This is a genomic window from Actinomycetospora sp. 2LY8.5 (genome assembly GCF_057180585.1).
Genome location: NZ_JBXUHE010000003.1, coordinates 169604 through 224559, shown reverse-complemented (window position 1 = coordinate 224559; position 54956 = coordinate 169604). Strand labels below are relative to the sequence as shown.

Sequence of the window (54956 nt, the reverse complement as noted above, 5' to 3'; positions counted from 1 at the left end):
ACCCGGATCCCGCATGGGGCCCCGAGGCCCGTCGACGCATGCAGGCCGCCCGTGAGCGGCTGCTCGGCGAGCCCATCTCCCTGCCCGCGCACGACACCGCGCCCGCCGACCTGTCCCTACGCAACGAGATCATCACGTCGTGGCGGCGGTCCCAGCTCAGCGGCATCAACCCCGGCGACCGCCTGGCCGTCCCCCTCGACCCGGATCGACCGGCGACGCCGCGACTGTTGCGGGCCGCCACTCCGGTGCTGGAGAGGTTGAGTGCGCAGCTTGCCCACACCGCGATCACCTTGGCCGACAGCGGCTCGTGGCTGGTCTGGCGCGCCGCGGCCGACCGGCGACTGCTGTCCGGACTCGATCGGATCTCCGCGGCCCCCGGGGCGCTCATGGCGGAGGAGGTCGCTGGGACGAACGGGCTGGGCACGGTCATCGAGGTCCGGGCCCCGATCATCGTGGCCGGTCCCGAGCACTACCTCGAGGACATGCAGGACTTCACCTGTGTCGGCGTGCCGGTCAAGGATCCGCTGACACAGCGCCTCGAAGGCATCGTCGCGCTCACCTGTCACTACCGGGACACCAACGAGCACCTTCTCCCGCTGGTGGCCGAGGCCGCCCGCGAGATCGAGACCCGGCTGCAGGACGGGGCCTCCACGCGCGAGCGCGCGTTGTTCGACGCCTTCGTCCGGATGGCCCGCTCCCCGGCCCTGGCCGTGGCGTCGTTGAACGACCAGTTCCTGTTCACCAACGCCCAGGCCGCCGAGCTGTTCGACCCCTCTGACCATGCATTGCTGTGGAACTGGGCGAAAGACAGCATGCGGCACTCGCGCACCATCACCGGCCGATTGACCCTCAGCCGCGGCGTCCCCGTTGACGTCCGCTGCTCCACCGTCGACGACGGCGCCACTCCGGCCGGCGTCCTCATCACGATGCGGTCCGGACGCGAAACACGACGACCGATCCGCCCGTCGATCGATCCCGCCCATCCGAACATGCCGATCTGGCAGCGCCTGCTCGAACAGGGAACCCAGCTGCTGGCCGATCGGCGCCGGATCGCGGTGCTCGGAGAGCAGGGCGCCGGCAAGCTCACCTTCGCCCGTGCCGTCCACGGCCTGACCAACCCCGGCACCGAGACCCTGGAGCTCGATTTCGCCGTCGACGACGTCGAACAGTTCGCGGAGCGCGTCCACGCACCCGAACTGACGGCCGTCCTGCGCCACGTCGACTGCCTGGATCGTCGCCGGACCCTGGCGTTGTGTGCGCACCTCGAGCGCTCGGCGGGTCGGGTTCTGTTCACGGTCGACCCGTCCCAGATCGAGCCCGGCCTGCTCAGCCGGCTGATCGACCGTACCGACGGTGCCCTCACCGTCCCCGCGCTGCGCGACCGCCGCGACGACCTTCCCGCACTGATCGTCGCGCTCCTGGGCGGGCTGAGCCCGGGTACCGGTCCCGTGCGCTGCGCCTCGAAATGCGTGGACGCCCTGATGCATCACGACCTCCCGGGCAACGTCGCCGAGCTCCGCCGCGTGCTGTCCACAGCGCTGGCGACGGCACGCGGCCGCGATATCACCCTTGAAGACCTGCCCTCCACCCACCAGGCGGTCAGCCGAGACGGGCGCCGCCTGGTCGCGCTGGAGGAAGCCGAACGCGCTGCGGTGGTTCAGGCGCTCCAGCGCCGTTCGTGGAACGCGGAGGTGGCTGCCACGGATCTGGGCATCTCGCGCGCGACGATCTACCGGAAGATGAAGACGCTCAACATCAAGCGTCCCGCCCGGAGCTGACCGCCGCCCGGCTGCCCGGGGCCGCTGTCCGTCCTTGCCCGTACCGGCCCAGGCGGACGACCGAGTCTCACCGGTGAGATCGAGCCCTCCGAGAATGAGACCCTCCCGCCTCCGCTCCGAATGGTGATGTAGCACGACTGGCGGGCAGTGAGGCCGGCCACGTCGCATGGAGGACCGATGGTCTCGCAGCAGGTGAACGAAATCGCCTCGACCGCTTACGCCGGGTGGCTCCGTGCGGACGCCACCGTCGAGGAGATGCGCACGGGCTTCGACCGGATGTGCCCAGAACCCCCCGGCGAGGCGTCGATCACGCCCGCCCGGATGGGAGGCGTCGACGGCAGCTGGGTCCGCGGTCCGTGGTCCGGGGCGACGACGATCCTGCACTTCCACGCCGGCGGCTACCTCATCGGGTCGCCGACCAGTCACCGGGATCTGGCCGTGCGGATGGGCCGGGCCGCGGGCGCGCAGGTATTCCTCGCCGACTACCGCCTCGCCCCGGAGAATCCCTTCCCCGCAGCCTTCGACGACGGCGTCGCCGCGTACAAGGGCATGATCGCCGACGGCATCGATCCCTCCTCTCTGGTGGTCTCGGGGGACTCGGCCGGTGGAGGCCTCGCCCTCGCGGTGATGGCGGCCGCGCGCGACAGTGGCGACGCCTTGCCGGCGGTGGGGGTGCTGATGTCCCCCTGGGCGGACCTGACCCTGAGCGGAGACTCCATGTCGGCGCGCGAGCCGATGGACCCGCTCGTGAGCCGTGCCGTCCTCACCGAGATGGCCCAGGGCTACCTGCAGGGCGCCGACCCCACGGACCACCGGGCGTCACCGCTGCTGGGCAACCTCGCGGGTCTGCCGCCGCTGTTGGCCCAGGCCGGCAGCAGCGAGGTCCTCGAGGACGACGCGGTCCGCATCGTCGACGGAGTACTCCGGGCCGGCGGCGACGCCGTCCTGCAGATCGGCTACGAGATGGTCCACGTCTTCCAGATGTTCGCCGATCAGCTCCCTGACGCCGACCGCGCGATCGAGCAGATCGGCGCCTTCGTCCGCCCGCGCGTGGGGAGCACGGACTCCGCCCCCCTGGCCTCGGCGCGCTCCTGGCCCTGAGGCGGGACATACCCGGGCGCACGCGGAGGGACCTCGGGGTGCGGAGGGACCTCGGGGTACAGCGCACCGGGTTCGACACCAAGGCCGCGGTGCGGATTCGAGCGGACGCCTTCGCCGCGCTCGACGATCGGACGGATCCGGCGGGCGTTCGAGCTCGAGCCGTTGTTCGTGGAGAGGCTCCACGATGTCGGCATCGTGACCACGAACCGCGGCGGACTCAGGCGCGGCGTTCGGCGGCCAGGAGCCCGGCGAGGCCGAGGAACGCGACGCCACTGATCTGGTCGAGCCGGCGCCGGACTCGGCGTGTGAGACCGATGCTGTGCAGCCGTCCACCCAACACCGTGTAGACGACGGCCGAGACCGCCTCCACCGCGATGTAGGCGAGCCCGAGCACGGCGAGGGCCTGCGGGGTGGCGCCTGTCGGCGGCGCGAACTGCGGGATGAACGAGGCGAACAACAGCAGCGCCTTCGGATTCGTGATCGCGACGGTGAACTCCTGCCGAACCAGCGCCCACCGCCCGCGGACCGGCTCCGTCGGAGTGACGGAGTCCGACGATCGCGAGCGCCAGGACTTCCACAGCAGCGACAGACCGAGCCAGCCGAGGTAGGCCACGCCGGCCCACTTGAGCACCGTGAACGCGGTCGCTGACGTGACGAGCACGGCTCCCAGACCGCCGGCTGCCAACGCGACGAGGATGACGAACGCAGAGAACCGACCGGCCAGCGCGATCGTGGCATCCGCCGTGCCCTGCCGTACCGCGTTGCGGAGACTCAGCAACTGGTTGGCGCCCGGCACCGCCGAGACGAGAAGCGCGGCCAACAGGAAGCCCAACCAGTCGATCATCTCCACGCCGACCCTCCCGTCGATGAGCTCCGTCGCCCGCCTCCGACCTCGGGAGCTCTTATGCCGACACCGTGCCGGAGTACCTCGGGCTCCGCGCGGTGGGTGTCTCCCCAGGCGACCCCGCGCTGTCCCGCACCACCGAGACCACGGCTTCCTGACGCCCGGTCCCGGCCCCACGCCCCGCGAATCGGAGACCTCATGGGTGTCCGGTCGGGCACGCCACTCACGACCCCGTGCCCGGTGTGGACGACGGCGTGCCGATCAAGGTTGTGGCGGACGTCGATGCCGAGCGGGGACGGGTGGCCATCGACCTGCGGGACAACCCCGACTGCGTACCCGCGGGGCTCAACCAGAGCGAGGCGACCGCGGTCAACAACGTCGTCACGGGCTTGTTCGACGTCCTCGACAGCGACATCCCGCACAACGCGGGCAGCTTCCGGTGCGTGGAGGTGTTCCTCCGGGAGAACTGCGTGGTGGGCATCCCGCTGCACCCGACCAGCTGCTCGATGGCGACACGAACATCGCCGACCGTCTCGTCAACGCCACCCAGTCCGCGTTCGCCGAGGTCGACGAGGTCGGCCTCGCGCACGGGGGCGCCGCCATGGGCGCCGACTTCGCGGTCATCTCGGGCACCGACCGCCGACGGAACGGTGCGCCCTACGTCAACCAGATCATCCTCGGCAACAACGGCGGCGGAGCGGCCGCCGACACCGACGGGTGGCTGACCCTCGCACTGCCGGTGACCGGCGGCCTCCTGCACCGCGACTCCGTGGAGACCACGGAGGAGAAGTACCCGGTGCTCGTCGACTCGCTGCGGCTCGTCGCCGACGGGGGCGGCGCCGGGCGGAGGCGCGACGCGCCGCCCGCCGAGCTCGTCTACGGGCCACGCGAAACGCCGTTGTTCGCCGCCTACGCCGGTGACGGCAGCCTGAACGCCGCGCGCGGGGTACGGGGCGGTCACGACGGAGCCCGCGCCCGTGCCCAGATCCTCGGCCGGGCCGACGACGCTCTCGACGTGCCGACCATCGGCGCCGAGCAACTCGTCCCCGGGGAGCGGATCCGCGCTCACGCCGCCGGCGGCGGCGGGTACGGCGATCCCCTCGAGCGTGAGCCCGAGCTGGTCCTCGGCGACGTGCTCGAAGGGTGGGTGACCCGAGCCGCGGCGCGCGAGGTCTACGGGGTCGTCCTCACCGGTGAGGTCGACGACGAGAGCCTGGCGGTCGACGCCGCAGCCACACAGTCAGCGCGCAGCTCGCTGCACAGCCGCGAGTGAGGACCCGCACTCGGGCCGGTCGGAGGCGTCGTCACCCCCCGAGCCACCTCGATCGTCTCGGGCGGGGCAGCGAGCTCATGGTGTCTCCTCCGGAGATGTGCGCGTCAGGCCCCCGAGCACCGTGTCGGCGTAGGCGGCGCCGATGTCGGCGGCGGGGACGGTCGAGGTCTCCGGGTTGAACCACCGGTTGGACCACGCGACCATGCCGAGGATCCCGTAGGCGATCACCCACGGCTTCGTCGTCGCGTGGAAGCTACCGTCGGCCAGCCCGTCCTCCACGATGGCGACGAGGACGTTCTCGTACCGCTTGTTGTAGCGGGCCATGGTGCGGCCCCACTGCGACCGGGGCGCCAGCACGCCGAGGTCCTCCTGGATGTACAGGTACAGGTAGGGGTAGTTCTCGGCGTAGGACACCATCAGCTCGGTGATCAGCGTCCGCAGCTTCTCCGGCGGCGTGCCCGGAGCCGCGAGGATCTCCTCCGCGCGCAGGCAGTTGCGCTCCACCGCGTCGCCGACGGCGGTGTGGAAGAGCTCTTCCTTGCTGCCGGCGTAATAGTAGATCGTCGCGCGGTCCATCCCGACGGCCTCGGCGATGTCACCGATCTTGGTGCCTCGGAACCCGTGCCGCTTGAACACGTCGCCGGCCGCCCGGACGATCGCTGCGCGCCGCTCCTGGTACGCCGCGCCGCCCTCGTCGAGCGCCGCGGCCCGGCGTCGTGCGATCGCGCTCTTCCCGGCCTCGGTCATCCGCCGCCCTCCTGCCGATCCCGGCGTCGTGCCGCACTGCGCTGGACGCACACGCGATCGTATCGAGCACTCAGGGCCAGAACGGTGCACGGAGCTCGCGCTTGAGCACCTTCCCCGCGGCGTTGCGGGGCAAGGCCTCCACCACGTCGATCGATGTCGGGCACTTGTAGCGGGCGAGCCGGGTGCGCACGTCGGCGAGCACCTCGTCGGGGTCGAGCGTCACTCCCGGCGCCGGCACGACGATCGCCTTGACCGTCTCTCCCCACCGCGGCGAGGGCACCCCGATGACGGCGACGTCGGCGACGGCCGGGTTCGCGGCCAGCGCGTTCTCGACCTCCGCGGGGTAGACGTTCTCACCGCCGGAGATGATGAGGTCCTTGATGCGGTCGTGCAGGTAGACGTAGCCCTCGGCGTCGCGGTAGGCGGCGTCACCGGTGCGCAGCCACCCGCCCTCGAGCAGCGTCGCCGCCGACTCCTCGGGCCGGTGCCAGTAGCCCGGGGTGTTCTGCCCGGACCGCACGCGGATCTCACCGACCTCGCCGACCGCGACCTCCTCCCCGGTGACCGGATCGACCAGCGTGATCTCCAGCCAGGGCAGCGGGAGCCCGACCGAGCGCAGCAGGTGCGGCCGGTCGTGGTCGGCCGGCGCGAGGCTGACGACGGTGCCTGCGGTCTCGGTCATCCCGTACACCGCCATGAAGCCGCAGCCCAGGCCGTCGATGGCGCGGCGCAGCAGCGCCTCGGTCATCGGCGCCCCGCCGTACGCGATTCGCTGCAGCGACGACAGGTCGGCCTGCCCGACGGCGGGTGAGGCGAGGATGGCGGCCACGATCGCCGGCACGGCGAAGGCGTGAGTGACCCGGTGGCGCTCCATGACCGCGACGAGGTGGTCGGGCGCCAGGTCGCAGAGCAGGACGGTGTGCCCGCCCTGGCCGAGCGCGGTGAGGCCGTAACCGATCCCGCCGATGTGGAACAGCGGTGAGGGCACCATGTTCACCGAGTCCGGCCCCATGCCGTAGAACTCGCGGCCCATCCGCGGGGTGAACGCGAGGTTGGCGTGGGTGAGCCGGGCGCCCTTGGGCAGGCCCGTGGTGCCGGAGCTGTACAGCTGCAGGACGACGTCGTCGGGCTCCGGGGCGTGCGTCACCGGCTGCTCCGACGCGGCGGCCAGCCAGCCCTCGTAGGAGTCCTCGAGCACCAACGGCCGCCGGTCCTCGGGCACGAGGACCAGCTGGTCACGGCCGCACACGAGCAGGGCGGGGTCGGCGTCCTCCAGGATCGCGAGGATCTCCGGGGCCGCCAGCCGCCAGTTGAGGGCGACGAGCACGACACCCGCCCGTGCCGCCCCGAACAGGAGCTCGAAGTACTCGGGACAGTTGCGCAGCAGGACCGCCGCACGGTCACCCGGGCGCAGACCTTGCCCGACGAGCGCCTGCGCGACGCGATGGGCGCGCCGGTCGAACTCCCCGAAGGTGACCGTGCGGTCGGGCTCCTCCCCCGCTGCTCCGCGGGCCCCGACGATCGTGATCGCCGGCCGCTGCGCTCCCAGAGCGGCCACCCGGGCCAGGGTGTCGCCGAGCGTGGCGTCCATGACCGGCGTCGGTTCGGTGGTGGTCATCAGTAGCTCTTCGGCAGGCCGAGGTTGTGCTGGGCGACGTGGTTGAGCACCATCTCGCGGCTCACCGGGGCGGTGCGGAACATCCGCGCGGCGAACCACAGGTCGGACAACCCGTACTCGTTGGACAGGCCGTTGCCGCCGTGGGTCTGGATCGCCTGGTCCACCGCGGCGGCCGCGGCCTCGCCGGCGGCGTACTTGGCGACGGTGGAGGCGCTGCCGGTGGCGGCCGCGTCGGCGCCCTCGTCGGTCAGCTTCGCGGCGTGCATGGTCATCAGGCGCGCGAGCTGGACCTCGACGAAGCACGTGGCCAGCGGGTGGGACACGCCCTGGTGGGCGCCGATCGGCGTCGACCACACGGTGCGGTCGGTGGCGTAGCGGGCCGCCCGGGCGAGCGCGAACCGGGCGATGCCGTTGGCCTGTGCGGCGGCGGTGACGCGCTCCGGGTTCAGCCCGGCGAAGACCTGGCGCAGGCCCGCGCCCTCCTCGCCGATCAGGTCGTCGCGTGTCACCCGCACGTCGTCGAAGAACGTCGTGAACTGGTTCTCGGGGATCTGCAGCGCCGAGTCGATCGGCTGGTACGACAGGCCCGGCGCGTCGGTCGGCACCAGGAACATCGAGATCGGGTGGCGGCCCCGCTCGTCCGGGTCGGTGCCGCGGGCCACGACGATGACGGCGTCGGCGTCGTCGAGGCCCGAGGTCCAGTACTTCTGGCCACGGATGCGCCAGGCGCCGTCGCCGTCGGCGTGGGCCGTCGTCGTGATGTTGTGGGTGTTGGTGCCGGCGTCGGGCTCGGTGATGGCGAAGGCGATGCGCTTCGTGCCGTCGGCGACGCCCGCGAGCCACTGCTGCTTCTGCGCCTCGGACGCGTGCGCGGTGAGCAACGACCCGGCGATGGCCGGCGAGATCACCAGCATGAACAGCGGGCAGCCCGCGGCCGAGGTCTCCTCGATGACGATCGCCAGGTCGGTCAGCCCTCCCCCGCCGCCGCCGTACTCCTCGGGCAGGTGCACGCCGAGGTAGCCGGCGCGGCCCAGGTCCGCCCAGAGCTCGTCCGGGCGCGCTCCACGTCGCGTCACGTCTTGGAAGTAGCTCCGGCCGTAGCTGCCCACCAGCTTGGCCACGCTCTCGCGCAGCGCCCGGCGTTCCTCGGTGTCGAGGAGAAGGTCGTCCTTCACGAGTCCGTCGGCCACGTCGCCTCCACGCTCTCAACAGCAGTGTTGACGGTAGACCGGCCTGTTCGGCGTCGTCAACGCCAGGCGTAGAACCCCTGTCCGGTCTTGCGGCCGAGGTGGCCCTGCGCGACGAGGCGCCGGAGGATCCCGGGCGCGGCGTAGCGCTCGCCGTAGACGCTCGACAGGTGCCGTGCGATGTCGAGGCGGACGTCGAGCCCGACGACGTCGGAGAGCCGCAGCGGACCGATCGGGTGCCCGTAGGCGAGCACGGCGGCCTTGTCGATGTCCTCGGCGGTCGCCACCTCCTCCTCGAGGATCCGCATGGCCTCGAAGGCCGCGATGTTGTCGAGCCGGCTGGTGGCGAACCCGGGCACGTCGCGGACGACGATCGACTCCTTGCCGATCGTCGTGGCGTAGTCCTGCGCCGCGGCGACGGCGACCTCGTCGCTCGACCGGCCGCGCACGACCTCCACCAGTGGCAGCGACCACACCGGGTTGAAGAAGTGCATGCCGAGGAAGGCGGCCGGCCGGGCCAGGTCCTCGGCCAGGGCGTCGATCGAGATCGAGCTGGTGTTGGAGGCCAGCAGCCGGGGCTCGCGCGCCTCGGCCGCCCTCAGGACCTCGACCTTGAGCTCGGGGATCTCCGGCACGGACTCGACGACGAGGTCGAGGCCGGTGGCGAGACCGGCGACGTCCTCGACGACGTCGAGCAGCGCGGGCAGGCGCTCGGCGACGGCCGGATCGAGCTTGCCCTTCTCGGCGCCCGTGCGGGCCCGCTGCGCGAGCTCGCCGACCAGGGCCACCGCGCGGATGGCGTCGGGCTCCACCACCGTCGTCGGCAGGCCCGCGGCGGCGAACACGTAGGCGATGCCGCGGCCCATGGTGCCGCCCCCGACCACCCCGACCCTCCCCGTCGCTGCGCTCGCCCCGGCGACACTCATGCCGCCCTCCTGCGTTGCTCCGCGATCCAGGTGACGAGGGTGGCCGTCTGCGGCAGCTCCCCGGCCATGCCGAGGAAGCCGTGGATCATGTCCGGCCAGTCCCGCAGCGCCACGTCGACGCCGGCCGCGCGCAGCCTGGCCGCGTAGGCCACGCCCTCGTCGTGCAGAGGGTCGAAGCCCGCGACGGCGATCGACGCGGGTGGCAGTCCGGGGAGCTCGTCGTCGTCCGCGAGCAGTGGGGCGGCGTCCGGCGTCGCGGGCCGGCCGCCGAGGTAGTGCTCCCAGAACCACGCCATGTCGGCGTGGGTGAGCAGGTGGCCGTCGTTGTTCGCCGGGTAGCCGTCCGGTCCGGGCGGCGCGAGGGGCGGGTAGACGAGGACCTGGCGGGCGATGCGGCCGCGCAGCCTGCGCGCGACGGCGGCGGCGAGGGTGCCGCCCGCGCTGTCGCCGGCCAGGACGAGCCCGGCCGGGTCCGCGCCGAGGTCGGCCGCGTGCTCGGCGAGCCAGGCCGTCGCGGCCTCGGCGTCGTCCACCGCGCCGGGGAACGGCGTCTCGGGCGCGCGGCGGTACTCGACGGAGACGACGACCGACCGCGCCGCCCTGGCGATGGCCCGGCAGGGACGGTCCGCGTTCACGACGCTGCCGGTCACCCAGCCGCCGCCGTGGAACCAGACGGTCAGCGGGAGCGTCTGCCCGAGAGCGGGGTGGTAGACGCGCGCCGGGACAGGGCCGTCCCCACCGGCGACGAGCACGTCGCGGGTGTCGACCTTCTCCGGCTCGCCCTGCATCCACCGCGCGGCCTCGACGGCGTGCCGCGCGCGCAGCACGCCGATCTCGGCGTAGGGCCGCAGCCCCAGCTCGGTGAGCCGGCGCAGCAGGTCGGCGGCCTCGGGGGCGAGGCCCGCGTCGGACCCGGTCATCGGGTCAGGGCTCGGTGGACGCCGAGCCGGTCGCGGACGACGTGGCCGGACAGGGCGCCGTCGGGGGCGACGTCGAGCAGCGCGGCGAGCCCCTGGGTGACCTCGGCGCCGGGGGCGGCGTCGACGCCGGGCAGACCCCCGGCGTAGCGGCCACGGGCCAGGCCGTGGACCGCGACCCGTCGTCCGGCGGTGACGAGGACGTCGACCGTGATCGTGGAGTCCTCGAGCAGGTCGGCGGTCGTGGACCCGTCGTCGAACGTGATGCCGGGCCGGGCGGGAGCCCCGTCGTCGAGCCACGCCCGCACGGACCGCTCCGCCTCCGCATCGGGGTCGGCCGGGAGCTCGGTCCAGGGGGCGACCATGGGCGGGTCGACCGGGTCGGGGCAACCGGTGATCAGTTGGCGGCGCCGACCGAGGTAGTCCTCCTCGGTCGCGTTGTGCACGAGGACCCCGTTCTCGGCCCGGAACAGCCCGATCCCCCGCCACGCCGCGGAGCCGCCGCGCTCGGAGGCGCCGTGCTCGGTGAAGCGCAGCGCAGCGTGACCGTCCGGGGTGTACACCGCGTCGTGGACGGTGACGGTGAGACCGGGGAAGCGGGCCAGCTGGGCGCTCGTGGCCTCGAGGTAGGCCCCGCGGCCGGGCATCTGCACCCCCGCGATGTCGATGGCGTAGTGCGGCGCGAGGATCTCCGGCACGACCGCGGCGTCCGCCCGGTCGAGCCAGTCCACGACGAAGCGCCGCATCAGCGCGCCCATCGGGTGGATGTCCACATCGACCTCCTAGTGTCAACCCTAGTGTTGACGAGCGCGGCCGTGGTGTCCAGGCTGGCGCGATGGAGAGCAGCGGGGTACGCACCGAGCGCCCGGCCGAGAGGATCCTGCTGATCACCCTGGACCGTCCCGAGAAGCGCAACGCGATCGACGGCGCCACCAGCCGGGCGATCGCCACGACGCTCGACGCGTTCGACGCCGACCCGGAGCTGTCGGTCGGCGTGCTCACCGGCGCGGGCGGCACGTTCTGTGCCGGGATGGACCTGCGCGCTTTCCTCGACGGTGACGCCCCGGAGGTCCCCGGCCGCGGCTTCGGCGGCCTCACCCAGGCGCCGCCCGCGAAACCGCTGATCGCCGCGGTCGAGGGTTACGCGCTCGCCGGCGGCTGCGAGCTGGTGCTGGCGTGCGACCTGGTGGTCGCCGCCTCCGACGCCGTGTTCGGACTGCCGGAGGTCGGCCTCGGGCTGATCGCCGGCTCGGGTGGGCTGCTCCGCCTACCGCAGCGGGTCCCGCGGACCGTGGCCACCGAACTGGCGTTGACCGGCGACCGTTTCGGCGCGGTCGACGCCCACCGCTGGGGCCTGGTGAACCGGCTCGTGGAGCCCGACCGGGCCGCTGCGGGCGCGGTCGAGCTGGCCGCACGGATCGCCCGCAACGCCCCGCTGGCCCTCGCCGCGACCAAGCGCCTGCTCGCCGCGAGCGACCTGCCGGTCGAGGAGACGTGGGCCCGTCAGGAGAGCGAGCTCGTCGCCATCAAGGCCACCGCCGACGCGCGGGAGGGCGCGCGGGCGTTCTCCGAGAAGCGCGCCCCCCGGTGGTCGGGCCGATGACCCCTCACGCTGGTCAACACATATGTTGACGCCGGTCCGATCGTCGCCCTACCCTCGTCCCATGCGCGAGGTCGACATGCTCGTGGTCGGTGCCGGCTTCGCCGGGCTCCGCAGCCTGCACACGTTCCGCGAGCGCGGGCTGGAGGTCGCCGTCGTCGAGGCCAACGACGGGCTCGGCGGCGTCTGGTACGTCAACCGCTACCCGGGGGCGCGCTGCGACGTCGAGAGCCACGACTACTCGCTGTCGTTCTCCCCGGAGCTCGAGCAGGAGTGGCGCTGGAGCGAGCGCTACGCGACCCAGCCGGAGATCCTGCGCTACGTCGAGCACGTCGCCGACCGCTTCGACCTGCGCCGCGACGTGCACCTGTCCACGCGCATGACCCGCGCCGTCTACGACGAGGACGCGCACCGCTGGACGGTGACCACCGACGGCGCCTGCGCCGGCACCTGGAGCGCCCGGTACCTCGTGATGGCGACCGGGCAGCTGTCGGTGACCAAGAAGCCGCAGCTCGAGGGCCAGGACGACTTCCGCGGTCGGATCCTGCACACCGGCGCGTGGCCGCACGAGCACGTCGACGTCGCGGGTCGGCGGGTCGGCGTCATCGGCACCGGCTCGTCGGGCACCCAGCTCGTCCCAGTGCTCGCCCGCGAGGCCGGGCACCTCACGGTGTTCCAGCGCACCCCGAACTTCTCGATCCCGGCCAACAACGCCCCGCTGTCCGACGAGCGCGACGCCGAGGTCAAGGCCACCTACCGCGAGCGGCGCGAGCGGGCGCAGCAGTCCCCGAGCGGGCTGGGGTTCACACCCAACAAGCAGTCCGCGGTGGAGGTCTCGCCGGACGACCGGCAGGCGCTCTACGAGGAGCAGTGGAAGACCGCGGGGTTCGGCTTCCTGCTCGCCTACCACGACCTCATGCTCGACGAGCGCGCCAACGACACCGCCGCCGACTTCATCCGGGAGAAGATCGCCGAGAAGGTCGACGACCCGGCGACGGCGGAGCGCCTGATGCCCCGCGGCTACCCCTTCGGCGCCAAGCGGCCCCCGGTCGACTCGGGCTACTTCGAGACGTTCAACCGCGAGAACGTCGACCTGGTCGACATGCGCGAAACCCCGCTCGAGCGGATCACCGAGAACGGCATCCGCACGACCGCCGGCGAGATCGAGCTCGACGTGATCGTGTGGGCCACCGGGTTCGACGCCATGACCGGCGCCCTGCTCAAGCCCGAGATCGTCGGGCGGGACGGGCGGACGCTGCGCGAGCACTGGGACGCCGGCCCACGGACCTACCTCGGCATCGGCGCCACCGGCTTCCCGAACCTCTTCGTCATCGCCGGCCCCGGGAGCCCCTCCCTGCTGTCGAACGTGCTGCTCTCGATCGAGGCCCACGTCGACTGGATCGCGGGCCTGCTCGACCGCGCCGCGTCCACGGGCGCCGACGAGGTCGAGGTCTCCGCCCGGGCGGAGGCCGACTGGGTCGCGCACGTCAACGAGCGGGCCGCGGCGACGCTGTACCCGCGGGCGGCCTCCTACTACATGGGCGCCGAGGTGCCCGGCAAGCCGCAGGTGTTCATGCCCTATGTCGGCGGTGTGCGCGGCTACCGCCGTGTCCTCGAGAAGGTCGTCGCCGACGACTACGAGGGCTTCGTCTTCACCGCGGCCGGATCCGACCTGGTCCGCGCCGGCTGACCCACACTCCCGACGGACGAAGGAGTTCGGCTGTGTCCCGTATGCGTTTCGGCATCTTCCTGCCGCCCCACCACGTGCCGGTCGGCCAGAACCCGACCTGGTCCCTGCAGCGCGACGTGGAGCTCGTCCAGCGTCTCGACGCGATGGGCTTCGACGAGGCCTGGTTCGGCGAGCACCACTCGTGCGGCGTCGAGCTGATCGGCGACCCGCTGCTGTTCATCGCGCACGTCGCCCAGGTCACCAGGCACATGAAGCTCGGCACCGGCGTGCTGTCGCTGCCGTACCACAACCCGTTCCTCGTGGCCGACCGCCTGATGATGCTCGACCACCTCACCCGCGGGCGCGTGATCCTCGGCGTCGGCCCCGGCGCGCTGGCCACCGACGCCGAGATGCTCGGGATCGACCCCGCCGACGCCCGCGCCGCGCTCGAGACCGACGTCGACGTGCTCATGCACCTGCTGAACAACGACGAGCCGATCTCCGTCGACACCGGTCGCTACAAGCTGGTCGACGCCCGCCTGCAGCTCGACGCCTACTCCGACCCGCACCCCGAGATCGCCACCGCGGCGATCGTCTCGCCGTCCGGTCCGCGCCTGGTCGGCAAGCACGGGCTCGGGATGATCTCCATCGGCGCGACGATGAGCGCCGCCGGCTTCGACGCGCTGGGCCACCACTGGGACGTCGTCGAGGAGAAGGCCGCCGAGCACGGCACGTCGCCGAACCGCGAGAGCTGGCGCCTGGTCGGTCCGATGCACCTGGCCGACACGAAGGACCAGGCGATCAAGGACGTCGAGTACGGCATCAACGAGTGGTTCGACTACCTCCAGCACACCGCGTCCGCGCCGCAGCTCGGCGTCGAGGGCAAGAACACCAAGGAGCGCATCGAGTTCGTCATCGAGAGCGGGATGGGCGTGATCGGCACCGTCGACGACGCGATCTCGCAGATCGAACGGCTCGAGGAGCAGTCCAAGGGCGGCTTCGGCTGCTATCTCATGTTCGCCCACAACTGGGCGCCGTGGGAGGCGACGCTGCACCACTACCACCTGTTCGCCAACCACGTGATCCCGAAGTTCAAGCGCACCGACCGCCGGCTGCTCGCCAACGAGGCCTGGACCCGCAGCGTGCGCGAGCCCCTGGCCGCCAAGCAGTGGGACGCCATCAACGCCTGGTCGGCCAAGCACCAGGCCGAGCGCGAGGCGAAGCAGGCCGCCTCGGCCCGGGCGTGACCGCGTCTTCAGGCAGAAGCTCGACGGCGACGAAGATCGGGGACCGGCCGGGGTCGGTGAAGGCGGTCACCAGGAGGTCGCGTCAGCGACCGATATCCGTCGAACGCCTGCCGTTCGCGGACGCGTCGATCGTCGACCCGCCCGCGGCACGTCGACGCCGGCGATCCGCGACAGCTCACCCAGGTTCGCCGCCTTGCCGCCGACCTCCGACGCGCGACCCCGATCGATCTCGTCGAAGGTCAGGACGAAGCGACGAGGGAGCGTTGCCGAGGCACTCTTGATGTCCGTCACCGGCGATCGTGTCCTCCAGAACCGAACGGCGACCGCCGCCGTCACGGTGAGCCCATCCCTGCCCCGCCCTCGAGGAGGGCCAGGAGCTGGCTCCGGTGACCGGGCAGCTCCCCGTCCGCAAGACCGTCCAGGAGATCGCGAAGGCGCAGGGGCTGGTCGACCAGGACGGCGCCGTGGGACAGGAGCAGCGTCGGGACCGTGGTCTCCAGCTCAGGCTCACCCATCGATCCGCCGAGCGCGCAGAGCACGTCGCCCTGGACCCGCAGGCGCTCCCGGAGGCCACGGCTCCCTCCGGCGCGTGCGACGAGGCGGTCGATGGTCCAGGTGTCGGACGCCGCGCGGTTGTCGTAGGTGGTGTTGGTGCCGGCCGCGATGCAGGAGGTGGCCGCGATGGTGGCAGCGGTGACGAGGCAGACGTGCGCGAGGACCTGGTCGGCGTCCCACTCGCCGACCGGCGGTGGGCAGGGCGCGCCGGCGTCGGCGACGGTCGCCGCGGCGTCGATCAGCTCGCGGTAGGCGTCCCGGAGCGGGGTGGTGTCCATCTATCGCCCCTGAGCGCGGTCGACCTGGGCCAGCCCGACCGCCGACGGTCCGGTGTCGGTATAGGCGTCGTGCCAGTTCCACCACGCGTAGGCGGGGGTCTGGGGGTAGCCCGCGGGCGAGTCCTCCCAGTCCTCCTGCCGCCCGAGGGCGGTGATGTCGAGGTAGCTCCAGACGCTGCCCAGGGCCTCGTCCCCGCGGCCGGTGACGAGGTAGGTCCGGTACACGCTCGCGCCGACGCGGATGAAGGCGTTCGTGCCGTGCCACTGGTCGACGCCGAAGGCGGTGTCGAAGGCGGTGCCGAAATCGTCGAGCATCGTGTACCAGGGCATCGTCCAGCCCATGCGGGCCTTCACGCGCTCGATGTCTGCCTGCGGCGCCCGCGAGACGTAGGCGAGAGTGGTGTCCCGGGCGTTGAGGTGGGCGACGTCGGCGACCTGGTCGGCCATCATCGAGCAGCCGACGCAGGCGTGGTCGGGCCAGCCGAGCACGCCGGGCTCGAAGAAGGCGCGGTAGACGACCAGCTGGCGTCGTCCCGCGAACAGGTCGACGAGCCCGACCCGGCCCTCGGGTCCGTGGAAGGCGTAGGCCTCCTCCACCGGGAGCCACGGCATCCGCCGCCGCCGCGCGGCGAGCGCGTCGCGGGCGCGGGTCAGCTCCTTCTCCGCGACCAGCAGTTCTTGGTGCGCGGCCTCCCACTCAGGGCGGGAGACGACGTCCGGTGTGTTCATGGTGTCCTCTCGGTGTGCGGGACGGGTGACCCGCGGCGGCCGCGGAGCACGCGGGCGACGCCGAGCACGGCGGCGGCGCCGGGCAGGAGCAGGAGGACCAGCAGGAGCGTGGGCTCCCACGGCCAGCGTGGCCCCTCGAGGGCGAGCCCGTCGGTGGGCAGCTCGAGGACGACGGCGGTCCACCGGGCGGTGGCGGTGTCGGTGTGCCGGGCGAGGTCGGTGACGACGGCGTCGTAGGCGAACCCGGACCCGACGTGGACGTACTCCGGTGCCGGGGCGGCGACGGGCGCGGCCACGGGCCGGGCGGTGGCGCCCGGGACGACGAGCCGGTCGATGCGCGCGGCCGCCGCCGCGAGGGTGTCGCGGGGCAGGAACGTCAACCCGTGCCGCGAGCGCACCGGGCTGCCGTCGGGGCTCAGCGCGAGGGTGCGCGTGGCCAGGGACTGCCCCCCGTAGGGGTCGAACACCGACGCGAGCTCGATCTCGCCGACACCGTCGTCCAGGTTCACGCCGACCGTGGCGGGATCCCAGCGGTAGCTCGCGTTGACGATCGCGACGGGGTCGGGGAACCCGTTGCGGTCCTGCGCGGAGGGGTTGCGGCGGAAGTGCGCCCAGCCCACCGCGGCCGCGGCACGGTCGGCGACCGCGGGGCCGGCGAGGCGGTCGACGACGTGCAGGGTGCCGTCGAGGTTCGACAGCACGCCGCCGGTCGTGACGACGTCGCCGTCGTCGAGGACGCGCCGTCCCCGCACCCAGTCGACTCCCGGGAAGCGCGCCGCGTACCGGCCGACGGAGGTCCAGTGGCTGGTCGCCGGGCGGCCGTCGAGGAGCCCGGCCCCCGCCACCACGGCGGCACCCCGGCACACCCCCAGCACCAGAGCGCCCCGGTCGGCCTGCGTCCGGAGCCAGCCGACCACCGGCGCCGTGCTGGGCTCGCCCTCGTCGGGCAGGGCGGGGACCACGACCAGGTCGGGACGTCCCGTGCGCGTAGCGAGCTCGTCGAACGTGAGGTCGGGGACGAGGTCGAGGCCGCCGGTCAACGGCACCGGGACCCGCCGAGGCGCGACGGTGTAGACGTTGAACCGCTGCGTCTCGGCGAGGACCTCGTACGGGGCGAGGACGTCGGACACCTCGGCGCCCCGGTCCCCGACCACCACGACCGCGGTCGGCCGGCCCGGGTCGTGGCGCGCCGGGGAGGGCGGCGGCACGACCCGCGCCGGGCCCGGTGTGTACGGGGCGGTGAACGCCCGCGGGGCGGACACCGCGGCGCCCACGGCGGGCAGCACGAGGACGGCGGCGAGCGCGGCGAGCACCAGGGCGGTGCGGCGCAGGACGGCGCGCCCGTGCCGCCTCACAGCCCGTCCTCGCGTCGGCGCCACGGCAGGGCGGCCGGCGTCAGCGGGAACATCAGCGGGAACATCAGCGGGAACACCGCCGCCACGCCCACGATCAAGGCGACGACCGTCTCCAGGTCGTGCCCGGTGAATCCGGCGAGACGGCGCCCGCGTGGCCGGACGGTCGGGGACGGCTCAGCGGCGACCGCCGCGTCGCCCGTGCTCGGGTCGACGGCCATGAGAGGTCCTCCTGTTCGTGGTGCTGACGACACCGAGAAGGTTCGGCTTCCGCGCGGCACCGGTCATAGGTCGGAGGTCACGGATGCGGGTCACGCCCGGCCGTGACCCGGACAGGAGCGTTCAGAGCAGGTCGAGCTCGCGTGCGCGCAGCGCGGCCTGTGTGCGGTCCCGGACGCCGAGCTCGGCCAGGACGTTGGTGACGTGGTCGACGCCCGAGCTCGCGGCCGACAGCGTTGCCCGGGCCTCCCGCGGCTGCGCGCTCCCGCAGGCCCAGCACGCCCCAGGACGGCGAGCGCCCGGTTCACGTCGTCATCGTCGAGCGCGGCCCAGGAGCCTCACCATCCCTCGACCCCGCCGACGAGCTCAGTGCCGGCCGGTCACTCGATATCGGGCGCATCCGAAGACGCCGTTGTGGGCGAGCTCGGTCAGGCTCAGGTCGTGGCGGCGAGGGAACAGGGGGCGACCAGCGCCGAGCGTGACCGGGGCGATGGCGACGACGATCTCGTCGAGCAGCCCGGCGTCGGCGAACTGGGCCGCGAGGTCGCCCCCACCCACGATCCAGAGGTCCCGCCCGCCGGCGGCCCGGACCATCGCGTCGTGCACCGGGCGGACGTCTCCGTGCACGAGCCGCACGTCGGCGTCCGGCATCACCTCGGGCCGGCCGTGGGTGAACACGAAGGCCGGCATCGTGTACGGCCAGGGCTCCCCGAGCGCTGCCTGGTGCTCGACGATCCACCGGTAGGTCGTGGCGCCCATGCACAACGCACCGATTCCGGCGACGAAGTCGGCGTAACCCATCGCTCCGCCGACCATCGGACCGTCGTCGTCGGGAAGCTCGAGCAGCCAGTCCAAGGAGTCCTGCTCGTCGGCGAGAAACCCGTCGAGCGAGGTGGACGTGTAGAAGGTCGTCAGCGTCACGGGGTGCCCTTCGTGCGGTTCTCAAGCCAGTTCAGAGGGTCGGCGTCGTCGGCCTCCGGGCCGGTGGGCAGCGCCAGCGCGCCGACCTCGCGGAGCCAGCGGCGCACCAGCAGGCGCCGGCCCGCCGAGAAGGTCAGGACGTGGGCGAGGACCCCGCCGAGCACGAAGCTCTGGGGCGGATCGCACACGGCGTCGACGAGCCGGTCCGCCCAGCCGCCCCGGTGTTCGGTCTCCTCGACCGTCGCCAACCACCGCGGGGCCACGGCCTCGTGCCGCTCGGTCAGACCCCGGAGATCGTCCTCGGGCCGTGGGTCGGGGGCGTCCTCACCGCGGATCGCCGCCAGCCACTCCTCCTTCGCGGCGACGAGCCCCCCGAGGACGTCGAGGATCGTGCCGTCGCGCCGGCCCCAGGACAGGGGGGTCTCGCCGGAGCACCGTTCGCGCTCCAGCTCAGGCAGGTCCGACCGCCGTGCGGCGTCGAGGAGCAACCGGACGTCGTCGACGTCGTGGCGGACCATGAGCATCGCGACCTCGCTCATCGTCTGCTCGCGACGGGCCGCGTGCCAGCCGTCGATCCACAACGAGGTGGGCGGGTGGAAGTGGATCCCGTTCGGGGTGGGCAGCCAACGGTCGGCCGTCTCCGACGTGCTCGGTGGGCACCCGTAGGCCCGGGAGAACGCTCGGCTGAACCCGTCGACCGAGTCGTACCCGGCCTCGACGGCGGCGTCGGTCACCGACGAGCCGGATCGCAACCGCCACGCCGCTCGTTCGAGCATGACGCGACGGCGCATCGCCGCAGGCGCCTCCCCGGACAGGCGCGACACCTCTCGGCTGAAGTGGAACGGGGACGAGTACGCGCCCTGCGCCATGTCGACGAGACGATCGTGGTCCTCGTCGAGGACCGAGTCCAGGAGTGCCCTGAGCCGGTCCCGTCCCGCTGGTCGTTCCGCCACGCGTGCAGTGTCGCGGAGGCCGCCCGCACGGCGCCCGACCGATCTTGCTGTCCAGAGCCGACCGGGGTGCGGCGCTCCGAGCCCTCCCGACGCCCTTCTTCGGGATCGGTCGGGGTCGCGTCGCGGCGAGGGCACCCGGGGCGCGCTCGCACACCGACCACCAGGCCTGACCGCCCTCGCCACCAGCCCCACCCGAAACCCCGGCGGGTCATGCGCGGAGGGGTAGCCACGTCGTCCTCTCCTCGTTCGCGAGCGCCGATCAGTCAGCCGGCCGGCTCGCTGTTCCGTCGTCGAAGATCGCGAAGACCTTGGTGGAGTTGACGACGTCGGTCTCCACCATCTCCGACCGAGGAGTGCCTCGTAGAGCTCACGGTCCGACGCCGTGTCGGGCCGCAGGTGCCGGCCCTTGTCGTTGAGGAAGGCGTGCGACCAACTCGAGGAAGCGATGAAGGCCACCCGCTTGCCCCAGCTGCGCATCGCCCGCGCGAGCGCGGCCCCGAGTTCCGTGCAGCGCGCCGGCGTGGGGCCCCTCGCGGAGCTGCTCGTCCCGGGCCGGCCTCCACGGCGAGCGACGGCGGGGTGGGCGCAGCGGACCGTGTCGGCTTGCGGGGCGACGTGCGGGGAGGCGGGCCGGGCGACGGTGGACGCGCCCGGCGTCGTCGTGTGGCGCCGGGTGCGGGCGGAGTCCCGCTGACCAGGTGCGCCGCCCGGTGCGGCGGGTCATGATGCGGGCCGGAGGTGGCCGTGACCGGATGGACCGTGCGAGCGTTCGCGCCGTCGGACCGCGACGGCCTCGAGGGGTTGTTCCACCGGGCGGGCGCCGGCTCGCCGACGGGTGACCTGTGGGGGCACCCCGCCTCCGAGCGCGCGATGTACCTCGACCCGTACGTGACCGGTGAGCCCGCGTCGCTGTTCGTCGCCGAGCTCGACGGCGAACTCGTCGGCTACCTCACCGGGTGCCTCGACAGCACCCGGCTACCCGGCGAGGACGCGAGGTTCGCCCGCGCCGTCGCCGAGCACCGCCTGATGCTGCGCCCGCGCGCCGTCCGCTTCTTCGCACGGTCGCTCGTCGACATCCTCGCGGCCACGCTACGAGGCGAGCAGACCGCCTCGGGCGGGCTCGCGGATCCACGGTGGCCGGCGCACCTGCACATCAACGTGGCGCCCCGGGCCCGAGGGACCGGGGTCGCCGACGCGTTGATGCACCGATGGTTCGAGCGCCTGGCCGGGGCCGATTCCCCGGGCTGCCACCTGCAGACCCTGGTCGAGAACACCCGCGCGGTGCGGTTCTTCGCCCGGATGGGGTTCCACGCCCACGGCGCCACACCGGTGGTCCCCGGAGTCCACTATCGGCGTCACCGGGTGCACCAGCTCACCATGGTGCGACCGGCAGCCTGACCGCCCGTGGACCCCCGGGACCTCAGCCTCGACGTCCGGGGATCAGGTCAGCGGCAGCGCGGGGGCCACGCGGGCCGGGCCGATCCCCCGGTCGGCCTTACCGAGGCGGAACCGGACCTTGTTCTTGAGCACGGTGCCGGACTCGGCCTGGCCCCCGACGAGGTCCTCGCCGGGGAACAGCGTGAAGGTCCAGAACGGGTTCAGATCCGAGTCGGGGACGACACCGGCTCCGGCCTGCAGCAACCGCGCGGCCCACAGCTGACGGGTCATGAAGGTCCGGGTGTCGCGCCCGGCGACGGTGAACCGTGCGGCATCCGCCGAGGTCACGTCCCGGTAGCTGCCCGCGGAGACGCCGTAGCGTCCGGCGACGCCGACCCAGATGCGCCACTCCGTCTCCGCGGCGTCGTCCCGTCCGACCGGGAGACCCTCGGCGACGACGTCGCCGGTCAGCGACGGGTGCTGCGCCGACCGGACCCCGACCGGCACGGGTGCCCGCACGTCGAGCGACCTCGACGGCGGGAGAAGCAGCAGGCCGTAGTCCACCTGGTGAGCGAAGCGGAACCCGGCGAAGACCGTGCGGAGTCCGCGCACCAGCGTCTCGGCGGCATGCCACCGGTCGGTGGTCATGAGGCGGTCGACCGTCACGTCGGGCGGCTCGGCGCCCGACCGGTCCAGTACCCGACGCAGTGCCGGGTTGGTCACCCAGCCCGACGCCCGGATCCGGGACAGCTCGGTCTCGCGCAGAGATCGCGTCGGCCGACCTCGCTGTCCGGTCATGGGCGGGGTGCGGGCGGGGCCGTTCGGGGGTGGCGTCGATGGAGGTCGGGGTGCGGGACCTCGCGGTAGGCGACCAGCGATGTGGCGAGCAGCCACGCGAACCCGACGACGACCGCGGTCCAGAGCGAGACGACACCGACCGGCGAGGTGGACAAGGTCGCTCCGCCGACGAATCCGAGGAGGACCACGATTCCGGTCACGAGCGAGTATCGTGCCATCGACCGCTTGCCGTGCCGGGCGAAGCGCCGGCCGGCGATCACCGAGGTCGCGGCGAGCGAGGGGAAGAGGAGCGCTCCGAAGGCGAGATGGTTGATCCCGCTCGTCGTCATCGTGGTCGTCGAGCCGGGCGGGAACCCCATCGCGGGGTCGGGCGGGAAGACGGCGCTGCCGATCAGGCCGGCTCCGGCCAGGGCGAGCATCGTGGCGGTCCACCGTGCGACCTGGCCGTCCGCGCGCCAGGCGCGGGCCAGCCCGAGGGCGGCCGCGCCGACCATGCATCCGCTCAGGGCGAGGTTCGTGGTCTGGATCCAGCCGAGGTCGCCGAGCATGAGCAGGCTGAGCTGGTGGCGCCGGAAGTCGAACCCGTCGGTGATCGCACCGAGCACGATCCCGACCACGAAGTAGAACGGTCCGACCACGACGCCCCAGCCGAGCAGGGAACGCGTCACCGCCGCAGCGCGATCGAAGCCGGTCTCGGGCGGCTGGGTCATCCTTGCTGCTCCCATCGGGCCGGGGCGGAACCATCGACGGCACCGCGCTCGGGTCCGTCGAGGAAGCAGAGTGGGAGACGGCTGCGGGCAGGTCGTCCCCCCGTGGTCGGTGAGCCGGGTACATCCCGTGGGGTACGACCGCCGCGCGAGGTCTCGCCGCACCGGGCGCGCCCGAAGTCGGTGAGCAGGCGCGCGAGGCGAGCCGGCTGGTCGAGGGGGACGAGGGTCCTGCTGTCGGCGACCCAGGCGAGCTCGACGTCGGGCAGCAGCGCCGCGAGCCGGTCGGCGTGCTCGGGCGGCATCACCCGGTCCTCGCTCGCCCACACGATCAGGGCGGGGCGGTCGAACCGGCCGAGGTCGCCGGAGGCGTCGAGCAGCTCGTCGCGGTCGAGGTCACGCAGGAACCGTCGCAGGTCGTGGCGCGCCGCCGGCTCGGCGAGGTACGCGCGGATCCAGCGGTCGATGATCGGGTCGCTGCCGCGATCGCGGGTCATGTGCCCGAACGTGACGGGCAGCCCTCGAAGCGGCCGCCAGCGCAGCGAGGCCACCGCGAGGGTCAGCATGCCCGGCAGCCGGGCCGCGAGGGCGATGGTCCTTCCCGGCAGCCCCGGTGGGAAGTTCTCGAAGGCGTCGCACGACACGAGGGCGACCGCGCCGACCCGCTGCGGACGGGTGGTGATCAGCGCCTGGGCGATCGCGCCGCCGGTGTCGTTGCCGACCACGATCACCTCGTGCAGGTCCAGGGCGGCGAGGAACCGCGCCACCAGACCGGCGAGCCCTCGCACGCCGGGCTCGTGCACCGCGGCGCGACGGCGATGAGCACCCAGCGGGAGCACCGGGACCAGGCACCGCCACGTCGAGGGCATCGCCTGCACCGTCGACGCCCACAAGGACTCGTCCATCAGCACGCCGTGCAGGAAGACCGCGACCGGCCCGTCGCCACCGGTGTCGACGTACTCGAGTGCGTCGTCGGGACCGTGACCCAGCTCGACGAGGGTGCGCTCCATGGTCCCCTCCGAAGTAATCGTTCGATTATTGCTTGCCGACTATAATCACTGGATTACGCTTGTCCAGAGGGGACGGTGGAGGTCGTGGCGACGAGCTCGGACCCGGCGGAGACGGGGCGCGGAACCCGGCAACGCCTGCTCGACGAGGGGCTACGGCTGTTCGCCGAGCGCGGGTTCGACGCCGTGAGCGTCGGCGAGATCGAGCGGGCCGTCGGTCTGGTGCCCCGACGCGGCGCGCTCTACCGGCACTTCGCGAGCAAGGACGAGCTGCTCGCAGCCGCCGCAGACGATCACCTGCGTGCGATCACCGACGCCCGCGCTCGCTTCAGCGCCCCGATCGCCACCGGAGGCGACGACGCCGGGATCGGGCCGCGCGCCGCCGAGCTGGCACGCTGGATCCTCGCCGAGCTGGACCGCCAACAGGCGATCACGCGGGTCCTCGAACGCGAGGGCGACCGACTTCCGGGCCTGCGGGAGTCGTTCCGCCGGGAGGTCTCCGACCCCTCCTACCGCGGAATGGCCACGATCCTGCGGAGCTGGCTGCGCATCGACGACGACGGTGGGTCCCGGACGCTGGAGGACGGGCTGGCCGTGCATCTGCTCGGCGCCCTGGTCAACGCTCGTCGCTCGCGATGGACGTTCGGCGTGGCGCCCGGTGCCCACGACGACGACGCTCTGGTGCGCTCCTGGTCCGAGCTGTGCCGCCGGGTGGTGTCGTGCGCCTGAGCCCGCGGCGCTCCCGGCGCCAGCGCACGTCGACCTCGCCCGACCTCGTCCGACGTCGGTCCGAGGGCGCAGGTGAACATCCGCCTCGTGGAGGACGACTCGCCGCGCCGGAACCCGGATCGTCAGGTCTCCGACCCTCCGCGGAAGGCAGCGCATGACGAGCCCGACACCCGACGCCACGGCTGCCTCGACGGCTGCCTCGACGGCCGCCTCGACGGCCGCCTCGACGGCCGCCTCGGCCCCCGCCTCCTCCGCCGCCTCCTCGATGCTCCCCGCGCGACCTGCCGCGGCCCGCTGGCCGGTGCCGCGCGCGCTTCGCCGCAGCGTGCTCGTGGCGCACGTCCTGGGGGCCGGAGCCCTGGATCGGACTCGACGTGATGCTGGCGGTGCTGGTGCTCACCGCGCTCGGGGCCGGCGACCCGGATCTGGTGGCCTCCAGCTACCAGGTGCTGGGCCTTCTCAGCGGCCCGCTGATCGCCAGCGCGCTGCTCAGCCTCGTCAGCGGTGTGCTGCTCGGCCTGATCACCCACTGGGGGCTGCTGCGCTACTGGTGGGTGGCGATCAAGCTCGGTATCACCGTTGTGCTCGCCGTCCTCGTCGTGGTCCTGTTGCGGCCCGGTCTGGCCGCGGCCGCGGAGCACGGCCGCCGCCTGCTGGTCGAGCCGGCCGCGGCCGCGGACACCTCGTCGCTGCTGTACCCGCCGGTCGTCTCGGGGACCATGCTGGTCGTGGCGGTGGCCCTGAGCGTGGTCAAGCCCCGGGCACGGGTGGGTGGGAGACGATGAGCGCCACGACACGACCGCACCCACGACCGCACCCACGACCGCACCCACGGCCCACCCGACCGGTCGACGCGCTGATCGCCTCCCTGGCCGACGGGGCCCGGCACCGATGGTGGGAGGGGGCGGCACGCACCCTCGGGATGCCGGGAGTGGTCGCCGTCGCGACCGTGGTCGGGTCGATCAACGCCGGTCGCGGCGAGCCCGCGGCGCGGCCGATCGACGCGCTCGCCGTGGCGCTGCTCCTGGCCGGTCCCCTCGCCCTGGTCGGCCGCGCCCTGTGGCCCCCGGGTGTCATCCCGGTCGCCGCCGCGGCCGCGGGGACCTACCTCGCGCTGGGATACAGCTTCGGCCCCGTCTTCCTGCCGACCCTCGCCGCGGTGTGCAGCGCGGTCCTGCGCGGACACCGCACCAGCGCCACCGCGATGACCATCGTGGCGTTCCTCGGGTTGCTGACACTGCACCTGATCCGGACCCGGTTCGGGCTCGACGCCGTGGCCTGGGCCGTCGCCGCGGCGTGGTTGCCGTCACTGGCGGCGGTGATCGCGGGCTGCGCCTGGTGGCGAGCTCGCCGCGAGCGGGCGGCGCAGGTCCGCGCGGCGCAGCGGGAGACCGCCCGCCGCCAGGTCAGCGAGGAACGGCTGCGTATCGCCCGGGACCTGCACGACTCGCTGGGCCACCACCTCTCGATGATCAACGTGCAGGCCGGTGTCGCGCACACCCTCTTCGATCAGGAGCCCGAACAGGCCCGGGAAGCCCTCGCGGCGATCAAGTCGTCGAGCCGCGAGCTGCTCGCCGAGATGCGAACCACCCTCGGTGTGCTGCGAGGGATCGACGAAGCCCCGGCCCGCCAGCCCAACCCCGGCCTTGCCCGCCTGCCCGCACTCATCGCCGATCACCGCAGCGCCGGGCTCGAGGTCGACCTCGACCTGGCCGACGGACTACGCCCCGGCCCGAGCGTCGACCAAGCGATCTACCGGATCGTCCAGGAGGCCCTGACCAACATCCGCCGCCACGCCGCGCCCTGCCGGGCCACCGTCCGCGTGCGCGCCGTCGGCCCCCGCCTCGAGATCGGGATCCGGGACGACGGGAACCGGACCGGGCCGAGCGCAAGGTTCGACCAGGACACGGGCAACGGCATCCCCGGCATGCGTGAACGGGCCGCAGCACTCGGCGGCACCTTCGCCGCCGGCCCGGGCCCCGAGCGAGGATTCCAGGTGCACGTGTCCCTGCCCTACCAGCCCACCGCACCACCGGCGCCGATCGACGTCGCCACCGCCGACGGGCCCTCGCGATGATCCGGATCGTCCTGGCCGACGACCAGTCGCTCGTCCGCGCCGGATTCCGGGCCCTCCTCGACGCCGCGCCCGACATCACCGTGGTCGCCGAAGCCGACGACGGCGCCACCGCCGTCCAACGCGTGCGACACCACGTTCCCGACCTCGTGCTCATGGACATCCGCATGCCCGCAGCGGACGGCCTCGAGGCCACCCGCGCCATCGTCGGTGACCCGTCCCTCGGCAAGACGAAGGTCGCCATCCTGACCACCTTCGCCGAGGACGACTACATCTTCGAAGCCCTGCGCGTCGGCGCGAGCGGATTCCTGGTCAAGGACACCGAGCCCGCCGACCTCGTCACCGCGGTGCGCACCGTGCACGCCGGCGACGCGCTGCTCTCGCCGACGGTCACCCGACGCCTCATCGAGGAGTTCGCCCAGCGCGCCGCCGCCCCGCAGCTCAGCCGCGACATGCGCCGACGCCTGGCCGAACTCACCGACCGCGAGCGCGAAGTCGTGGCTCTCGCCGCCCGTGGCCTGTCCAACCACGAGATCGCCCGTGACCTCGTGGTCAGCCCCGCCACCGTCAAGACCCACATCAGCCGCTCCATGACCAAGCTCGACGCCCACGACCGCGCTCAGCTCGTGGTCCTCGGCTACGAGACCGGCCTCGTGCGACCGGGCTGGTCGACGTGATCGCGCACCTCGTGAGCTCACGGGAGCGACGGCGGCGCGGTCGCTCTTCCTCCCTGTGGGCAGCCCCGGCGTCACGGCGGAGCGGAATCGTCACGCGGTCGCGCGGAACCGACGCAACCGCAGGCTGTTGACCACGACGAAGACCGACGAGAACGCCATGGCCGCTCCGGCGAGCATCGGGTTGAGCAGGCCGGCGGCGGCCAAGGGCAACGCCGCGGTGTTGTAGGCGAACGCCCAGAACAGGTTGCCCTTGATGGTCGACAGCGTGCGGCGGGAGAGCCGGATGGCGTCCACCGCGGCCCGGAGGTCGCCGCGCACCAGCGTGAGATCGCCGGCCTCGATCGCGACGTCGGTACCGGTGCCCATGGCCAGGCCCAGGTCGGCCCGGGCGAGCGCCGCGGCGTCGTTGACGCCGTCACCGATCATGGCGACGACCTTGCCCTCCGCCTGGAGGCGCCCGATCACGTCGTCCTTGTCGGCGGGCAGCACCTCGGCGATGACCAGGTCGCGGTCGATCCCGACCTCCTCGGCGACGGCACGAGCGGCGGGCTCGGCGTCGCCGGTGAGCAGCACCGGAGTGAGCCCCAGGTCCCGCAGGCCGCGGACGGCTTCTGCGCTGGTGTCCTTGATGGTGTCCGCGACGGACAGCAGACCGCGCGCCTCGCCGTCCCACGCCACCGCGACCACGGTGTGCCCGCGCGCCTCGGCGGCGGACTTCGCCGTCATCAGCTCGACCGGGATCGTCACGGCCCGGTCCTCGAGCAGGCGCGGCCGTCCCACGACCACGGCATGGCCCTCGACCGTGCCGTGCACGCCCAGGCCCTCGTCGTTGGTGAAGTCCTCGACGTCCGGCGACCGTCCCGTCGACCGGTCCCGGGCCGCGGCGGCGATCGCGCGCGCGATGGGGTGCTCGGAGCCGTCCTCGAGGGCACCGGCGAGGCGGACGACCTCGTCGGCGTCCTCGCCGGTCGCCGGGAGCACGTCGACCACGGACATGCGGCCCTCGGTGATCGTGCCGGTCTTGTCGAGGACGACGGTGTCGACTCGACGGGTCGACTCCAGGACCTCGGGGCCCTTGATGAGGATGCCCATCGCGGCGCCGCGCCCCGTCCCGACCATCAAGGCCATCGGGGTGGCCAGCCCCAGCGCGCACGGGCACGCGATGATCAGGACGGCGACCGCTGCGGTGAAGGCGCCGGCGGCTCCGACGCCGGCGGCGAGCCAGAAGCCGAGCGTGCCCACCGCGAGCAGGATGACGATCGGGACGAAGACACCCGAGACCCGGTCGGCGAGGCGTTGCACCGCGGCCTTGCCGGTCTGGGCGTCCTCGACGAGGCGCGCCATCTGCGCGAGCTGGGTGTCCGCACCGACCCGCGTCGCGCGGACGACGAGGCGACCGCCGGCGTTGACGGTCGCGCCGACGACGGCGTCGCCCGCTGTGACCTCCACCGGGACCGATTCGCCGGTGACCATGGAGGCGTCGACAGCGGAGGTCCCGTCCTCGACCTCGCCGTCGGTGGCGATCTTCTCCCCCGGGCGCACGACGAACCGGTCGCCGACGGCGAGCTGGTCGACCGGGATGCGGACCTCGACGCCGTCGCGCAGGACGGCGACGTCCTTCGCGCCGAGCTCGAGCAGCGCGCGCAGCGCGGCCCCGGCGCGGCGCTTGGCCCGGGCCTCGAACCAGCGGCCGGCCAGGATGAACGTCGTGACCCCGGCCGCGACCTCGAGGTAGATGTTGCCGGCACCGTCGGTCGGCTCGATGGACAGCTCGAAGGGGTGTGTCATCCCCGGCACCCCGGCGGTGCCCAGGAAGAGGGCGTAGAGCGACCAGCCGAGAGCGGCCAGGGTGCCCAGCGAGACGAGGGTGTCCATGGTCGCGGTGCCGTGCCGCAGGTTGGCCCACGCGGCCCGGTGGAACGGCTGGGCGCCCCACACGACCACCGGCGCGGCGAGCGCGAGGGACGCCCACTGCCAGTAGGTGAACTGCAGAGCCGACACCATGGCGAGCACGACCACGGGGACCGACAGGACGACGGAGACCAGGAGCCGCGTGCGCAGGCTGTCGACCTCGTCCTCGCCCTCGCCGAAGCGCTCGGTATCGGCTTCCGCCTCGCTGCGCGGGGGCCCGGGGACGGACGCCGTGTAGCCGGCGGCCTCCACGGCACCGATCAGGTCGCTGACGGCCACCTCCGGGGTGACGGCGACGCGCGCCTTCTCCGTCGCGAAGTTGACCGTCGCCTCGACGCCGTCGAGCTTGTTGAGCGTGCGTTCGATGCGGTTCGCGCACGAAGCGCACGTCATGCCGCCGAGGACGAGCTCCACGTCGTGGGTGTTCGCGACGTCGTTCGCGGTCGCGTCGGTGTTCTCGGTGACGGTGCTCATCCCGAGTGTCCTTCCTCGGCGACCTCGTGGAGGCCACCGACGACTGCTGTCGATGAGTGGTCAGTGGCCATGGGGAGCACCCGACTCGCCGTGGCCGCTCGAGGGCGCGGGTGCGCCGACCGCCGGGGTGGCCGGGCCGGTCGTGGCCACGACCGTGAACTCCGCCGTGCGCACGACGCCCGCATGGGCGAAGTCCAGGTAGAGCCGGTACGGGCCGGCGGAGGGCACCTCGGCGAGGAACTCGACGGCCGGTCCCGCCGGGGTGCGCCCGTCGCCGGGCGAGCCGGTGGGGTGGACGTGGAGGTAGGCGAGGTCACCGGTGCGGAGGGCGACGAGGTGGCCGTACGCGGCGAGGTAGGGCTGCAGATCGGTGACCGGTGCTCCATCGCGCGAGACGGACAGGGTCAGCGGGCTCGCGGTCCCGGGCACCAGCGTTCCGGTCAGTGTCACCGCGTAGCCGTCCGCCGTGGTGGCCGTCGTCGAGGGCGGCGGCAACGGTGCGGGAGTATAGAGGCCGGCCACCGCGATGTCGCGGCCGAGGGTCATCGCCTCGGTGCGGCCCTCGGGCGCGAAGTCGGCGAAGATCCTGTGATCCCCGGGCGCCAGGCTGGTGGTGGTTCGCCACGTCCCGTCCGGGTCCATCACCGGGTGGAGATGCTGGAAGCCGGACTGGTCCCGCCGCACCACGATCAGGTGCAGCGGCTTGTCGTGGGTGGGGGTGAAGGCCGTGACCGGGGCGCCGTCGGGTCCGACGATCCGGAACGCCAGCTCGCCGACGGTGTCGGGCTGTGCGGGTGTGGCCCGGACGTCGAGCGTGTAGCCGTCCTCGGACACCGCGAGGCCGCTGACGTCGGCGTCTCCGTTCGGGGTGCTGGTCGCGGCCGGCACCGCTGCGGTCGACGCGGGTGGCTGGGCCGGGGTGATCGGGCTCGGTCCGGTCAGGAGGCCGAGCCCACCGCCGACGACGAGGGCCAGAACCAGGGCGAGGGCGAACCCGCCGAGCCGGACGACGGGCCGGTCGAACCGTGAGCGCACCGAGGAACGCTGCTCGGCGTGCGTCCGGCCGTCGGTGCCGCCGTCGGTGTCGCCGTCGGGGGTTGCCGCCGTCGGGGCCGTCGTCGCGGTTCTCGTGGTGCTCACGAGGTGCTCCCGGCGTCCTCGAGCCGGTAGCCGGCCTCCGCCACGGCGGCCTCCACCGCGCCGTCGTCGATCGGCCCTGTCGAGGTGACGACGACCCGGCCACTGGCGAGGTCCACGTCGACATCGCTCACCCCCGCCACCTCGCCGACCTCCCCGCGCACCGACGTCGCGCAATGGCTGCAGGTCATGCCGGTGACGGTGTAGGTGCTGGTCCGGCTCATGGCGGATGTCTCCGTTCGCGTCGGGCGGTCGTGGGTGTTCGGTGGGTGCGGTCCTGACCGGTCCGCCGCTGGGGCCGGCGGGAGCGCGGTCGTGCGTGAGATCAGGACTTCACGAGGCGTGCGATGGCGGCGCTGGCCTCGGCGATCTTCTGCTCGGCCACGTCTCCGCCTTCGGCGGCCGCCTCGGCCACGCAGTGCGTCAGGTGGTCGTCGAGCAGCCCCAGTGCGACCCCCTCCAGGGCGCGCGTCGCCGCGGAGACCTGGGTCAGGATGTCGATGCAGTACTTGTCGTCCTCGATCATCGTGGCGATCCCGCGGACCTGGCCCTCGATACGACGCATCCGTCGCAGGTAGGCGTCCTGGTCGCCGCTGTAGCCGCTCATCGCTGCCTCCCTCGTCGCTCCGCCTCAACCTATACCCCCTGGGGGTATGGGTATCAACCCCGATCGTTCCGAGCCGTCGGAATCGCGCCCCCACCCGCACGGACGGCGGAGCGACCCCGATCACTGCCGACACTGCCGACACTGCCGACACTGCCGACACCGCCGACCTCGTACGTCGGCGACCAGGCCCGTTGACACATATACCCCCTGGGGGTATTGAATCGAGACGTCCACGCCAGGCGCCGAAGGGAGTCACGACCGATGGGCACACAGCGAGCCTCGAGCGACGCTCGGGGACGACGGACGCACAGCCCCGACGGCGACGGCGCGCACACCAGTCACGCCGGGCACGGCGACCACGTCGCCCGGTTCCGGCAGCTGTTCTGGATCATGCTCGTGCTCGCTGTGCCGACCGTGGGGCTCAGCCCGATGTTCGCCATGATCATCGACTACGACGTGCCCGTGGTCCCCGGCATCGCCTGGGTGTCGCCCGTCCTGGGCACGATCATGTTCTTCTGGGGCGGGCGACCGTTCCTCACGGGCGCGGTCTCGGAGATCCGGGCCCGCCGGCCCGGAATGATGCTGCTGGTCGCGCTGGCGATCACGGTCGCGTTCGTCGCGTCCTGGGGTGCAGTGCTCGGGCTGCTCCACCACCAGCTCGACTTCTGGTGGGAGCTCGCGCTCCTCATCGTGATCATGTTGCTCGGGCACTGGGTGGAGATGCGCTCGCTGGCGCTGACCACCTCCGCGCTCGACTCCCTCGCCGCGCTGCTGCCCGACCGCGCCGAGCGCGTCGACGGCACGGGGACCGACGAGGAGATCACCGAGGTCGACCCGGCCGAGCTCGTCGTCGGCGACGTCGTCGTGGTCCGGCCCGGCGGCCGCGTACCCGCGGACGGCACGATCGTCGCCGGGACTGCGGCCCTCGACGAGTCCATGATCACCGGCGAGTCCCGTCCGATGACCAGGTCCGAGGGCGACCCCGTCGTCGCCGGGACCGTGGCCACCGACTCCGGCCTGCGCGTCCGCATCACCGCCATCGGCGACGACACCACCCTCGCCGGCATCGGCCGACTGGTGAGCGAGGCCCAGAACTCCAGCTCCCGGGCCCAGCGCCTGGCCGACACCGCGGCCGGCTGGCTGTTCTGGTTCGCCCTGGGCACGGCCGTGCTGACGGCCCTGGTCTGGTCGCTGATCGGACTGCCCGACGACGCGATCGTCCGCACGATCACCGTCCTCGTCATCGCCTGCCCCCACGCCCTGGGGCTGGCGATCCCGCTGGTCGTCGCCATCGCCACCGAGCGCGCCGCCCGCGCCGGGATCCTCGTGACCGACCGGCTCGCCCTCGAGGGCATGCGCACCGTCGACACGGTGGTCTTCGACAAGACCGGCACGCTGACCCGCGGCGAGCCCGCCGTCACCGACCTCCGCGCCGTCGACGGCCGGGCCGACGACCTCCTTGCCCTCGCCGCGGCCGCCGAGGCCGACAGCGAGCACCCGCTGGCGCGCGCCATCGTCGCCGCCGCCGCCGACCGCGGACTCACCCCACCCGCAGCCGCCGACTTCAGCTCCACGCCGGCGCTCGGGGTCTCCGCAGTCGTCGAGGGTCGGCGGGTGCGGGTCGGCGGTCCGCGCCTGCTCGACCAGGCCGGCCTCGACGAGCTCGACGTCGCGCACGCCTGGGGCGAGGACGGCGCCACCGTTCTCCACGTCGTCGTCGACGGAGGGGTCGCGGGCGCGCTCGCCCTCGCCGACGCCGTGCGCCCCGAGTCCCGCGCCGCGGTCGCCGACCTGCACCACCGCGGGCTCCAGGTGGTCATGGCCACCGGCGACTCCCCCGCCGTCGCGCACGCCGTGGCCCGCGAACTGGACATCGACCGGGTGTTCGCGGGCGTCCGCCCCGAGCACAAGGCCACCACCGTGGCCGCCCTCCAGGACGAGGGGCACCGCGTCGCCATGGTCGGCGACGGCGTCAACGACGCCCCGGCACTCGCCCACGCCGACGTCGGGCTCGCCATCGGCGCCGGCACCGACGTCGCCATCGGCTCGGCCGGCGTCGTGCTCGCCGGCGACGACCCGCGCACCGTCATCTCGGTCATCGACCTCTCCCGCGCCACCTACCGCAAGATGACCCAGAACCTGTGGTGGGCGGCCGGCTACAACCTGATCTCCGTGCCGCTGGCCGCCGGCGTCCTCGCCCCCCTCGGGTTCGTCATGCCCATGTCGGTCGGCGCGATCCTCATGTCCGCCTCGACCGTGGTCGTCGCCCTCAACGCCCAGCTCCTGCGCAGACTCGACCTCCGGCCGAGCTCTGCGGGTCGTCGCCGGAGCACCAACCGGACCGTCCCGCCGGCCACCGACTCGCGCGACTCAGAACTCTCCGGGCACGGGTCCCCCTGAGCACGCTTCGCGGACGAGCCGCCCGGTCAGTCCTCACGGGGGTCCCGCAGCAGGCGGGTCCCGTCCCGCGAGGGCGAGCTCAACGAGGTCGGACCGGCCGTCGCACTGCTGGACGCCGACGCCGCCGACGAAGACCGTCCGGTCCCGTCCGGTGGACAGACAGCGTATGAGTTGTACCGTGATCACAAGGCCTCAACCAGCTGGCCCTTGACCGGCCCGCGCCTCGGCGTTGTCCCGCCCGGCGCAGGCACACCCCCGCGCGAGGGGCCCGCAGCCATGGGCACACCGGATACCGATCTCGTCCACACCATGCGCGACGCGGCGCAGAATCTGATCGACATGCGCAGCATCCGTGATCGGGACACGCTGCTCAGCCAGCTCATCGTGTCCGCGGTCGCCCTGGTCCCGGCGGCTGCCGGTGGAGGGCTGTCGCGCACCCACGACCGCGACGTCCGCACCAGCCACGCGACCACGGACGCGGTCTACGAGCTCGACCAGCTGCAGAGTCGGCTCGGCGAAGGTCCGTGCATCAGTGCCGCCGACGACCCGCCCGCGGATGGATGCCTGTTGGCTCACGACCTTGATGGCCGAGACGCCGAGCGCTGGCCCCGCTTCGCGCCCCACGCCGTGGAAGCAGGAACCTTGTCGATGCTGTCCACGTCGGTCGTCAGCGAGCGCGGCGGCGCCCGGGCCGCGCTCAACCTGTACTCCGGTCGGCGCCACGCCTTCGACGTGACGGCAGTCGTGACCGCCGGGCTGTTCGCGGCCCAGGCCGGTGCGTTGATCTACGGTGCCGACCACGCCGCTCATCTCGGTGCCGCCGTCGACTCTCGCGACGTCATCGGGCAGGCCAAGGGCATTCTGATGGAACGCTTCGGTCTGAACAGTGACGAGGCGTTCGAGATGCTGGTCAAGTCCTCACAGGACACCAACATGAAACTCAACGCCGTCGCCGGGTGGCTGGTCGGGGACGCCAACCAGCCACGCAAGAGCCCGTCTTCCTGACCGTCGTCGAGGCGTCCCTGATGATCGCCGACCGTCTCGGCGGCGACGTCGTCCTGGCCTCGCCGGTGACCTGGTCGCCGATCCGCGCGCCCGCGTCGATCACGTGAGGGTCGGCGCCGAGCCCGAACGTGTCGACTGCGCGATCCGCACTGTTCGCCTCCTCGGGAAGCGGCAACCAGGTGATGTGGCTCGCGAAACCCTCGGCATCGACCGACTCCCCGCGCAGGTAGGCCTGCAGCGCGGTGAGCTGCCGCTCGAACGTACCGGCCGACGGCGGCGTGACGCCGATCAGCTCCAGTGCCGTGTCACCGCGCCCGACACCCAGCTGCGACATGTCGACCTCCGGCTCGTTCCCGACCGCAACGGCGTGCAGCATGATGGCTGGGCGCAGCGATCCGCCGCCAGACGCGAACCGCCCCGGCGTCGCCACCGAACCGGGTGCGGGGAGCTACGCCGACGACGACGCTGCGCGTCGTCGTCACGAGTGCCGATGGATCCAGCAGGTGAGAGAGGCGGTCGGTCCGTGTCCACGATGTCCGAGCGATCCGGGTTGAAGGTCGACGAGCACCTGCGAGCGTTCGTCGAGGACGAGCTGCTCGCGGAGGTCGAGCTCACCGGCGAGGAGTTCTGGTCGATCCTGGCCCGTCTGCAGGAGCGGTTCGCGCCGCGGATCGCGACGGCGCTGGTCGAGCGCGACCGGCTCCAGGGGCGGATCGACGCCTGGCACGCCGAGCACGGCGCGGGCTCCCGTGACGACTACGAGAAGCTGCTCACCGATCTCGGCTACCTCGGGACGGAGCCGGCGAGCGTCCCCACCATCGACGTGGCCCGGGTCGACCCGGAGATCGCCGAGGTCCCCGGCCCGCAGCTGGTGGTGCCGGCGACCAACGCGCGGTTCGCACTCAACGCCGCGAACGCCCGCTGGGGCTCGCTGTTCGACGCGTTCTACGGCACCGACGCGCTCCCCCAGGACCACGAGCTCGCCCCGGGTTACGACGAGCGGCGCGGCGCCCAGGTCATCGAGGCCGCCGACGAGCTGCTCGACGAGCTGTTCCCGCTCGAGCGCGGGAGCCACGCCGACGTCACCGCCTACCGCCCGTCGACCGACGGGCTGACCGCCGACACGGCGGACGGGACGGTCGGCCTCGCCGACCCGTCGGCGTTCGCCGGGTTCACCGCGCCCGACGCCGACGGCCGGGGGAACGTGCTGCTCGTCCGGAACGGCCTGCACCTCGACCTGGTCCTCGACCCGTCCACGCAGGTGGGCCGGCAGCACCACGCGGACGTGAGCGACGTCGTGCTCGAGTCGGCCGTGACCACGATCGTCGACCTCGAGGACTCGGTCGCGACGGTCGACGGCGAGGACAAGGCGCTCGCCTACCGCACGTGGCTCGGGCTGATGACCGGCGACCTCGTCGCGGAGTTCACGAAAGGCGGGAAGACCGTCACCCGGCGGGTCCATCCGGACCGGGAGTACACCGCGGCGGGGAACTCGGCCGGCTCGACCCTGACGCTGCCGGGTCGCTCGCTGATGCTGGTCCGTACCTGCGGCCACCACATGACCACGAACGCCGTGCTCACCGCCGACGGTGAGGAGACCGCCGAGGGCGTGCTCGACGCGCTCGTGTGCGCCGTCGCCGCCCTCTACGACCTGCGCGGGCTCGGACCGCACACCAACTCGCGCGCCGGGAGCGTCTACGTCGTCAAGCCCAAGCAGCACGGGCCGGACGAGGTCGCGCTGACCGTCGAGCTGTTCGCGGCGGTCGAGGAGGCCCTCGGCCTCGGGACGAACACGCTGAAGATCGGCATCATGGACGAGGAGAAACGGACCACGGCCAACCTGTCGGCCTGTCTCGGCCAGGCCGCGCACCGCGTGATCTTCGTGAACACCGGGTTCCTCGACCGGACCGGCGACGAGATCCACACCTGCTTCGCCGCCGGGCCGGTGCTGCGCAAGGGCGACATGAAGTCGACGGTCTGGCTGCAGACCTACGAGGACCGCAACGTCGACGTCGCCCTGGCGGCCGGCTTCTCCCACCGCGCGCAGGTCGGCAAGGGCATGTGGGCCAAGCCCGCCGCGATGGCCGAGATGCTCGAGCAGAAGATCGGGCACCCGAAGGCGGGCGCGAACACCGCGTGGGTGCCTTCGCCGACCGCCGCGACGCTGCACGCACTGCACTACCTGCGCGTCGACGTGCACGCCGTCCAGGAGGAGATCGCGCACCGGGAGACGGCCGACCGCCGCCACCTGCTGGAGCTCCCGCTCATCGACCCGAGCACCTTGTCCGACGACGACGTGCGCCGGGAGCTGGAGACGAACGCCCAGTCGATCCTCGGCTACGTCGTGCGCTGGGTGGGGATGGGCATCGGCTGCTCGACCGTGCCCGACCTCGACGGGGTCGGGCTCATGGAGGACCGCGCGACGCTACGGATCTCCAGCCAGCTCATCGCGAACTGGCTCGAGCACGGCGTCGTCGACGCCGACACCGTGCGCGAGACCTTCGCCCGCATGGCCGCGCTGGTCGACGAGCAGAACGAGGGCCAGGACGGCTACCCGCCCATGACGCCGGACCTGGAGAACAGCGAGTCGTTCCAGGCCGCCCTCGAGCTGGTCTTCACCGGCGGGACCGAGCCCAACGGCTACACCGAGCGCGCGCTCACCCAGTGGCGGCGCAAGGCCAAGACCCATGCCTGACGGTAACTCGACGTCCCGGCCACGGTGATCACGCCCTGGCCGCCCAGCGCCGGCGCGCTCGGGCGGCTCGAGTCAGGTACGGCACGCCGGACGTCCCCCGTCGCCGCCCTGGGTCACGCTCACGACCCGTCGGCCGCATGCGGCGGGACCACCAGGACGGGTCGGTGGCTGCGCGCGATCAGTCCGTGCGACACCGAAGGCCTCGTGCCGAGCAGGCGGCTGATGACGCTCCCGGCGCTCTCCCCGCGGCTGCCGACGACGAACATCAGGGCGTCGTGGCTGTCGGCGACCTGGCGCAGCAGGGCGACCGGGTCCCCGTGGGCGGCGTGGTAGGTCCACGAGCCCGGCAAGTCGGCCAGCGTGTTCTCCACGTCGTGTTGTTCGGCGGCGAGGGTCTGCTGTGCCTGCTCTTCCCAGTCCGGGGAGTCGGGGTCGATCGGGTAGTCGGACAGGTCCACCACGTGCACCACGTGCAGGGCGGCCCCGAGTCGCATGGCGAGGTCCGCTCCGTGACGCAGCACGACCTCGCCGTACGGGCTGGCGCGGTAACCGAGCACCACGTGAGTAGTCGGCTCCGCGCTCGCGCGAGGGCCGTCGGTGCGCAGCTCGGGGCCGGTCACCTCGGCGCCGTGCTCCCCCTCGGGAGGCTCCGCACGAGTCATGGGTCGCTCCTTCCGACGAACGTCGACGACCACGGGCCCGGCCGTGGACCGGGAGTGCCGCGGGGTCGGTCGCTGAACCGTGTGCGCGAGCGAGCTCGCGTGCGGTGGAGCTCGGCGGCTGCAGCGGCCCCGTCGGTCGGCGGGCCGGCCACGGGTCCCCGACCGCGAGCTGCTCGCCGATCTCGTGGTGCGCCCGAGACGGCGCGGGAAGGGAGCTGGGTGCATGCGGCCTCCTGCCCGGTCGGAACCGAAACAGGGACCGTCAGCAGGAGGACCTGCGGTTGGAGGCGAGCCCCATCGCCTGCGTGGGATGGTAGCTCCGGCCGGGCGTCGGGCACCAGCTCCCGTCGAGCCGCGGAACGACGAACCTTGCGCCGGTCACCGTGGCCGGAGCAGGAGCCAGGGCGACGAGCGCACCCGCGTGGGTCCGCGCGCCTGCCAGACTGCCCCCGATGCTGTCCCTGCGAGCCCTCCAGGAGCGTGACGTCGCCATCCTGGACGCTGTCGCTCGGGGTGACCCGGCCGGGACAGCGCGCCTGGGCATGCCCGCCGACACGTGGTGGCGCCTCGTGCGCGACGACCCGCGCCGACACGGCTGGATGCTCCTCGACGACGGCGTCGAGATCGGATACCTCGACGCCGAGGAACACCAGGGCGCCGTCTGGGTCGCGGTACTGCTGTTCCCCGACTGGCGTGGCATCGGTCGGCTCGGTGAGGTCATGCGCCAGGCCCTGGCCGAACCGGTCTTCCGCTCGGGCCTACCGGTCCTTGCCGGTGTGGAGGCCGACAACGTCGCGGCCCGACGAGCCGTCGAGAAGCTGGGCTTCGCCGCAGTCGGTCTCGACGCCGATGGGTGCGTGACCTACCGATACGAGCCCCTCGCGAGGTGAGACCCGAGGCACTCGGGGCCGCAGAGCCAGGTCGAGGGCGAGGGCGAGCACGATGCCGGACCCTGCTCGTGGCAGTCGGAGCGTCATCCTCACGTCGCGGCACCGACATGGACGGAGCAGGATGCGGCACCATGACGGTGGCACTGGTGCACGGCAACCCGGAGAGCGCGGCGGTGTGGGACCCCCTCGTCGCCGAGCTGGCCCGCGCAGGCGTCGACGATGTCGTCCGGCTGTCCCCACCCGGCTTCGGCGTGCCGCTGCCGGCCGGTTTCCCGGCCACCGTGACGGCGTATCGCGACTGGCTGATCGGCGAGCTCGAGCGCTTCGACCGGCCCGTCGACCTCCTGGGCCACGACTGGGGCGGCGGCCACCTCGGCACCGCGCTCATGGCGCGCCCGGAGCTGGTCCGCAGCTGGGCCACCGACGCGCTGGGCCTCTTCGAGCCGGACTACGTGTGGCACGCCCTCGCGCAGACGTGGCAGACGCCCGGGGACGGCGAGGCCCACCTCGAGGAGATGCTCGGAGGCACCCCCGTCCAGCGGGCCGAACAGATGGAGCAGCTCGGCGTGAGCCACGCCGAAGCGCTGCAGATCGCGGGCGTCCAGGGCGAGGAGATGAAGCAGGCGATCCTCGCGCTCTACCGCTCCGCCGCCCAACCGGTCATGGCCGAGCTGGGCACGGGACTGGCGACCCTCGCCGCTCGCCCCGGCCTGGCGCTCCTCGCCACCGCGGACCCGTTCGGCGGCACCGAGGAGCTCCGTCGGCGCGCCGCGGAGCGCGCGGGCGCCGAGATCGCGGTGCTCGACGGGCTGGGCCACTGGTGGATGACCGAGGACCCGGCCCGGGCCGCACGCGTGCTCACCGCCTTCTGGCGCGCTCGGGCATGGAGCGCTACGGCGTGATCACCCGTCCGTTCCGTACTTGAAGGAGATCGCGAGCTTCGTGCGGAAGGTCTTGATCTGGCCGTCCTCGATGACCACGTCCTGCTCCAGCACCTCCGCCACGCGCAGGTCGCGCACCGATGCGGCGGCCGTGCTCACCGCGTTCCGCGCAGCGGCCTCCCACCCCTGGTCGCTGGTACCGATCACCTCGGTCACCCGGTAGACGCTGTCGGCCATGTGACTCCTCCTCCGCTCGGGCCCCGCCGGGGGCTCCACCCGGGACCACGGGAACGATGTGCTCTCCGTCACATCGGTACCCGCACGGTCGGCGACGCGAACCTCCGCCGGCCGAGGCGCATCCGGGAATCCTTCTCCGGTGCCGTCGCGGTCAGCGCGTCCCGGTGGCCGAGATGGGCGAATCGAGGACGCGGTGGACGGCGCGGACCGACTCGTCGTCGTCGCCCCGACGGCGACGAACGGGCATAATGAGCCTACATTTGGTGCTGCCCCTCTCCGGAGGCGAGGACAGCAGGGATGGAGGCGCGCGTGACCTCGACGGAGTCGGTGCGGACGCGAGCGCTTCCGCCCTCCGAGGCCGAGCCCCTCCGGTGGACGAGTCGCTGGGAGACGTCCCTCGCGCCGGTCGACCACGAGGCGGTCGCCGCGCTGCTGGCACGCACCTACCCGTCGTCGGCCGGCCGGTTCTCGCCCGACCGCAGCTGGGCCGGGGCGCGGCCCGAGCTCCGCCTCCTGGGTCGTCGCGATGACGAGATCATCGCCCACGCGGCGGTGGTCCGGCGCTTCCTGCGCACCGTCGACGGCTCGGTCCTCGTCGGCGACGTCGGGCTGGTCGCGGTCCACCCCGATCAGCAGGGCACGGGTCTCGGCGCCGCGCTCATGCGCAGGGTCGCCACCACCCTCACCGAGCTCGCCCTCCCCTACGGGTTCCTCACCTGCGACGCGCACGTCCGGCCCTTCTACCGACGGTGCGGCTGGGCGCCCCTGGACGCACGGGTCCGCTCGATCCGCGTCGACGACGCCGTCGAGGAGCGCCGGCACGGGATGGTGCTGCCCGTGCGGCGTCCGTTCGCCGACTGGCCTCCCGGATCGATCACCCGCGACGGCCAGGAGATCTGACATCCGCGCCCGGCCGTGACCCGCTCGTCGAAACAGGGGCCCACCGCCGCCACCGCCGCGGCCGCCAGACCGAGCACGCCGAGCGTGCCGCGCTCGGCCACCGAACGGCCGTTGTCCCAGAAGCGCATGACGCGTACAACAGACGCATCAGGGCCGCGGTCGGCCACGGCGGGACCGGTGGAGAAGGTCACGTCCCCCGGCGGGCCCTGTGCTCGGACCACGGGAACCCACGCGACACCGCCGCTCGATGCGGAGGCAGCCGGGGGTCTGCGTCGGCCGTTGATCCGCGGCGACCGACGCCGAGACCGCGACCACGGCCCCAGGTGCACGCCTGGTACCCCGCGCTCCGAGTGCCCGGGCGCCCGTGCCCGCCTTGCTCCGCGGGACGGGCGTCCGGGCCCCTCACGTGTCGGACACGTCCGGCGACGTGGCCTCCTGGGGGTCCGTGTCGGCGTCGTCCGCGGTCTCACCCGAGGTGGACGCGTCGCGTGGCAGGTCCTGCTCCGGCGCCTCGGTGGGGTCCTTGTCCTCCGGCGGGGTGCCGCCGAACGTCAACATCGAGTTCTCGGCCGTCGGCGCCGAGCCGTCGAGCGCTGCGACGGACCCATCGGTCGCTGGCCGATCGCTCGCTGGCGCGGCCTCGGTGACCGGCTGGACGGGACTCGCACGGTCCGCCTCGAGCGCCGCCGGCGCGGGCGGGTCCGGGGCGGGCGGGTCCGGCGCGGGCGCGTCGGGTTCCGCCTCCGGGGTCGATCGGAGCGAACGGCCCGCATCCGGGCCCTCGGCACCCCCCGACGGCACCGAGGACCCGGGCGACGGCTCGCGTGGAGCCGCCGCGCTCGCCACCGAGGAACCCTCGACGGCCACCGGTCGGGTCGTCCTCGCGTCGACCGCCGCGACGAGCCGCACCGGATTGCTCCGCGTCGGGATCCCGAGGGCCTGCACCGTCGGGGGATCGCCTCCGGACGCGGCGAGGCCGCTGCGGTCGCCGACGAGCTTCAGGACCGCAGCTTCCATCGGATCCCCGAGCACGCCGCGGCCGGCGCCCAGGTCCCGCAGCATCTGCTGCGCGGCCCGGAGCTGCTCCCGGGCGCTCGTCAGCAGGGGTTCCGAGGCGGGTTCCGCACGGACGGCGGCCATCGCCGTGCGCAACGTCTCGCGATGGCGCTCCAGCGCGGCCCGGCGCTCGAGCAGGGCTGTGACCGCGCTCGGCGCCGGCCCCGCGCGCCGCGCCATCGGGGACGTCTGCCACTGGTGCCGGACATCCTCGACACGGCGGAGCTCGAACTCGACGGCACCGAGCACGGGGCCTGCGTCCCGCAACCACGCCGAGCTCCGGGCCAGGACGGACCCGGAGGTGTCGACCGGCCCGGGTGACGGGTCCGGTCGCCACACCGGCCTCATGTGGGTCGCCGCGGCCCCGCCCGCCACGACACAGGCCGCGAGCGCACCGACCGCCACCGCGCGGCGCCGGAGCAGCCCCCCGCGTCGTCCGGGTCCCCGCGAGGCCCGGTCGACGCTGTCCGGGAGGTAGCCGCGCCATCCGGGCATCTCGTGGCGGCCGTGGTGAACGGTCACGTCCCGCACCTCCCCCGGATCGAACGGCGGAGCCACCCTCCCCGCGATCGATGCCGCACGAAAGCCTTCCGTGCGAATCTCGACACTATTTTCTTGTCGTCACAGATCCATTACGACGAATGCGCTAGGCGCCCACAAGCAAACGGATGTGGATCGGAAAGCAGGAGGAGCTCGCATTGTCCGACGACGGACCACGGCGACACACGGTCACGGGACGCGCAAGCCGGCCGACGCCTCCTGGGTGACGGCGAGCCCGAGCGCGGCCAGGCCCAGCTCGAAACCGACGAACACGGTCCAGAAGGCCGCGTCGGTCCCGATCGCGATCATCACCGGCAGGAAGACCACGAGCACGTAGGCCCCGCAGGCGAGCGGGACGAAACGACGCCACCCCGACCACCGCCGCGCGCGGAGGACCGCGACACCGGCCAGCACCAGGCCGGGCCCGATCACCAGCGGGGCGAGCTCGAAGAGTGTCGTGGCCGTCGCCGGGTCGACCGGTTCGAGGACCTCCGCGACGGTCAGCGCCACGAAGCCCAGGATCGTCAGGCCGATCCCGGCCCGGCCCCACCACGCGACGCCCGCGGCCCCGAGCGCGGCCAGCCCGGCGAGCGCGATGATCGTCGCCACGTGGAGCAGCGCGTTGCGCAGACCCGAGGTCGTGCTCACCTCCATGGGCAGGGTCACCAGTTCGTAGAGGCCGACGCCGGCGGCGAGGAGACCGCCGGCGAGACCGACGATCCCGGCGGTGCGCACCCACCCGGTGCGCTGCGCGACGGTGGTGGTGTCCATGGCTGCTCCTCGCTGTCCCGTACGGGTCTCGGCGAGCAGCGTGACCCCACGCCGCCGCCGTGCCCATCCCACGAAGCTGGCCGTCGAACACCCCAGAGAACTGGGGATACCGATCAGGATGTCCGGCGCATCACACTCGGATCGTGCACGTTGCGGCGGAACGGGCCCGCCTCGAGATCCGGTCGTTGGCCACGGCCGGGCTCGACCTGCCGACCTTCGCCGGGGCCGCCCTGGACGTCCTGACCCGCGCGGTCCCGTTCTCGGTCGCGTGCCTCGCGCCCGCCGATCCCGCCACCAACCTGATCACCGGCAACGTGAAGTGGGGCGGCGTCGGCGACGAGTACGACGAGCAGTGGATCTTCCACGAGTACGAGGGGCCGGATCCGTTCAACTTCCACGTCGTGGCGGGACGGCCGGGCGGGGTCGCCACGGCGATGGTGGAGACCGGAGGGGACCTCCGCAGTTCGCCGCGGTTCAGCGATCTGTACCACCACTGGGACATCGGCGACGAGGCACGGATGGCGCTCCAGAGCGACGGCGCGTCCTGGGGGTTCCTCGCGCTGTTCCGCGACGGAGCCCGGTCGTCGTTCACCGACGCGGAGCAGGAATACCTCAGTGGCGTGCGGACGGCCCTGGCGGTCGGGCTGCGCGCCGGGACGATCGCGTCGGCGGGCACCGCACTGCTCCCGGCCGCACAGGGGCCGGTCGTCCTGGTGGTCGACGGCGCGGACGAGCTCGTGCGCCTCAGTGTCGGCGCCGCCGACGGGCTGGCGCTCCTCACGGGCGAGCCGATCGGCCGGGGCCCGCTGCCGTTCAGCGTGCGCGCCCTGGTCGGCGCCGCCCGACGGTTCGCCCGCGGCCAGTACCCCACGGTGCCGCGGATGCGGTTGCGCTCACGCACCGGTCACTGGCTGGTCGGGCACGCCTCACCGCTGCTCGCCCCGGACGGCGGGGCCGCCGAGGTGGTCGTCACCCTGGAGGAGGCCAGGCCGCCCGAGATCGTGCCGCTGGTCGTGGCCGCCCTGGGCCTCACCGGGCGCGAGCGGGACGTCGTCGCCCTGGCCCTGCAGGGCGTGAGCACCGCCGAGATGGCCCGCGCCCTCGAGCTGTCGGGCTACACCGTCCAGGACCACCTGAAATCGATCTTCGAGAAGGCCGGCGTCCGCAGCCGCCGCGAACTGATCGCCACGGTGTTCTACGACCAGTACGCGCCCCGCCTGGAGGCCGGCACGAGCCTCGGCCCGTCCGGGTGGTTCACCACGTAGGACCGCTCAGCGACCAGGTCCCGGCCCGCCGGCGGACCACGGCCACCCGTCCACGGGGATCGACCACGACGCCACCGGCGGCTCGGCTCCGAAGCACGTCGAGAGTGGCTGGTCGGCGACGGTCCGCCGAGACCCGACGAGGGTGGAGCCGGTGCCGCCGATGCCGAGGAAGTCCGCGATGGCCCGCACCTGACCCTCGACGAGCCGGTACATGATCGCCACGGGTGCTCCGGGGAACCCCGTCAGATCGGGTCGGAGGAGCACCCGGAGCGATCGTGTGTCCCGAGCCGCTGTCCACCGAGACCACGAGCGCAGCACCCGCACCGAGGTGCCGGTCCGGGCGGACCATCACCCGACCCGGCGGTAGCGGATGTGCGTGGCCAGGGGCGACTGGAGCACCTCGACGGGCTCGAAGTCGAAGGACGCGACGCCGTCGAACAGGCGCTCGCCGGAGTGCAGGAGCGTGGGGGCGATGTCCAGGGTGAACTCGTCGATCACGCCGGCGATCAGCGCCTGCCGCACGGTCGAGGCGCCCCCCGCGATGTCCACCCCCCGGTCGCCCGCGGTCTCGGACGCCCGCGCGTAGGCGGCGTCGAAGCCCTCGGTGACGAAGTGGAACGTCGTCCCACCCTCCATCTCGATCGGGTCGTGGGCGTGCCGGGTGAGCACGAACACCGGCGCGTGGTACGGCGGTTCGGGCCCCCACCAGCCGCGCCAGTCCTCGTCCCACTCGCCGCGGACCGGCCCGAACATGTTCCGTCCCATGACGTAGGCCCCGCGGGGGCGCATGAGCCAGCCGTTCGCGATCTCGTCGGCCTCGTTCGCCCGCGGGTCGCCGATGTGCCACCCGTGCACCTCGACGCCCCGCGTCCCGAGCGGGTTGTCGCGTCGCTGGTCCGGTCCGGCGGCGAAGCCGTCGACCGAGATCGACATGTGGCACGTCGTGTCCGTCATGGGCCCTCCCTAGTGATTGCGAGATGCAAGCAGTTGGGCGCACGGTAGCAGGGATCGCGCCAACCGCGGCGAGCCGCTCACCGTCGACCTGCGCGTCACGACGAAGCCGTGCCGCAGCTGCGGATGGCCGCCGCGATGGGCGTCGCCACCGACTGATCCGACCGGCCGGGGGTGGCGCACGCCGCGACCTCCGGCCGAAGGTCACCGGCCTCGAGCCCACCGCAACGGGTCGTCCTCCAGCGCGGAGCGGTCCCAGTGCCCGCGATCCGCCGCGGCGGCGTAGGTGGCGTGGAGGAACTCGGCGACCGCGCGATCGGGATCGGGCGCGGCGCGGGCGGCCTCGTAGGGCAGCAGGAACTGCTGGAACGCGGTGCTGAAGAACGCGCCCTCGGGCCCCGCGGTCTGATCGGCGAAACCGTCCGGCTCGGGGTAGGCGTAGGCGTAGAAGGCGCCCTCCGCTCCCCCTCCCGGCCAGAACCCGCAGCTCGACAGTTCCCGGGAGTAGCCCTCGACCATGACCCAGTCCCCGCAGTTCGGGGCCCCGCCGGGGTGCGGCGGCGCCGACCGGCCGGAGAAGCGGGTGCAGGCGAGGTCCATCCCGCCCCAGAAGAAGTGCACCGGGCTGACCTTGCCCACGAAATGCGAGCGGAACTCGCCGATCACCCGGTTCGCCTGGAGCAGCTGGCGCCAGAAGAGCGCGGCCGCCTCGCCGTCGTAGGAGGCGTGCTGGTGGTCGTCGGCGAAGGGGATCGCGGGCTCGACCTCGTTGGGGTGCGGCCGGATCGGGGCCTCGATCCCGAGCTCGGCGAGCATGTCCAGGGTCCGGGCGTAGAACTCGGCGACCGACATCGGCCGCAGCGGGAGGCTGCGCATCCCGCCGTCGCTGCTGCAGACCTCGAGGGTGTGGCCGACGAAGTCGAACTCGATCTCGAACGCCCCGCCGCGGTGCGGGATCGTCGACGTCGTCAGTCCGCGCGGGCTGACGTACAGGGTCACCTGCCACCAGTGGTTGAGCAGTGGCGCGTGGGCCATTCGGATCTTTCCCACGATCTGGGTCCACATGTGCAGGGTCTCGCGGGTGGGCGTCCAGTCCTCGACCGGCAGGCTCGGCCAGCTCGTCGTCGCCGGGCTGATCATCGGTTCCGTCCTTCCGCTCTGGTGTCCAGCAGGGTGGGGAGCGCGCGGATTCGGCCGTCCGCGACGAGCACGACGTCCGTTCCGGTGACGACCGGCTCGCCGCCGTCGGGACCGAACGTCCCGTCGAGGACCTCGAACAGGTTCCGTTGCGCGCGGGCGGACGCCGACCGCGGCGGCGATCCCGGTCCGTCCTCCTCGGGCACGATGGCACGTGCGGGGTGGTTCACGTGCCGAGTGTCGGGCCGCGCGAACCCCGGCGAATCGGTCGTCGGATCGGTCGTCACGGCGACGGAGAGGCTGCGTGACCATGGAGCTGTTCGGGCGGCGCGCCGAGACCGCGGCCCTGGACGAGCTGCTGGCCCGGGCGGGCGACGGCGCAGGGTCCGCGCTCGTGCTGTGGGGCGAGCCGGGGATCGGCAAGACCGCCCTGCTCGAGTACGCCGTCGCCGCCGCGTCCGACGCCACGGTGCTGCGGTGCCGGGGCACGCGCATGGAGACCGGGCTCGCCTTCGCTGCGCTGCACGAGCTGCTGTGGCCGGTGGCGGACCGGCTGGAGACGCTTCCCGACCCGCAGGCCGCGGCGTTGCGCGGGGCGCTCGGCACGAGTCAGGACCCGGCGAACCGCTTCCTCATCGGCGCCGCCGTGCTCTCGCTGCTCGCCGGCCTGGCCCGGGAGCGACCGGTGCTCGTCGTCGTGGACGACGCCCCGTGGGTCGACGAGGCGACCGCGCACTGTCTCGGTTTCGTCGCGCGGCGGGTGCGGACCGCTCCCGTCGTGGTGCTCCTGACCGGGCACGAGGACCCCGACGCGGGGCCGTGGGAGGGGTTGCCCTCGCGGGAGGTCGCGGGTCTGGCCGACGACGCGGCGCGGCGGCTCGTCGACGCCGCGGTGCCCAAGGCCGACGCGGCGCTGGTCGACCGCACGGTCCGCGGGGCCGGGGGCAACCCGCTGGCGCTGCACGAGCTGCCCACCCTCGAGGGCGCGGACGACGAGGCGCCGCGCGGGCCGTCCGGGGAGTCGGTGCCGGTCGGGCCGCGGTTGCGGCGGGCGTTCTGCGCGCGGGCCGAGGCCCTGAAGCCGCCGACCCGGGCGTTGCTGCTGCTGGCCGCCGCCGAGGGCCGCGGCGACCGTCACGTCGTGCACCGTGCCGGGTCCGGATGGGGCGTCGACGCGTCCACCTGGGACGAGGCCCTGCGCTCCGGCCTGCTCCGAGCCTCGGGAGACCGCCTCGAGTTCCGGCACCCGCTCATCCCCGCGGCGATCTACGACGGCGCCTCATTTCCGGAGCGGCAGGCCGCGCACCGGGCGATCGCCGCGGCCCTGCCGGGGGACGCGGTCGAGGAACGGGCGTGGCATCTGGCCGCCGCCGCGGACACGGTCGACGAGGACGTCGCCGCGATGCTCGAGAGCGCGGCCGCGCGGTGCCTGCACCGCGGCGCCGACGCGATGGCGGCGCGGACGCTCCGTCGCGCCGCCGAGCTGTCGCCGGAACCGGCGGACGCCGCGCGACGGTTGGCCGCCGCCGCCCGCGCCGCGTGGGACGCCGGCCACGCCGAGACGGCGCGGCGGCTCCTGGACGACGCGGAACGCCGGGGCGGCGAGAAGCTCGTCGCCCGGCGCAGCGGCGGGCTGCGCGGCATCCTCGAGTTCGCCGACGGCACACCGGACCGTGCGCACCACTACCTCACCCGCGACATGACGCTCGTCGGCAGCACCCGCGGCGCCGTGGAGCTGGGCACGGTCGCGGTCCGCGCGGCGTGGTCGGCCGGTCGGTCCGGCCTCCAGCAGGAGGCGCTGCGACGACTGCTCGCCGTCGACACCGACGGCGATCCGGACCTGTCGGCGGTCATGCCGGTGCTGCGGGCCTGGTGGGCCTGCTACGACGAGACCGGCGGGGTCGCGCCCACCACTCCGCGCGGGAGCGGCGACACGGTCGGCAGGCTGGGTGCCGCCCCGTGGGAGCTGCTGCCGCCGGTGCCCCTGGTCCAGGCCTGGGGGGTCGAGGGTCCGCTGCACGACGTGCTAAGCCTGCGGGCCGCGCAGCTGCGCCGGCGCCACGAGCTCGCCGCGCTGGCGATGGTCCTCGCCCAGACCGCGGTCCTCGATCTCCACGCCGGTCGGTGGGACGCGGCGGAGTCCTCGGCGACCGAGGGCCTGCGGCTGGCCGAGGAGGCCGGCGCGCACCACGTCGCCACCCAGTGCCGGCTCTGCGTGGCCAGCCTGGCCGCGGCCCGCGGCGACGACGCCCTCGTCGAGGAGCACACCGCGCACGCCCTGGCGGTCTCGGCCCCGCGCGGCGTGCGGGCGCTCAGCGCCTCGGTGTACTGGCACCGCGGCCGGGCGGCGCTGTTCGGCGGGCGGCCGCAGGACGCGCTGCAGCACCTGCTCCCGCTCGGCGAGCCCGCTCACGAGGCCGCCCACACCACGTTCGCGCTGCTCGCCGCCCCGGACACCGCGGAGGCGGCGGCGCAGGTCGGGCGCTCGGACGTCGTCGGGTCCCGGGTCGCGACGGTGGAGACGTGGGCGGAGCGCACAGGGGCGGCCTGGGCCCGCGCGGCCGGCCACCGTCTCCGCGCGCTGCACGACGGCGGGCCCGGGTCCGAGGCCTCGTTCCGGGCCGCGCTCGAGGAGGCGGGGGCGGGCGACGACCCGTTCGAGCACGCCCGCACCCGCCTGCTGTTCGGGGAGTGGCTGCGGCGGGCGCGCCGCCGTGCCGACGCCCGGCGCGAGCTCGCCGCGGCCGCCGACACCTTCGCCCGCCTGGGCGCGACACCGCTGCGGGCACGGGCGCTGCGCGAGCGGGACCTGACCGAGCCGTCCGGCGTCCGCGACGCCGCGGGCCCACCGGCCGGGCTCACCGCCCAGGAGCGGCGCGTCGCGCGGTTGGCCGCCGAGGGCCTGACCAACCGGGAGATCGCGGCGCAGCTGCTGATCAGCCACCGCACGGTCGGCCACCACCTGGCGAACGTCTATCCCAAGCTCGGCATCGCCTCGCGTGCCGAGCTCGCCCGGCTCGACGTCGACGGCGATCTGCGGTTCCGCGTGGCCTCCCCCGGGGCATGACCGAGATCGCCGAGCAGGCGGCGTACGACGGCAACGGCTACTTCGCCAACCACATCCTGGCGCCCAACATGCACTTCAAGCCCCTGGTCGACTTCTACCGGGAGCGCTTCTCCCACCACGGGCACGGGCCCGGGGACCAGGCGATCGTCGGGCTCGGGGGCCACGCGTACATCGCCCGCCGGTCGCAGGACGCCTACGCCGCGTTCCGCCCGTACGTCGAGAACCACACCCTGTTCCGCGGTACCCGCCTCGAGGACGACGCGAGCCGGACGCCGCTGTCCGTCGGCAGCCCGCAGGAGGTCATCGACAAGACCCTGACCTTCCAGGACGGGTTCGGCGACTACCAGCGCCAGCTCTGGGCCGTCGACAGCCTGGGACCCCGGACCAGGACAGCGACCGCACGGCCCCGACCCGGTACCCCGCCGCGTGAGCGGCGACGGGTCAGAGCCCGTGGCCGGCGGATGCGGGCAACATGGCCGCGTAGCGCCGCACCCGGCGGGCCCGGGACACCGCGACCAACGCCGCCACCCCGCCGAGCACCGCGAGGGGTGGTTCGAGCAGCAGGAGCCCGGCGGCGAGCGCCGCGCCGCCCAGGCCGAGGACCTGCCATCGCCGCAGCGCGGCGAGGCACCGTGCCCGCTCGCCCTCGACCTCGCGGGAGTCGATGTCGGCGGCCGGCGTCCGGGCGACCTCCCCGCGTCCGCCCGCGAGCGCGAGCCACGCATTGGCGGCGCCTGCGAGCACGAAGACCGCCGCCCACACCGGCGCCCCCTGCGCCGCGCGGACACCGGCCAGGGCCAGGAACCCCAGCCCGAGCAGGACGTAGCGCCACGACACGGTCCTCATGCGATCACCCCGACGAGCTCGAGAATGGCGATCAGGCCGCAGACGGTGAGGAACGCCGAGCCGAGGGCGACCAGCACGCGCAGCGCCCGGCCCATGCGGTAGGGAGCCGGCAGGTTGGTCCAGTCGACGTAGAGCAGTCCGGCGCCGTAGATGCCGCAGGCGAAGACACCGCCCAGGATCGACGCCGGCGTGATCAGGTCAGTGAAGCTCAGATCCGAGAGGATCGCGGCCAGGGCGATGACACCGGTCCAGCCGTAGACGAGGGGCCGGATGCCGCGCTGCCCGCGCGCCCGCACCTTCTCCGAGACCGCCGCGAGGCTCTCGTACGCGGTCCATGAGTACGCCTCCCAGAGCGCGTAGATCGTGCCGAAGAGGACCATGACGATCGCGACGATGTAGAAGTACTCGAACACCGGCGCCACCACGCCGAAGAACTGGGACTGGTAGGTCAGGACGTCGTTGTCCTCGGGCACCTGCTGCTGAGCACCCAGGATCGTCGCCCCGTTCATCATGAACGCCGTCGCGATGACACCGAGGGCCAGGAACGCCGCGAGCATGTCGTAGAGCGGGGCCCGGCTCCAGGCGCGCGCGTTGGCCACGTCCTCGGCATCGGTCGACAGCGGGATCCGCGCGCGATCGTCCTCCGCCGCGAGGGCCTCCTCGATCCGGTCGGCGTCCCGGTGGCCGAGCATCCCCCACTTCTTCTCGCGCAACATGCCGGTGTAGCCGATGTAGTCGTACATCCCGCCGCCGAGCCCGCCCATGAACACCGCGAGCTCCACCCACACCGACGTCTCGACGACGTCGGGGTAGCGATCGGCCACGAACGGGGCGTAGTCGGGGATGATCGGCAGCAGCCCGCGCAGGGCGGCGAGCCAGTCCGGGTTCGACACGAACACCGCGATGAGCACCAGCAGCACCATGATCCCGGCGATCGCGATCTGCACCTTCTCCAGCACCGCGTAACCGCCGATGAAGGACAGTCCCGCGGCGAGGACCAGCACGCCGACGGCCCACAGGGTGGCGTTGCCGAGGCCGAGAGCGTCCAGGTAGTCACCGAGCGCGGTCGCCACACCGCTGGCCCAGCCCGGGAACGAGGCGAAGCAGATCACCACCAGCACGATCGGGAACCAGCCACGCGGGCCCGGCATCACCCGCGCGAAGCGTCGCATCGGGTGCTCGCCGGTGAGGGTGATGTAGCGGTTCGACGCGTAGACCAGCGCGCCCTTCGCGAGGCAGCCGACCAGCACGGCCCACAGGACGGCGTACCCGAAGACGGCGCCCTCGCGGGAGGCGAGGATGGACTCGCCGCTCCCGATGGTCAGCGACGCGATGATCGCCCCGGGTCCGAAGTACCGCAGGGCGGTGGTCACCCCCACCCGACGCCTGCGCAGCGCCTCCGGCGCCGCCGGCAGTCGGAGCATCGGCCCGGTGGTGGCCCGTCCCGTCCCTGAGGTGGCCATGAGGATTCCTTCCCGTCGCTTCGCTCGCCCGGGTCCTTCCCGTCGCTTCGCTCGCCCGGGTCCTTCCCGTCGCTTCGCTCGCCCGGGTCACCCCATCCGCACGATGTCCGAGGTGCCGAACCGCTCCGCGACGAGCTGCTTGACCCCGCGGGGGAAGTCGCGCTCGCACGCGAGATGGGTCGCGGTGAACTTGCGCATCGCGTCGCCGTCGCCGGCGAACGCCGCGGCGCAGAGCTCCGGGGCGACGTTGGCCAGAGCGAGGATGCCGCCCGCGCAGCCGAGCACGCCGGCCATGTGGATCAGCGCCGGATTCCCGGTCCAGACCGGCCCGGCGTAGGTGTCGGTGGTCGCCAGCAGTCGGGTCGGGTCGCCCGAGGAGTCCTTGACGCCCGCGATGGGCAGCGCGGGCAGCGTCTCCAGCGGGATGCCGGGCGGGGAGACCGCCGGGAAGTGGTAGGCGAGCACCGGCGTCGATCCCGCTGCGGCGGCCAGTTCGCGGTAGTAGCCGGTGGGATCGGCCAGCCCGCGCGGGGTCCGGGCGATGACGGCGTCCACCCCGGTGTCGCCGGCCCGGGCGGTCAGACGGGCCGCCTGGTGGGTCGACGCGGCCCCGGTGCCGCCGACCACGGCGGCCCCGTCGACCGCGGAGCCGACCGCCGCGCGCACCGCGTCGAACAGCTGCAGGCGCTCGTCGTCGTCGAGCGCGTCGGCCTCGCCGGTCGTGCCGGCCACCACGATCGCGTCGACCCCGAGGTCGACCAGCCGCGCGGCCAGGCCCGCGGTGGCGTCGGTGTCGAGCTGCTGGTGGGCGTCGAACAGCGTCACCAGGGCGACGCCGACTCCGGTGAAGACGGGATCCATCTCGGGTACCTCCTCCGGGGAACCTTCAGTGGGACTCGCGCGGGACCTCGGCACCGCTGCGGCCGACCAGGAAGTCGAGGTCCGCGCCGCGGTCGGCCTGCAGCACGTGCTCGCTGTAGAGGCGGGGTCCAGCCGCGGTCGGCGGGCTCCGGGGGTGCGCGCCACCGCGCCCGGCGCGCGCCCAACTCGTCGTCGTCGACGTGGAGGACCAACCGTCGGGCCGGCACGTCGGGCCGGCACGTCGAGCTCGATCTCGTCGCCGGTCTCGACCAGCGCCAGCGGTCCGCCGACGGCGGCCTCCGGCGCGACGTGCAGCACGACCGTGCCGTACGCCGTGCCCGACATCCGCCCGTCGGACACGCGCACCATGTCGCGGACCCCGCGCTCGAGCAGCGTGCGGGGCGGCCCGGCGTTGGCGACCTCGGGCATGCCCGGATAGCCGCGCGGGCCGCAGTAGCGCAGCACCAGCACCGTCGAGGGGTCGCAGTCGATCCCGCCGCTGACCTCCCGGTACTCCTCGGGAGAGTCGAAGACGAGCGCTCGACCACGGTGGCGCTGCAGCGCAGGCGAGGCCGCCGACTGTTTGATCACGGCACCGTCGGGGGCGAGGTTGCCGCGCAGGACGGCGGTGCCGCTGCCCGCCGGGGCCAGCGGCTCGTCGAACGGGTGGATCACGTCGCGGTTCCAGCACGCCGCGTCCGCGATCGCCGTGCCGACCGTGCCGCCGGCCACGGTGGGGCGCTCGAGGTGGAGCAGCTCGGCGATGCGCTGCCCGGCTCGTTGGGCGGTCTCGTCGCGGCGAGCGTCGACGGCGGGCCAGGTCGCCGAGTACGGGAGCCGCATCCCCAGCGCCTCGGCCAGACAGGCCATCGTCGACGCGGTGCCCATCGTCATGCAGTGCCCCGGCGAGCGGGCCATCGCGCTCTCCGCGACCGCGCACTCGGCCTGGGTGATCGTCCCGGCGGCCAGCTCCTCCTCGAAACGCCACACCTGAGTCCCCGAGCCGAGCCGGCGGCCCTGGTATCGGCCGCTGAGCATCGGCCCGCCGGGTGACCACGACCGACGGCAGGTCCACGCTCGACGCGGCCATGAGCAGCCCCGACGTCGTCGTGTCGCAGCCCGAGAGCAGGACCAGCCCGTCGAGGGGGTTGGCCCGCATCAGCTCCTCGGCCTCCATCGCCAGGAGGTTGCGGTAGAGCATCGCGGTCGGCCGCAGCAGCGTCTCGCCGAGACCGGTGCACGGGAACTCCCGCGGGAATCCGCCGGACTGCCACACGCCGCGCTTGACGGCCTCGGCCACGCGGTGCAGGTGGGCGTTGCACGGCACCAGCTCCGACCACGTGGTGGCGATCCCGATGACCGGGCGGCCGTCGAAGACCTCATCGGTGACGCCCTGGTTGCGCATCCAGGAGCGGTGGATCATCCCCGACCGGCCCTCGGCACCGAACCAGGCCGTGCTGCGCCCGCTCATCCCCGGCCTCCCGCGGTGGTCAGGTGGGCCCGGACCCACTCCTCGACCTCGACGACGTGGGTGCTGGCCGCGGTCCAGGCGCCGAGCGAGTCACGCGCGCGCAGGGCGCGCAGGATCGCGACGTGCTGGTCGTGGGTCCAGGACAGGACGTCGTGCTCGACGATCGCGCGCCAGATCCGCACCCGGGCGGTGCGCCCGGCGACGGCGGCGGCCAGTGACGCGAGCGTCGCGTTGCCGGGCGCGGAGGCGATCGCGGCGTGGAAGTCGAGGTCCTCGGCGACCAGGCGCTCCGGCTCGGTGAGTCCCCGCATCCGCTCGAGTCGCTCCTGGAGATCCTCCAGCGCCGACTCGTCGATGCGGGTCGCGGCCAGGGCGGTGGCACCGGGCTCCAGCACGCGGCGGCACTCGAAGAGCTCGGCCACCCCCTGCTCGCCGACGAGGTCGAG

The 54956-nt window shown here is 73.3% G+C and carries 54 protein-coding genes, 2 pseudogenes and 1 riboswitch (1 of these 57 cut by a window edge); of the genes and pseudogenes, 21 read left to right on the top strand and 35 right to left on the bottom strand.

What is annotated here, in order from left to right; translation table 11 throughout:
• Positions 1–452: 452 nt before the first annotated feature.
• Together AC2A1K_RS05480 and AC2A1K_RS05475 are read left to right on the top strand one after the other, a co-directional pair.
• A complete protein-coding gene (locus AC2A1K_RS05480; protein WP_483895310.1) occupies positions 453–1778 on the top strand; it encodes an AAA-type ATPase lid domain-containing protein in 1326 nt (441 codons plus the stop codon).
• A gap of 177 nt (positions 1779–1955) precedes the next feature.
• Positions 1956–2879 (top strand): alpha/beta hydrolase, encoded by a 924-nt coding sequence (locus tag AC2A1K_RS05475; RefSeq protein ID WP_483895309.1) that lies wholly within the window; start codon positions 1956–1958, stop codon positions 2877–2879.
• Between the two features lie 217 nt (positions 2880–3096).
• Here AC2A1K_RS05475 and AC2A1K_RS05470 read toward each other — a convergent pair whose 3' ends face one another.
• On the bottom strand, positions 3097–3723 hold the full coding sequence (locus AC2A1K_RS05470; RefSeq protein ID WP_483895482.1) for a LysE family translocator: 627 nt from the start codon (positions 3721–3723) through the stop codon (positions 3097–3099).
• 233 nt (positions 3724–3956) lie between these two features.
• Between AC2A1K_RS05470 and AC2A1K_RS05465 the strand changes: the two are divergent.
• Together AC2A1K_RS05465 and AC2A1K_RS05460 are read left to right on the top strand one after the other, a co-directional pair.
• Positions 3957–4193 (top strand): annotated as a pseudogene (locus AC2A1K_RS05465) (hydantoinase B/oxoprolinase family protein); the annotation flags it as partial.
• The gene (locus tag AC2A1K_RS05460) at positions 4163–4996 is read left to right on the top strand and encodes a hydantoinase B/oxoprolinase family protein (RefSeq protein ID WP_483895308.1); all 834 of its coding nucleotides are present in this window, start codon (positions 4163–4165) and stop codon (positions 4994–4996) included. The pseudogene AC2A1K_RS05465 and the gene AC2A1K_RS05460, both read left to right, overlap by 31 nt.
• Positions 4997–5071: 75 nt before the next feature.
• Here AC2A1K_RS05460 and AC2A1K_RS05455 read toward each other — a convergent pair whose 3' ends face one another.
• The 6 genes from AC2A1K_RS05455 to AC2A1K_RS05430 all read right to left on the bottom strand — a co-directional run bounded on the left by AC2A1K_RS05455 (position 5072) and on the right by AC2A1K_RS05430 (position 11164).
• Entirely contained in the window at positions 5072–5743 is a 672-nt protein-coding gene (locus AC2A1K_RS05455) for a TetR/AcrR family transcriptional regulator (RefSeq protein WP_483895307.1), read from the bottom strand.
• A 70-nt stretch (positions 5744–5813) separates the two neighbouring features.
• A complete protein-coding gene (locus tag AC2A1K_RS05450; RefSeq protein ID WP_483895306.1) occupies positions 5814–7361 on the bottom strand; it encodes an AMP-binding protein in 1548 nt (515 codons plus the stop codon).
• Positions 7361–8551, bottom strand: a complete 1191-nt coding sequence (locus tag AC2A1K_RS05445; RefSeq protein WP_483895305.1) for an acyl-CoA dehydrogenase family protein — start codon at positions 8549–8551, stop codon at positions 7361–7363. The genes AC2A1K_RS05450 and AC2A1K_RS05445 overlap by 1 nt, the downstream gene beginning before the upstream one ends.
• A 56-nt stretch (positions 8552–8607) precedes the next feature.
• Positions 8608–9474 (bottom strand): 3-hydroxyacyl-CoA dehydrogenase family protein, encoded by an 867-nt coding sequence (locus AC2A1K_RS05440; protein WP_483895304.1) that lies wholly within the window; start codon positions 9472–9474, stop codon positions 8608–8610.
• Positions 9471–10394 carry an alpha/beta hydrolase gene (locus AC2A1K_RS05435; RefSeq protein WP_483895303.1) on the bottom strand — a complete coding sequence of 308 codons (924 nt, stop codon included), beginning with the start codon at positions 10392–10394 and terminating at the stop codon, positions 9471–9473. Before AC2A1K_RS05435 ends, AC2A1K_RS05440 begins: the two co-directional genes overlap by 4 nt.
• Entirely contained in the window at positions 10391–11164 is a 774-nt protein-coding gene (locus AC2A1K_RS05430; RefSeq protein ID WP_483895302.1) for a nuclear transport factor 2 family protein, read from the bottom strand. The genes AC2A1K_RS05435 and AC2A1K_RS05430 overlap by 4 nt, the downstream gene beginning before the upstream one ends.
• Positions 11165–11226: 62 nt before the next feature.
• On the opposite strand from AC2A1K_RS05430, the gene AC2A1K_RS05425 reads away from it, so the two are divergent.
• The 3 genes from AC2A1K_RS05425 (at position 11227) to AC2A1K_RS05415 (ending at position 14907) form a co-directional block, all read left to right on the top strand.
• Positions 11227–11994, top strand: a complete 768-nt coding sequence (locus AC2A1K_RS05425) for a crotonase/enoyl-CoA hydratase family protein (protein WP_483895301.1) — start codon at positions 11227–11229, stop codon at positions 11992–11994.
• 61 nt (positions 11995–12055) lie between these two features.
• Positions 12056–13681, top strand: a complete 1626-nt coding sequence (locus AC2A1K_RS05420) for a flavin-containing monooxygenase (protein WP_483895300.1) — start codon at positions 12056–12058, stop codon at positions 13679–13681.
• Positions 13682–13722: 41 nt separating this feature from the next.
• Positions 13723–14907 (top strand): LLM class flavin-dependent oxidoreductase, encoded by a 1185-nt coding sequence (locus tag AC2A1K_RS05415; RefSeq protein WP_483895481.1) that lies wholly within the window; start codon positions 13723–13725, stop codon positions 14905–14907.
• A gap of 66 nt (positions 14908–14973) precedes the next feature.
• On the opposite strand, the gene AC2A1K_RS05410 is transcribed toward AC2A1K_RS05415, so the two are convergent.
• The 7 genes from AC2A1K_RS05410 to AC2A1K_RS05380 form a co-directional block, all read right to left on the bottom strand.
• Positions 14974–15243 carry a hypothetical protein gene (locus AC2A1K_RS05410; protein WP_483895299.1) on the bottom strand — a complete coding sequence of 90 codons (270 nt, stop codon included), beginning with the start codon at positions 15241–15243 and terminating at the stop codon, positions 14974–14976.
• Positions 15240–15740 carry a hypothetical protein gene (locus tag AC2A1K_RS05405; RefSeq protein WP_483895298.1) on the bottom strand — a complete coding sequence of 167 codons (501 nt, stop codon included), beginning with the start codon at positions 15738–15740 and terminating at the stop codon, positions 15240–15242. The genes AC2A1K_RS05410 and AC2A1K_RS05405 overlap by 4 nt, the downstream gene beginning before the upstream one ends.
• Positions 15741–16469, bottom strand: coding sequence for a DUF899 domain-containing protein (locus tag AC2A1K_RS05400; protein ID WP_483895297.1), 729 nt, complete (start codon positions 16467–16469; stop codon positions 15741–15743).
• The gene (locus tag AC2A1K_RS05395; protein WP_483895296.1) at positions 16466–17824 is read right to left on the bottom strand and encodes a DJ-1/PfpI family protein; all 1359 of its coding nucleotides are present in this window, start codon (positions 17822–17824) and stop codon (positions 16466–16468) included. Before AC2A1K_RS05395 ends, AC2A1K_RS05400 begins: the two co-directional genes overlap by 4 nt.
• The gene (locus AC2A1K_RS05390) at positions 17821–18042 is read right to left on the bottom strand and encodes a hypothetical protein (RefSeq protein ID WP_483895295.1); all 222 of its coding nucleotides are present in this window, start codon (positions 18040–18042) and stop codon (positions 17821–17823) included. Before AC2A1K_RS05390 ends, AC2A1K_RS05395 begins: the two co-directional genes overlap by 4 nt.
• A gap of 364 nt (positions 18043–18406) precedes the next feature.
• Complete coding sequence (locus AC2A1K_RS05385) at positions 18407–18961, bottom strand: dihydrofolate reductase family protein (protein ID WP_483895294.1); 555 nt, start codon at positions 18959–18961, stop codon at positions 18407–18409.
• Entirely contained in the window at positions 18958–19914 is a 957-nt protein-coding gene (locus AC2A1K_RS05380; protein ID WP_483895293.1) for a helix-turn-helix transcriptional regulator, read from the bottom strand. The genes AC2A1K_RS05385 and AC2A1K_RS05380 overlap by 4 nt, the downstream gene beginning before the upstream one ends.
• Before the next feature lie 445 nt (positions 19915–20359).
• Between AC2A1K_RS05380 and AC2A1K_RS05375 the strand changes: the two genes are divergently transcribed.
• Positions 20360–20608, top strand: a complete 249-nt coding sequence (locus tag AC2A1K_RS05375) for a hypothetical protein (RefSeq protein WP_483895292.1) — start codon at positions 20360–20362, stop codon at positions 20606–20608.
• A gap of 50 nt (positions 20609–20658) precedes the next feature.
• A complete protein-coding gene (locus AC2A1K_RS05370) occupies positions 20659–21312 on the top strand; it encodes a GNAT family N-acetyltransferase (RefSeq protein ID WP_483895291.1) in 654 nt (217 codons plus the stop codon).
• A 42-nt stretch (positions 21313–21354) separates the two neighbouring features.
• Here AC2A1K_RS05370 and AC2A1K_RS05365 read toward each other — a convergent pair whose 3' ends face one another.
• Genes AC2A1K_RS05365 through AC2A1K_RS05355 form a run of 3 tightly spaced genes read right to left on the bottom strand, consistent with a single transcriptional unit; the run spans position 21355 to position 23806 of the window.
• A complete protein-coding gene (locus AC2A1K_RS05365) occupies positions 21355–22089 on the bottom strand; it encodes a hypothetical protein (RefSeq protein WP_483895290.1) in 735 nt (244 codons plus the stop codon).
• Positions 22086–22799 carry a DUF998 domain-containing protein gene (locus AC2A1K_RS05360; protein WP_483895289.1) on the bottom strand — a complete coding sequence of 238 codons (714 nt, stop codon included), beginning with the start codon at positions 22797–22799 and terminating at the stop codon, positions 22086–22088. Before AC2A1K_RS05360 ends, AC2A1K_RS05365 begins: the two co-directional genes overlap by 4 nt.
• On the bottom strand, positions 22796–23806 hold the full coding sequence (locus AC2A1K_RS05355) for an alpha/beta fold hydrolase (RefSeq protein ID WP_483895288.1): 1011 nt from the start codon (positions 23804–23806) through the stop codon (positions 22796–22798). The genes AC2A1K_RS05360 and AC2A1K_RS05355 overlap by 4 nt, the downstream gene beginning before the upstream one ends.
• An 84-nt stretch (positions 23807–23890) precedes the next feature.
• Between AC2A1K_RS05355 and AC2A1K_RS05350 the strand changes: the two genes are divergently transcribed.
• The 4 genes from AC2A1K_RS05350 to AC2A1K_RS05335 all read left to right on the top strand — a co-directional run bounded on the left by AC2A1K_RS05350 (position 23891) and on the right by AC2A1K_RS05335 (position 27283).
• Positions 23891–24532: a TetR/AcrR family transcriptional regulator gene (locus tag AC2A1K_RS05350; protein WP_483895287.1), complete on the top strand. Its 642-nt coding sequence runs from the start codon at positions 23891–23893 to the stop codon at positions 24530–24532.
• Between the two features lie 377 nt (positions 24533–24909).
• Positions 24910–25317 (top strand): hypothetical protein, encoded by a 408-nt coding sequence (locus AC2A1K_RS05345; protein WP_483895286.1) that lies wholly within the window; start codon positions 24910–24912, stop codon positions 25315–25317.
• A gap of 137 nt (positions 25318–25454) precedes the next feature.
• Positions 25455–26609 carry a sensor histidine kinase gene (locus AC2A1K_RS05340; protein WP_483895285.1) on the top strand — a complete coding sequence of 385 codons (1155 nt, stop codon included), beginning with the start codon at positions 25455–25457 and terminating at the stop codon, positions 26607–26609.
• Positions 26606–27283 (top strand): response regulator, encoded by a 678-nt coding sequence (locus AC2A1K_RS05335; RefSeq protein WP_483895284.1) that lies wholly within the window; start codon positions 26606–26608, stop codon positions 27281–27283. The genes AC2A1K_RS05340 and AC2A1K_RS05335 overlap by 4 nt, the downstream gene beginning before the upstream one ends.
• Before the next feature lie 90 nt (positions 27284–27373).
• Here AC2A1K_RS05335 and AC2A1K_RS05330 read toward each other — a convergent pair whose 3' ends face one another.
• The 4 genes from AC2A1K_RS05330 to AC2A1K_RS05315 form a co-directional block, all read right to left on the bottom strand.
• Positions 27374–29668 carry a heavy metal translocating P-type ATPase gene (locus AC2A1K_RS05330; protein WP_483895283.1) on the bottom strand — a complete coding sequence of 765 codons (2295 nt, stop codon included), beginning with the start codon at positions 29666–29668 and terminating at the stop codon, positions 27374–27376.
• A gap of 60 nt (positions 29669–29728) precedes the next feature.
• Positions 29729–30703 (bottom strand): hypothetical protein, encoded by a 975-nt coding sequence (locus AC2A1K_RS05325; RefSeq protein ID WP_483895480.1) that lies wholly within the window; start codon positions 30701–30703, stop codon positions 29729–29731.
• 101 nt (positions 30704–30804) lie between these two features.
• A complete protein-coding gene (locus AC2A1K_RS05320; protein ID WP_483895282.1) occupies positions 30805–31029 on the bottom strand; it encodes a heavy-metal-associated domain-containing protein in 225 nt (74 codons plus the stop codon).
• Positions 31030–31130: 101 nt separating this feature from the next.
• Entirely contained in the window at positions 31131–31412 is a 282-nt protein-coding gene (locus AC2A1K_RS05315) for a metal-sensitive transcriptional regulator (protein WP_483895281.1), read from the bottom strand.
• 261 nt (positions 31413–31673) lie between these two features.
• On the opposite strand from AC2A1K_RS05315, the gene AC2A1K_RS05310 reads away from it, so the two are divergent.
• Complete coding sequence (locus AC2A1K_RS05310) at positions 31674–33812, top strand: heavy metal translocating P-type ATPase (RefSeq protein WP_483895280.1); 2139 nt, start codon at positions 31674–31676, stop codon at positions 33810–33812.
• 309 nt (positions 33813–34121) lie between these two features.
• Positions 34122–34817, top strand: coding sequence for an ANTAR domain-containing protein (locus AC2A1K_RS05305; RefSeq protein ID WP_483895279.1), 696 nt, complete (start codon positions 34122–34124; stop codon positions 34815–34817).
• On the opposite strand, the gene AC2A1K_RS05300 is transcribed toward AC2A1K_RS05305, so the two are convergent.
• Positions 34753–35151, bottom strand: coding sequence for a hypothetical protein (locus AC2A1K_RS05300; RefSeq protein ID WP_483895278.1), 399 nt, complete (start codon positions 35149–35151; stop codon positions 34753–34755). The genes AC2A1K_RS05305 and AC2A1K_RS05300 overlap by 65 nt on opposite strands.
• Positions 35152–35349: 198 nt before the next feature.
• On the opposite strand from AC2A1K_RS05300, the gene AC2A1K_RS05295 reads away from it, so the two are divergent.
• Positions 35350–37512, top strand: coding sequence for a malate synthase G (locus AC2A1K_RS05295; RefSeq protein WP_483895277.1), 2163 nt, complete (start codon positions 35350–35352; stop codon positions 37510–37512).
• 119 nt (positions 37513–37631) lie between these two features.
• Here AC2A1K_RS05295 and AC2A1K_RS05290 read toward each other — a convergent pair whose 3' ends face one another.
• Positions 37632–38174: a universal stress protein gene (locus AC2A1K_RS05290; RefSeq protein WP_483895276.1), complete on the bottom strand. Its 543-nt coding sequence runs from the start codon at positions 38172–38174 to the stop codon at positions 37632–37634.
• Between the two features lie 246 nt (positions 38175–38420).
• A riboswitch (Fluoride riboswitch) is annotated at positions 38421–38485 on the bottom strand.
• A 141-nt stretch (positions 38486–38626) separates the two neighbouring features.
• Here AC2A1K_RS05290 and AC2A1K_RS05285 point away from each other — a divergent pair.
• Together AC2A1K_RS05285 and AC2A1K_RS05280 are read left to right on the top strand one after the other, a co-directional pair.
• Positions 38627–39064, top strand: a complete 438-nt coding sequence (locus AC2A1K_RS05285) for an N-acetyltransferase family protein (RefSeq protein WP_483895275.1) — start codon at positions 38627–38629, stop codon at positions 39062–39064.
• A 131-nt stretch (positions 39065–39195) separates the two neighbouring features.
• Positions 39196–39966, top strand: a complete 771-nt coding sequence (locus AC2A1K_RS05280) for an alpha/beta fold hydrolase (protein ID WP_483895274.1) — start codon at positions 39196–39198, stop codon at positions 39964–39966.
• Here AC2A1K_RS05280 and AC2A1K_RS05275 read toward each other — a convergent pair whose 3' ends face one another.
• A complete protein-coding gene (locus tag AC2A1K_RS05275; RefSeq protein WP_337705024.1) occupies positions 39967–40182 on the bottom strand; it encodes a dodecin family protein in 216 nt (71 codons plus the stop codon).
• A 309-nt stretch (positions 40183–40491) separates the two neighbouring features.
• Here AC2A1K_RS05275 and AC2A1K_RS05270 point away from each other — a divergent pair, with 309 nt between their 5' ends.
• Positions 40492–41082 carry a GNAT family N-acetyltransferase gene (locus AC2A1K_RS05270; RefSeq protein WP_483895273.1) on the top strand — a complete coding sequence of 197 codons (591 nt, stop codon included), beginning with the start codon at positions 40492–40494 and terminating at the stop codon, positions 41080–41082.
• Between the two features lie 402 nt (positions 41083–41484).
• Here AC2A1K_RS05270 and AC2A1K_RS05265 read toward each other — a convergent pair whose 3' ends face one another.
• A complete protein-coding gene (locus AC2A1K_RS05265; RefSeq protein ID WP_483895272.1) occupies positions 41485–42660 on the bottom strand; it encodes a hypothetical protein in 1176 nt (391 codons plus the stop codon).
• 207 nt (positions 42661–42867) lie between these two features.
• A complete protein-coding gene (locus AC2A1K_RS05260; protein WP_483895271.1) occupies positions 42868–43449 on the bottom strand; it encodes a hypothetical protein in 582 nt (193 codons plus the stop codon).
• 143 nt (positions 43450–43592) lie between these two features.
• Between AC2A1K_RS05260 and AC2A1K_RS05255 the strand changes: the two genes are divergently transcribed.
• The gene (locus AC2A1K_RS05255; protein WP_483895270.1) at positions 43593–44714 is read left to right on the top strand and encodes a response regulator transcription factor; all 1122 of its coding nucleotides are present in this window, start codon (positions 43593–43595) and stop codon (positions 44712–44714) included.
• Between the two features lie 6 nt (positions 44715–44720).
• Here AC2A1K_RS05255 and AC2A1K_RS05250 read toward each other — a convergent pair whose 3' ends face one another.
• The 4 genes from AC2A1K_RS05250 to AC2A1K_RS05235 all read right to left on the bottom strand — a co-directional run bounded on the left by AC2A1K_RS05250 (position 44721) and on the right by AC2A1K_RS05235 (position 47032).
• The gene (locus AC2A1K_RS05250; protein WP_483895269.1) at positions 44721–44936 is read right to left on the bottom strand and encodes a hypothetical protein; all 216 of its coding nucleotides are present in this window, start codon (positions 44934–44936) and stop codon (positions 44721–44723) included.
• A 126-nt stretch (positions 44937–45062) separates the two neighbouring features.
• Positions 45063–45668: a dihydrofolate reductase family protein gene (locus AC2A1K_RS05245; protein ID WP_483895268.1), complete on the bottom strand. Its 606-nt coding sequence runs from the start codon at positions 45666–45668 to the stop codon at positions 45063–45065.
• Positions 45669–45869: 201 nt separating this feature from the next.
• Positions 45870–46805, bottom strand: a complete 936-nt coding sequence (locus AC2A1K_RS05240) for a DUF5996 family protein (protein ID WP_483895267.1) — start codon at positions 46803–46805, stop codon at positions 45870–45872.
• Positions 46802–47032, bottom strand: coding sequence for a hypothetical protein (locus AC2A1K_RS05235; RefSeq protein WP_483895266.1), 231 nt, complete (start codon positions 47030–47032; stop codon positions 46802–46804). Before AC2A1K_RS05235 ends, AC2A1K_RS05240 begins: the two co-directional genes overlap by 4 nt.
• A gap of 80 nt (positions 47033–47112) precedes the next feature.
• On the opposite strand from AC2A1K_RS05235, the gene AC2A1K_RS05230 reads away from it, so the two are divergent.
• Positions 47113–49869 (top strand): ATP-binding protein, encoded by a 2757-nt coding sequence (locus tag AC2A1K_RS05230; RefSeq protein WP_483895479.1) that lies wholly within the window; start codon positions 47113–47115, stop codon positions 49867–49869.
• A gap of 441 nt (positions 49870–50310) precedes the next feature.
• On the opposite strand, the gene AC2A1K_RS05225 is transcribed toward AC2A1K_RS05230, so the two are convergent.
• From AC2A1K_RS05225 to AC2A1K_RS05205, 5 genes and pseudogenes are all read right to left on the bottom strand, one after another.
• A complete protein-coding gene (locus AC2A1K_RS05225; protein WP_483895265.1) occupies positions 50311–50715 on the bottom strand; it encodes a hypothetical protein in 405 nt (134 codons plus the stop codon).
• The gene (locus AC2A1K_RS05220; RefSeq protein ID WP_483895264.1) at positions 50712–52178 is read right to left on the bottom strand and encodes an Nramp family divalent metal transporter; all 1467 of its coding nucleotides are present in this window, start codon (positions 52176–52178) and stop codon (positions 50712–50714) included. The genes AC2A1K_RS05225 and AC2A1K_RS05220 overlap by 4 nt, the downstream gene beginning before the upstream one ends.
• Before the next feature lie 87 nt (positions 52179–52265).
• The gene (locus AC2A1K_RS05215) at positions 52266–54077 is read right to left on the bottom strand and encodes a dihydrodipicolinate synthase family protein (protein WP_483895263.1); all 1812 of its coding nucleotides are present in this window, start codon (positions 54075–54077) and stop codon (positions 52266–52268) included.
• A 73-nt stretch (positions 54078–54150) separates the two neighbouring features.
• A pseudogene (locus AC2A1K_RS05210) lies at positions 54151–54444 on the bottom strand (dihydroxy-acid dehydratase domain-containing protein); the annotation flags it as partial.
• Positions 54445–54506: 62 nt separating this feature from the next.
• On the bottom strand, positions 54507–54956 hold the 3' portion of the coding sequence (locus AC2A1K_RS05205; RefSeq protein WP_483895262.1) for a FadR/GntR family transcriptional regulator. The gene runs 273 nt beyond the window's last position; 450 of the gene's 723 nt are visible here — the last part of the coding sequence; the start codon falls outside the window, past its right edge; the stop codon is at positions 54507–54509.

Excerpts from the sequence above, each read along its gene's own strand:
- AC2A1K_RS05475 (WP_483895309.1), top strand. The coding sequence starts at position 1,956 with ATGGTCTCGCAGCAGGTGAACGAAATCGCCTCGACCGCTTACGCCGGG.
- AC2A1K_RS05470 (WP_483895482.1), bottom strand. The coding sequence starts at position 3,723 with ATGATCGACTGGTTGGGCTTCCTGTTGGCCGCGCTTCTCGTCTCGGCG.
- AC2A1K_RS05455 (WP_483895307.1), bottom strand. The coding sequence starts at position 5,743 with ATGACCGAGGCCGGGAAGAGCGCGATCGCACGACGCCGGGCCGCGGCG.
- AC2A1K_RS05450 (WP_483895306.1), bottom strand. The coding sequence starts at position 7,361 with ATGACCACCACCGAACCGACGCCGGTCATGGACGCCACGCTCGGCGAC.
- AC2A1K_RS05440 (WP_483895304.1), bottom strand. The coding sequence starts at position 9,474 with ATGAGTGTCGCCGGGGCGAGCGCAGCGACGGGGAGGGTCGGGGTGGTC.
- AC2A1K_RS05435 (WP_483895303.1), bottom strand. The coding sequence starts at position 10,394 with ATGACCGGGTCCGACGCGGGCCTCGCCCCCGAGGCCGCCGACCTGCTG.
- AC2A1K_RS05425 (WP_483895301.1), top strand. The coding sequence starts at position 11,227 with ATGGAGAGCAGCGGGGTACGCACCGAGCGCCCGGCCGAGAGGATCCTG.
- AC2A1K_RS05420 (WP_483895300.1), top strand. The coding sequence starts at position 12,056 with ATGCGCGAGGTCGACATGCTCGTGGTCGGTGCCGGCTTCGCCGGGCTC.
- AC2A1K_RS05415 (WP_483895481.1), top strand. The coding sequence starts at position 13,723 with ATGCGTTTCGGCATCTTCCTGCCGCCCCACCACGTGCCGGTCGGCCAG.
- AC2A1K_RS05405 (WP_483895298.1), bottom strand. The coding sequence starts at position 15,740 with ATGGACACCACCCCGCTCCGGGACGCCTACCGCGAGCTGATCGACGCC.
- AC2A1K_RS05400 (WP_483895297.1), bottom strand. The coding sequence starts at position 16,469 with ATGAACACACCGGACGTCGTCTCCCGCCCTGAGTGGGAGGCCGCGCAC.
- AC2A1K_RS05390 (WP_483895295.1), bottom strand. The coding sequence starts at position 18,042 with ATGGCCGTCGACCCGAGCACGGGCGACGCGGCGGTCGCCGCTGAGCCG.
- AC2A1K_RS05375 (WP_483895292.1), top strand. The coding sequence starts at position 20,360 with ATGAAGGCCACCCGCTTGCCCCAGCTGCGCATCGCCCGCGCGAGCGCG.
- AC2A1K_RS05365 (WP_483895290.1), bottom strand. The coding sequence starts at position 22,089 with ATGACCGGACAGCGAGGTCGGCCGACGCGATCTCTGCGCGAGACCGAG.
- AC2A1K_RS05360 (WP_483895289.1), bottom strand. The coding sequence starts at position 22,799 with ATGACCCAGCCGCCCGAGACCGGCTTCGATCGCGCTGCGGCGGTGACG.
- AC2A1K_RS05355 (WP_483895288.1), bottom strand. The coding sequence starts at position 23,806 with ATGGAGCGCACCCTCGTCGAGCTGGGTCACGGTCCCGACGACGCACTC.
- AC2A1K_RS05345 (WP_483895286.1), top strand. The coding sequence starts at position 24,910 with ATGCTGGCGGTGCTGGTGCTCACCGCGCTCGGGGCCGGCGACCCGGAT.
- AC2A1K_RS05340 (WP_483895285.1), top strand. The coding sequence starts at position 25,455 with ATGCCGGGAGTGGTCGCCGTCGCGACCGTGGTCGGGTCGATCAACGCC.
- AC2A1K_RS05335 (WP_483895284.1), top strand. The coding sequence starts at position 26,606 with ATGATCCGGATCGTCCTGGCCGACGACCAGTCGCTCGTCCGCGCCGGA.
- AC2A1K_RS05330 (WP_483895283.1), bottom strand. The coding sequence starts at position 29,668 with ATGAGCACCGTCACCGAGAACACCGACGCGACCGCGAACGACGTCGCG.
- AC2A1K_RS05320 (WP_483895282.1), bottom strand. The coding sequence starts at position 31,029 with ATGAGCCGGACCAGCACCTACACCGTCACCGGCATGACCTGCAGCCAT.
- AC2A1K_RS05315 (WP_483895281.1), bottom strand. The coding sequence starts at position 31,412 with ATGAGCGGCTACAGCGGCGACCAGGACGCCTACCTGCGACGGATGCGT.
- AC2A1K_RS05310 (WP_483895280.1), top strand. The coding sequence starts at position 31,674 with ATGGGCACACAGCGAGCCTCGAGCGACGCTCGGGGACGACGGACGCAC.
- AC2A1K_RS05305 (WP_483895279.1), top strand. The coding sequence starts at position 34,122 with ATGCGCGACGCGGCGCAGAATCTGATCGACATGCGCAGCATCCGTGAT.
- AC2A1K_RS05300 (WP_483895278.1), bottom strand. The coding sequence starts at position 35,151 with ATGTCGCAGCTGGGTGTCGGGCGCGGTGACACGGCACTGGAGCTGATC.
- AC2A1K_RS05295 (WP_483895277.1), top strand. The coding sequence starts at position 35,350 with ATGTCCGAGCGATCCGGGTTGAAGGTCGACGAGCACCTGCGAGCGTTC.
- AC2A1K_RS05290 (WP_483895276.1), bottom strand. The coding sequence starts at position 38,174 with ATGACTCGTGCGGAGCCTCCCGAGGGGGAGCACGGCGCCGAGGTGACC.
- AC2A1K_RS05285 (WP_483895275.1), top strand. The coding sequence starts at position 38,627 with ATGCTGTCCCTGCGAGCCCTCCAGGAGCGTGACGTCGCCATCCTGGAC.
- AC2A1K_RS05280 (WP_483895274.1), top strand. The coding sequence starts at position 39,196 with ATGACGGTGGCACTGGTGCACGGCAACCCGGAGAGCGCGGCGGTGTGG.
- AC2A1K_RS05275 (WP_337705024.1), bottom strand. The coding sequence starts at position 40,182 with ATGGCCGACAGCGTCTACCGGGTGACCGAGGTGATCGGTACCAGCGAC.
- AC2A1K_RS05260 (WP_483895271.1), bottom strand. The coding sequence starts at position 43,449 with ATGGACACCACCACCGTCGCGCAGCGCACCGGGTGGGTGCGCACCGCC.
- AC2A1K_RS05245 (WP_483895268.1), bottom strand. The coding sequence starts at position 45,668 with ATGACGGACACGACGTGCCACATGTCGATCTCGGTCGACGGCTTCGCC.
- AC2A1K_RS05240 (WP_483895267.1), bottom strand. The coding sequence starts at position 46,805 with ATGATCAGCCCGGCGACGACGAGCTGGCCGAGCCTGCCGGTCGAGGAC.
- AC2A1K_RS05230 (WP_483895479.1), top strand. The coding sequence starts at position 47,113 with ATGGAGCTGTTCGGGCGGCGCGCCGAGACCGCGGCCCTGGACGAGCTG.
- AC2A1K_RS05225 (WP_483895265.1), bottom strand. The coding sequence starts at position 50,715 with ATGAGGACCGTGTCGTGGCGCTACGTCCTGCTCGGGCTGGGGTTCCTG.
- AC2A1K_RS05220 (WP_483895264.1), bottom strand. The coding sequence starts at position 52,178 with ATGGCCACCTCAGGGACGGGACGGGCCACCACCGGGCCGATGCTCCGA.
- AC2A1K_RS05215 (WP_483895263.1), bottom strand. The coding sequence starts at position 54,077 with ATGCTCAGCGGCCGATACCAGGGCCGCCGGCTCGGCTCGGGGACTCAG.